This is a genomic window from Terriglobales bacterium, from assembly GCA_035487355.1.
GTDB lineage: Bacteria > Acidobacteriota > Terriglobia > Terriglobales > Acidobacteriaceae > QIAW01.
In genome coordinates this window covers 57,672-115,342 of record DATHMF010000086.1, presented here as the reverse complement: position 1 = coordinate 115,342, position 57,671 = coordinate 57,672, and the positions used below count along the sequence as shown (strand labels likewise).

Sequence of the window (57,671 nt, the reverse complement as noted above, 5' to 3'; positions counted from 1 at the left end):
GCCGCGGTACTTGTGCAGGCCACCTGCGAGCAGCGCCACTCCACCCGCAAGTTCCGGCTCAAGAAGCAGGCAACCGCAGTTCCACAACACTCAATCTAGATTTACGATTTGCGAAGTACGATTTACGATTTGCCTCCGCCAACAAAGTGGACGATCTCCAGGCGGTCTCCATTCTTCAGAAGGGTAGATTCCCAGTGGTCGCGGCGGATGATCTCTCGATTGAGTTCCACCGCAACCCGGTCGCCCTTCATTCCAAGCTTTTCGATGATGAGGGCTGAAAGAGCCAGGGATGGCTCAGAGAATTCGCGACGCTCTCCATTGATGATCAGGTTCATTAGGGAAATAGATGTCTACAGCTAAACAAATCGTAAATCGTACTTCGTAAATCGTAAATCCCCGGTAACCACAGGTATACTGCCCTAAATACTTCTTGACTCTCAACATTCCCGCTCTAGAATGTTTAAAACATTTTATGTATTTTGTGTTTTAAACAAGAAGTACAAAAAATGGTTGAACTGGCAGCATAAGGATGAAAGATGCAGGAGTTTACTTCACAGGAGATCGTTGCGTTGACCGGCATCTCACCGCGGCAGTTGCAATGGTGGGATGAGCAGGGGATTGTCTCTCCTGCCCGTCAGGGCCGCTGCCGGCTCTATTCATTCGCTGATCTCACGGAAATTTCCGTGATTTGCGAGCTGCGCCGCAAAGGCTTCTCACTGCAGCGGGTGCGCACCGTGCTGCGCTTCCTGCAACGCGAGCTGGGCAAGCGTCTGGTAGAAACCCTCAGCAACAGCGCTGATGTGCATCTGCTGACCGATGGAAAACACATTTATCTGGAGACATCCACGCGCCAGGTGATTGACATCCTGAAGAACGCGCGGCAACCGCTGCTGACAATTTGCCTCTCCGATACATTGCGGCAGGTGCGCGCCGATATACGAGGGAAGGATTTTCGCAATAAGAAATCTGTTCGTTCTGCAAACTGGGTTCGTTCACGGCGAAAAAATTCGGCGTGAGCGGTAGGTAGAAGTTTGGTCTTTTTGGGTACTGGAGGTGGTGAATGGTGCAGGAACTGAACTTTCTGAGCGAGTGGATCCCCGAACAAATGCAGCCCGGCACTCTCTTCGTGCTGGAAAACGCCGGCGACATGGGTGAAGGCGAGGACCCTTATTGGGCGGTGCTGGCTTGTCCCGAGTGCGGCACGCTGGGTCTGGTGACGCGCAAGCAGCTTGCCGGACTCTTTGCCGTCATTTGTGGCTCCAACACCTGTTCAGCGCAGTATTACATTCACGAAAGCAATGTGGTTGCGCGCAAGACGAGCTGAGAGTGAATTTGCCGGCGCAGCGGCCACGCCCTGATGAGCCAATAGCTTCAAGAACGCGTTGAAGCTGCGTCTTTCGCCTGGCCCACGGGAATGGGTACCTGTTCGATGATGCGGATGCCATAGCCCTCCAGGCCCGCCACCCGGCGAGGATGATTTGTCAGCAGGCGGATTTCTTTAATTCCCAAGTCCGAGAGAATTTGTGCCCCGATTCCAATTTCGCGCTGCGTTTTGCGCTGATGGTCGGGGAGCGACGGCTCGCGGGATTCGCGATGAAACGCCAGCATAGGTTTGTCGCCGACCTTTTCGATGGAAAATCCCTTGGAGGTTTGATGAAGATAAATCAGGGCGCCATGATCGTGCTCCGCGATCATCTTCAGGGAGTGTGCGATGGTCGCCTGGCAGGTGCACCAGGTCGCGCCAAAAACATCGCCCACGAGGCAGTGGGAATGCATACGCACCAGGGCCGGGCGTGAACCAAACTCTGCCGGATCGCCCCGCAACAGGGCAATGTGGAACTCGTGATCGAGTTCACTCTCGTAGGCAATCATGCGGAACTCGCCGTAGGGCGTCGGCAGCAGGGCTTCGCCTGCGCGGTGAACGTAGCGTTCGTTCTTAATTCGATAGCGGATCAGCTCCGCGACCGTCAGCATCTTCAAATTGTGCTTCTGGCAGAACTCTACAAGCTGCGGCACGCGCGCCATGCTGCCGTCTTCATTCATGATCTCGCAGATCACTCCGGCAGGCACCAGCCCAGCCAGCCGTGCGAGGTCAACGGAGGCTTCGGTTTGGCCGGCGCGCACCAGCACGCCGCCTTTGCGGGCGCGCAGAGGAAATATGTGTCCAGGACGCACCAAATCGCTGGGCCGTGATTGAGGATCAACCGCCACCTGAATCGTACGCGAGCGGTCATGTGCGGAAATTCCCGTAGTGACCCCCGCCCGCGCTTCGATGCTCTCGCAGAATGCCGTGCCGTAGGGCGAGTCGTTGAAGGCAGTCATGGGGCCGATGCGCAGGTAATCCAGCCGCTCCTCGGTAAGCGCCAGGCAGATAAGTCCGCGGCCATACTTAGCCATGAAGTTGATGGCTTCAGGAGTAACTTTTTCCGCCGCCAGGGTGAGGTCGCCTTCGTTCTCGCGGTCTTCGTCGTCCACGACTACGACCATGCGTCCGGCGCGGATCTCTGCAATCGCCTCTTCAACGGTCGTAAATGGCGTCTGCGGGTTCATAAGGAAAATTGTAGCAGGATGAGAGGGTATCTCGGTCCAGTACTCATACATTTGATTAACAAACATTCTCTGTTCTATCGAGTCAGATAGTGGGGGGTGGGGGTATTACTTGGAGTAGTCCCACCAGCTACAACCCACTTTAATTCAACGACTTACGGGCTGAAAATCGAGACTACTTCAGATAGTCCCTCGTACCTTTCTCCTCCTCTTCTTCTGAGCGGACGCGCTGACAACCTGCAAAAAGATGGCCGAAATAGCTCTAGCAGATGATGAACTAAAATTCCTCAAAGACCAACGGGTTGATGCCACTTTGATACCTCTTAGAGCCGGAACCTTCAAAACAACCCCATCTGCTCGTCTTGTTCCTGCCTCTCCACAAACGCCCGCCGCTCGCGGCGCTTATGTTGAAAGTTGTGCTTCTGCAGCAGGCGCTCCATGAGCTTGGAGACACGCTGGTGGTACGACTTGGAAAGAAACGCGCCCTTGGCATAGCGTTGTTTATAGCCTTCAACTAAGTGGGGGAACTGCTCTGCCAAAAAGGGCATAAAGACTTTTTCCGAGCACGGCTTCAGATACAGAGGATTGGCGTGGATACGGTGCGCTCCAGCCTCGCGCGCGGCAACGATGACCGATTCCAGGTTGGCAACCGAATCTGTGATTTCCGGCAGCACGGGTGCGCAGTTGACTCCTACACTCAACCCGGCGTTAGCCAGTTCGCGGACCGTCTGCATGCGCAGATCAGGCCTCGGCGCCCGCGGCTCCAGAATTCTTGCCAGTTGAATATCCATGGTGGTGACCGTAACCTGGATCCAGAGATCGTTGTTCGCGGCAAACTTGCGCAGCAGCTCAACATCGCGCACGATCAGCGTGGATTTGGTCACAATCCCCAGGGCAAGCCCGTGATGCTGCGCCAGCTCTTCCAGGATGGCGCGCGTAACCTCGTAACGGCGCTCAGCCGGCTGATAAGGATCGGTGGCCGCACCCATGGCCATGCCCTCTCCTTTGCGGACATGCTTCAGCTCCTGCCGCACCAGCCATCCTGCGTTCTGCTTCACATAAATCTTGCGCTCAAAATCCAGGCCGTCGCGCATCTCCATAAATTCATGGGTGTAACGCGCATAACAGTATTTGCAGGCAAACTCGCAGCCTCGGTAAGGGTTGATGGTCCAAGTAAAAGGCATACCCCGCTTCGAGGTGCAGCGGTTGAGAATGGAGCGGGTGGGCAGGGTAAAGTACTCAATCTTGTGCCCCTGCTTGATGGAGTCGCCCAAAGAGGCGAGCCGGGCAATCCCTACCAGCTTCTCCTGGGGGAGGGGTTCGAAGAAGGATAGGGAAGAGCCCGGCATATTTTCGCCTTTTGTTCGCCTAAGATAAACCAGTAATTACTGGAAGTCAAGAGGTATTTGGGATAGGAGACAGAGCGGTCTGAAACCGGCCCCCGAGGCCGAGCTAGGGCCATTTCATTAAAGCCACGCTAATAACGTATACTGAGGCGAACAAACCACTGAGGCGGCTTACAACGGCTTACTTGTTTTGCGGAGATCGCAATGCCTCTGCATGGGTAACGGAACCAAAATGAAAAAGTGGAGACTACGCGCTGCTCCCTTATGTTTTGTTCTAACAGGCCTGCTATGCGCTCAGACTTTTCCGTGGAAGGACTTCAAGCCACGAACCCTAAAGGAAATTATCCAACAGAACATCGAAGCCGTCGGTGCTTCGACCAGCACTAGGGTCTTTCTGGCGAAAGACACTCTGCCCTCTCGAGTTGGCGTGACGTATGTCGGGTTGTCAAGACCCATCTCTGCCGAAAAACAGGATTTTATTGCCCAGTGGAGCAGATCCTACACCGCAGATTCAAACTACACGACCCTATATGAAACCGAGCTGCTGTTTGTCCAAGACGGCAAAGAATACTGGCTGCCGGTACAGAAGCAGGTGAGTCCATACCTGGAGAAGGAACTCTCGAAAGGCCAAAGTGTGGATCTGTACCTCATCCGAGCTGGTGGCAGACGAGCCGGAGATCAGTGGGACTGGGTTCTGCTCGTGGAGGAGTTCCAAAAGCCTAAACCCAAATAAGTCGTCGTCCGAACTTGGCTGCGACGTTCTTCGGTATGAACACCCTGCCGTCGTGCGTATACGTTGTCACAACGTCGTAAGTTCACACATCATTCAATAAGCACCCTCCCGCCGAGACTTCCTACGTACGTCTGTTCGGAATTGGCCTCAGTGGTCATAGCCGGACCGTCTGAGCTTTCGCCTCGCCACAAAAATCGCGATTCTGAATACCTGCGCGTGTGCCGCGTATGGGATTGGTACGCGACAGAATAAAAAAGGAGACCGCATGTCTACAGAACTCATGCCGTTGATTCAACATCGGCCACTGACGATCACAGTCGCGGCCCATTCTGGGCGGGTGGCCCATCCGAAACACTGCAGGGGTGCCCCGCGCCTAGCTTTGCTAGGCCGGGGATTTGGAATCCAGCATCCTCGCGAGAAAATTCCGGGACTCTTGAGTAATGCCACTGCTACGCGTACTCAACCAGGTCAAAAAGGGAAACAGAAAATCCCCCATTCGCCTGGTCGCGCAAATGGGCACGCGGGTGCGGCGCCTACTCATCGGCTGGTCCTGCCGTGTCGAAGAGATAGTGCTCCCCTTGCCAGCCAAGCTGCACCGCCGTGTCGAGGTCCTTCAACGCCGCGACATCGTCGCCCGCCGCGCGGAGGGCCAAGCCACGATTGTTGTAGGGTACCGGGTTATCCGGCGCAAAGACGCTTGCGCGCGTGAACAGCTCAACTGCTTCGGCGACAGCGCCATCCCTAAGCTTCTTGACGCCAATGGAGACGGTTGCCTGGGCGTGAACATCAAATAGTGTGGCGAGTTGCTGCGCGAGGGGGCTTCCGCTGGCTTCCAGGGCTCTGAGATCTTGAACAGCTCGATCATCCTCGCCGAGCTCGGCGAGGATGAGGGCTCGGTTGTAGAGTGCTTCCGGCACACCCGGCACGAGGCTAAGGCAAAGAGAAAGCTTCTCGACCGCCCCGTGCCGATCCTTGTGGACCTTCCAGAGGGTCACGCCTTCCCGAAACGCCTGCGTTGCCCGCCCGGCTCGCGAGTCATCCATTGGCCCTCCGGGGCGCTTCAACGGTCCGTATAACACAGATTCGCCTAAGAAGATAGTACGGCATCAGTGCGAAGAGTCAGGGGGTGCACTTTTGAGGGCGGCCCATTCTGCATCTGCATTTACCAGACTTCGCACCGCTTCTCGGCCAGGCGGACCATCGCCGAGCCTGCCTTGCACGAGAACGCCTTGGCAAATGGCGGCATGTTCGAGAGCGGTCCGATGACGCGGTACTTCGCCACCGGGTGCTCGTCGCCCTGGATCATCTTGCGCGCGAACTCCGGACGCTCCTCGTCGCCGCGGACCTGTTCCCAGGCGATGAAGAACTGCTGGTCCGGGGTGAAGCCGTCGACGTCGGGCGCCGGCGTCTACCGGTGTGGACCGCGCATTCGGAAGTTCTTTGGCGTATCCACAAACCGGGAAGAACAGAGCGCATTATCATCTGTACCTAACGATTAGTGTGGTCTTATCGGAAGCTCGCCCCGCCATACAGAACTGCTGGAAGCGGCCTAGCTCGCGCCGATGTGGGTAGCAAACTGGAGCGGCTTCCCCGATGCTCTAGGTGCAGAATCTGCAGTCATCCCCCCTAGCCTCCAGCCTGCTTAGACGTTGTCAGAGTGATTTGGTGAGATGATTACGGATACCGCGCTTATGAAGGTACTAACTTTCTCCGTGTCTCCGCGCCTCCGCGGTAAATTGAGTTCTGATTCTTCCCCTGGCACCAAAGTGGTATCAAACTATTGATTTTCTGATAAATCTTGGGTCATCATGGGCTTGGAAGTGTATCCAGCACCCAGAATGCGGAGGCTTTGGCCTCCTTATGGATCTTTGAAAATTTATTGAAAAGGAGTTTTGGGTGTCGCTCGAAACTTGAAACTGGAAACTCGAAACTTCTTTTAAGTTTACCGCGAAGTAAACAAAACCCTTGTTCCAAACCCCATTTGTTACTAGCGCAGCCATTCCTATCTCTCATTGATTATGAATGACTTACGACTTTCACCCCAAGCGCGCAAGGGGGTGGGGTCCCTCAAGATCGCTTGGTCATTTTCTTTGTGCCAAATTTTGGTCATGGGTCATGGATAACTTACAGATTACCCCTAAGCTGGCAAAGGGGGGCCCCCACCCGATCCGAAACAACCCCGCTCTAATTCTTCCCCAGATGAATCGACCCATCTCCGCTGCGCAGCTCGAGCAGCGGACCGCCGCCGTTCAGTTTGCCTCGCAAGGTGTGATTGTGTTTATCTTCGTCCGTCAGCGCAGAAAGGTCGGAGTTGATACTGCCATCGCCGGTGTGGGCGTCCAGGTTGGCCGAGAAACCTTCCGGCAAACGGAGCTCAATGCTGCCATCGCCCGAGTGCAGGTACCAGGAGCTTACCATCTTTGATCCTCGATTGATTTCAGCGTGAATGCTGCCATCGCCGGTTTCGATCTTCAAAGCGTCGAACCTGCCGTCAACATGAATGCCTCCGTCGCCGGTGTGCGCCGACAGTTGGCCATCGGCATCTTCAATACGAATCGAGCCATCTCCGGTGTTGAGGTCCAGGTTGCCGTGGACGCGTGAGCCTTTGATGGAGCCGTCGCCGGTATGAAGATCGAGGTTCGCCTCCTGCGGCAGGTTCACCGTCACATGCATGGAGCGGTTGCAGAACAGGCAAAACCAGCCCTCATGCGGAGTGTGGACCGTCACCTCGACCCGGTCTCCAGACTGGTGCTCTTCAATCCTTACACCGTCTGAGCCGATCTGCCAGCCTTCGGTGTGAACCGATACGCTCACCTGTTTGCGCTCCCAAACAATAAATTCCACCGAACCGTCTCCGGTGCTCAGACGCACCTCGGGTTTTCCAGAGATGGTGTAGTCCTTCTTCCAGTCATCCGCTGCCGCGGGCAAGGTCAGGACCAGCAAAACCGATAGCGCTAAAAAGATCTTCTTCATAGCAACACCTCTCAAATCAAGACAAAGACAGAGTGTAGTTCACCTTCAGCCTCATATACGCGCTGCCGCCGCAGAAAGTTCCCGCCGATGCCGCGCCGTGGAATCCCAATTGCTTATTTCTGCAGTGAGGATATTCACAACTCCGGCGCGTGATTGCAGCAACGGCGGCGATCGTGGCCGGGGGAACACTGATTAGCTGGTTACAGCAGCGAAATGCCGGGATTACGGCACATTTTTATGGCACATGGGGTAGACCGATTGCACTCCGAAGAACCAACCCGTATTTCAGCGGCTATCTTTGCGGCCAAAGCGGCAGTACTGCGTTGTGTGCGCTTTGCCACAGACCTGCGTGCGCCTTTACACACTCTTGCCGCGGGCAAGCTGACGGATTATCCCCTCTTACTTACTGAAACCAGGTCGCCTCTGTGGACGGCTGAGAGTTCGGTGGAGCAATCCCTTCAACTTGGAAAGGTACAGAATCTGCGCCGGGCCTGTAGCCGGTTGCATCTGGTTGAAGTGCCTGCAAACCAGTTGTTCAGCTTTTGGCAGCAGATTGGCAAAGCCACAAAGTCTGAGGGCTACGCTACCGGCCGCGAGCTTCGTCAGGGCTGTTTGATTCCTACCGTTGGCGGTGGTCTGTGCCAGCTCTCCAACGCTTTGTACGATATAGCTCTGAGGACGGGCTGCGAGATCGTCGAGCGGCACGCCCACACGGCGGCTGTTCCTGGCTCTGCGGCCGCGCAGGGAAGAGACGCTACGATTTTCTGGAACTACGTTGATCTTCGCTTTCGTCCGGAGCAAGACATCCTCATAACCGCCCGGCTTTCCCGGGATGAACTGATCATTACTTTTCGCGGCAAGCATGGTTTGCTGCGCATGAACGAACATCGGCCGGCGGGGCGCCCCAGCATCCGGATCAATACATGCACAGATTGCGCAGTAGAAAGTTGTTTTCGCAATGTGAAGGCCAAAAATTCCATCTCAGCCGGCAACGCGGCATTCCTGATCGAAGAGTGCTGGCCGGAGTTTGAAGAATTTGCGCAACAGACCAGGCGGGATGCAGATGAATTGTTTCTGCCCATGCATTCGAATTTCTTGCAGCGGCAGAGATATAACTGGAATTGCGATGGATATTCACGGATCGTTGCCGCAACGTTGCCAACAGTTCTTTCTTCAGCCAAAACGCGTGCAGGAGAGTTCAGAAATTTGCCTCCCATCGCAGTGCAACTGGAACGCTCGCAGAAGCTGGCGGAGTATTACGGCAAAAGACTTTCGATGAAGACCTCTCATCTCTATGTAGCGCAATCGCTGCTGCCGTTCTTATGGCGAAGGGGCGACCTGGGAGGCAGGGAGTTTCGCGTGTTCATGACGCGCATGCCCTTGCGGGCACTGCACAGGAGACTCGACGATCTGGCGGCGAGATTTCCAGAGCGCAAGACCTTCCAGGAATTCCGGGCGCCGGCATGGATGGTCGAGGCCGAAGCCGAAGCTCTGGAACACGCTGAGAGCATCATTACCCCACACTCATTTCTGGCCGGCATGTTTCCCCGCAAGACCACGAGACTGGCGTGGAAGCTGCCCAAGGTCGCGCATCGGCATCAGCCCGGCTCATGCATTGTTTTCCCCGGACCTGCTGTTGCCCGCAAAGGCGCATACGAGTTGCGCGAGGCACTGCAAGGTTCGCTTCAAAAACTCGTAGTTCTCGGAAGTCTGCTCGAATCTGGGAAGTTTTGGGAGGGATGCACGCTCGCCCAGGCCGCACCAGATTGGTTAGATCAGGCTGCCGTGGTGGTTCAGCCGGCATTTGTCGAGAACGCTCCGCGTCCGCTGCTGCGGTCGTTGGCGGCCGGCATTCCCGTGATTGCTTCGCCGGAATGCGGGATCGAGAAGCATCAGAAACTTATGCTGGTTCCAGCCGGAGACACAGTTGCACTGCGTGACGCTCTCGCGAGAGTTCTTGCGTCTCGCAGAGACCGTGCAAAAGTGCAAATCATGGGTTGAAGTCCCAAAACGGGAAATGGTTAACCAAATAACCAATTACAATTACCCAATCTCTACTACGGCGTAAACAACTTGGGATCCACCACAGGATTCAACTCAATCGACTTAATGGTATCTTCGCTCGATGTCGCTCCGTTTTCCGTTACCGTTCGTTTGTAAGGCAGCGAGAGCCCGCTGGCGTCGCGCCAATCGGAGTAATCCACTACGCGCTCGGCTGGTCCTTGCATGGTTTGCGTGTGAAATGCCGCCCGCAGCAGATGGCCGCTGCTGGGGTCTACATACCACTTCACCTCAATTCCATCGGCATTGATGGCCAGGATTTTCGTCTGCACTCCCTCGATGGTATCGTCGCCCGAAGCGGTAAAGGTGTATTTGGAATCGCCGGCATGCTGCAAGATGTAGATGGGGTCGCGCCTGATCACCTTCAGGTTTTCGTCGCGCATGGCCGAGGGCATGTCGCGATGCTGGCCTCCCATGTCCATGGAGGCTTTTTGCGGCGTGATTACGGTGGTCATTTCGCCCATTGACGTCTTCGCCTTCACATAGACCTGATCGGGATAGACGATGGTCTGGTCAATATCCAATGAGATATCGCCCTGCGGGGTTTTGCGCACGCTGGTGATGGTTTGCCGTATGGACTTCACGGCGCGCAATTTTTTCTTGTCGCCGAGAGCCGTGGCGACTTTGGCGATGAGGGCCTTACCTTCCGGATTCGTGGCCGCCGGCTTTGCGCTGGCGGAAACAGCCGAGGGAGGCGCTTCGGGGATGGTGATATCAATCTTGTTGACCTTCCCAAAAGTGGAAAGATCGCGGTCGAAATCTTTAGAGTTGCCCACCACCAGCATCTTCAACTGGTCTTTGTGGATATACTTGAGCGCCACCCGTTCCACATCATCTACCGTCACTTTTTTAATGTTGGCGGGGAAGCGCTCCAGAAAGTCAGCAGGATAGCCAAAGTATTCATAGACCATCTGCTCCTGCAGGACTTTGTCTTTGTCATCAAATTGGAAGATGAATGAGTTCAAGATCGTGTCTTTGGCGCGCTTGAGCTCAGCCTCGGTCACCGGCTTCTTTTCCAGGTCATCCAACTGGCCGTAAAGGCAGTCAATGCCCGCGCCTGTGGTGCTGCTCTTGGTGCCCATGGAAACGCGGAAGGTCCCAACGTGGCCATAAAAGGCCCCAACCCCGCCCCCGACTCCGTATGCGAGTCCCTGCTTGGTGCGGCAGTTAGCAACCAGCCGGCTGGAGAATCCGCCGCCAAGAATCTCATTCATGACCGAAATCGCATAATAATCCGGATTGTCGCGCCGAATTCCCAGGTGCACCATCTCAATCGTGCTCTGGTCAACGTCGTCTTTTTCGACGAAATAGACTCCGGGCGAGGCCGGATCAATTGCAACTTTGGGATCGCGTTCGGCTTCCGGTCCACGCGGTAGGTCGCCAAAAGCCTGGCGCAGTTTGGCTTCCATGGCAGTAGAGTCAAAATCCCCTACTACGCCCAGGATCATATTGTTGGGATGAACGAACTGGTTGTGCCAATCCACCAGATCGGCGCGAGTAATGGCGGCAATGGTGTAATACTCTGCGGTCCTGGCGTATGGGCTCTGTGCGCCGTAGGCCAGTTTGTTGGCTTCGCGCGAGGCAATAGATTCAGGATCATCATTGCGGCGCGAGATCCCGGTCGAGATCTGTTTCTTGGTCAAGTCGAGCTTGTCTTCCCGAAATTCAGGATGCTCCAGCACATCGGCTGCGATTTTCAGCACATCGTCAAAGTTTTCTTTCAGGCACGACCAGGAAAGAAGCGAGGAATCCACGGTGCTCGAGGTTTCGACTTTAGCTGCGCGTGCTTCTAAAAAGTCGTCAAGTTCATCGCCGGTTTTGCTGGTGGTGCCACCCAGGCGCCATGTATGTCCATAAACACTCGCCAGACCGGTTTTGCCAGCGGGTTCATCGCGCGAACCACCGCGAATGCGAATGGTCCCGTCAATCAGCGGTAATTCGTGGTCTTCCTGCAGGAAAACCACCAGGCCGTTGGAGAATTCGATCCGCTTGGGGTGCTGCGGATGAAATGCGTGCAGTGGCGGAAATGTAATTCTTTCCCAGGGTTTGGCTGCAGTCCTGGGGGCCGCCGTTGTATCTTTCTTTTCCACTTTCTTTTCATCTGTGGTGGCGACAGACAGTTTCTTCTCTGGCGCCGTCGAAGATGACGCATCTTTTCCCGGTGTTTGTGCCGCTCCTGCCAGGGGCAACAAAAGAACGGGCAGCAAAAGAACTCCACTCAACAACGTACGCACTGTTCGATTCTGCAAGTTCATTGCTTTGCTCCTGATTTGGAATTCGACGATGTCGCATTGGCTGCCGTAGCATTGTTTTCCAGCACGGCGGTCGTGCGATTTTCTCGGGTAAAGGTCTTGGCTGCTACCCGCCGAATGTCGGCCTTGGTCACCTTTTCAATGCGGTCCACCTGGCGGAAGAGTTCGCGCCAGTCGCCATAGTAAGCTTGCACAACCCCGAGTTGCTGGGCCAGCCCATCGTTGTTGGCCAACCCGCGAATCAGGTCAGCCTTGGCGCGCGTCTTTACCATTTGCAGCTCTTCGTCGGTTACATCCTGATTGACCATGCGGTCAATTTCTTCGTGGATAGCCGCCTGCAACTCCGCGGGTGTATGTCCGCGGCTGGGAATGGCGTAGAAAGCAAATAAGCTGGGGTATTTGACACCCGGGAAGCCGGTGAATCCTTCTGCTTCCACGGCAATCTTCTTGTCACGTACCAGGGCGCGGTAAAGGCGGGAGGTGCGGCCGTTGGAGAACAGGTCAGACAAGACGTCATACACGGCGTCATCGGGATCGCGGAAGTCAGGCCGGTGGTAGCCTTCCAGGTAAATCGGCTGTGCAGTGTCAAACACCGTAACCGTACGCTCGGAGCGCTGCGGAGGCTCAACCACATGCAGGGGCTCGGGTGCGGGTTTGGCCGGCAGCCGGCCAAAATATTTTTCGACGATCGGCATGACCTGCTTGGGCGTCACGTCGCCGACAATCGCGATCACCATGTTCGCAGGCACGTAGTATTTGTCGAAAAATTGCTGCGCGTCGCTGGCAGAAAAACTGGTGATTTCTGAGGCATCGCCGATTCCTTCATTGTGATAAGGATGCACCACGAATGACGCAGCCTGGAACTGCTCCACCAGCCGTCCGATAGGGCTGCTATCCACGCGCATGCGCCGCTCTTCGTACACCACGTCGCGCTCCTTGTAGAACTCGCGCATCACCGGATGCAGAAAGCGCTCCGATTCCATGTAAGCCCAAAGCTCCACGCGGTTAGAGGGCAGGGAATAATAGTATTGGGTTTCATCCATGCTGGTGTTGGCGTTCATGCCCTCAGCGCCATTGCGCTCCAGGATTTCGTCATACTGATTTACGGCTACGTATTTCTCCGCTTCGTCGCGGGCATCTTCCCAGGCTTTCTTGGCGGCGGCAATCTTTTGTTCATCGCGGCCGACCTCTTTGATGCGCTCGCGGTCATACTCCTGGTAGGCGCGCTCTACCTTCTGCAGGGCCGCTTTTTCAGCGGGCCAGTTGGTGCTGCCAATTTTGTCGGTGCCCTTGAAGGCCATGTGCTCAAACATGTGGGCCAGGCCGGTCTGGCCCTTGGGGTCCTGTGCGTCACCCACGTCCACGTGGGTAAAGAACGAGACCACAGGAGCCTCAGGCCTCTCACAGATCACCACCGTGAGCCCGTTGGCCAGCTTCTTTACAGTTACCCGTTTTTCAAAGGAGGCCATGTCCTGGGCCACGCAAAGACTGCCGGAAGCGGCAAACAAGACAAGGAAAGAGAAGAAAACAAGCAGACGTTTCATAACACCTCAAGACGTACGAGAGAGTTCAAGGTAAGCGTTAGGAGCACAGCATGTCAATGCACCTGCGCCTATGCGGCAGATATCCCCAAGCAGATTGGAGACATACGTGTCAACCGAATCTCTATACTTTGTATCTCGATCTCAGACATCTTAGACCATTTTCGGAGCTAGCGGGTGGATTGCCAACATCCTTCAGACTGCCGCGAAAAGAAAAACATTTACTTTTGCTGCTCGCTTGTTCTCCACGGTCTAAGGCGCGGAATCCATCGCGGGACATTGGCACAAAAGACCTTATATTCATCTCCGAAAGTTGAGCGCAATGTGGGCTCCTCATACAGCAACACAAACAGATGAAACGCCAGCCAGACGGAAAACCCGTACTCGATGACCCGCAGATTTCCCAGCAGCAGCCCCTGGCCAAAGATCAACGAAACCACCGCAACGTACATAGGATTGCGTACATGATGATAGAGCCCGCTGACCACGAGGTGACGGGTTGGGAAGACCGGCGCTGGCGTTCCCAAGCCCTTGAGCGCAAAGCGGGCAAACGAATCCAGCAGCACCGGAAGACCGGCCGCGATCAAGAGCCCACCGGCAAAGCGAATGGGTGGAAGGCCAAGCAAGGGAGCTTGCATCCGCCAGCGTGATATCCACCAGGGCACGAGCCCGGCAACACCGCCCGGAGCGATGACGAGAAAAAGCGCAGATCCAAGAACGGCCAATATTCGTCTCATTGTGTTTCCGGTAGGACTGGCGAAGAAGTACCCACTTAATCCTCCTTCTGAGAACCGAGAACTGACCTGTCCCGGCTTGCCGTGGAGAACCGAGAACCGCTTTCCATGTGCCGATCTCGAAGACCGAGTAAATACAGCAACGCGTCCAGTCCCATGCGCGAGATCGAGTGTTCTGCTTTCCCGCGAACTAAAGGCTTGGCATGAAAGGCCACTCCTAGCCCGGCGACGCTCAACATCGGGAGATCGTTGGCGCCATCTCCCACGGCGATTGTCTGCTCCAGAGAGATTTCTTCCTGCTCGGCAATCTGCTTCAGCAACTCGGCCTTGCGCGCTCCATTAATGATCTCTCCCGCCGGCTCCCCTGTAAGCAAACCATCGGCGATATCCAATTCGTTGGCGTAAACGTAGTCAAAGCCGAGCTCGCTTTGCAGCTTCTGGGCAAAGCAAGTAAACCCGCCGGAGAGGATCGCCGTTTTGTATCCCAGCGCCTTGAGAGTCCGCAGCAGCCGGTGCGCGCCGGGCGTGATCGGCAGCCTCGACGCGACATCTTCTAACACATCGGCCGAAAGCCCTTTCAGCAAATTCAAGCGTTTGCGAAAGCTGGCGTTGAAATCCAGCTCTCCTCGCATGGCGGCAGCGGTGATGGCAGAAACTTGCTCGCCCACTCCAGCCAGTCGCGCCAGTTCGTCAATCACTTCCATCTGGATGAGCGTGGAATCCATATCAAAGACCACCAGCCTGCGGTTGCGGCGAAAGATGGAGTCTTCCTGCACGGCAATATCGAACTCTTGCTGGTCGGCGAGTGTGAGCAGAGTGCGTCGCAGCTCTACCGCGCTTACCAGATCGCCCGAGATGGTGAACTCGATGCACATGCGCGGCTCACCTGGGTCGCTGGCAGAAGCGCGCGCTGACAATCGGTCCATGATGTCAATGTTCAGGTTGTGCGTGGAAAATACACCGGTCACAATCGCCAGTTGCTCTGCCGTGATCTGCGGCGCAAGCAAGGTCACGATAAAACGCTGCTTATGCTGCTTCCGCACCCAATCGCGATAGTGCTCTTCCGAGATATGACTGATGCGCGCCGTTACCCCTAGTGCGCGTGCTTTTTCCCGGATGGCATGTTCCACGCCTTTGATGTTGCTCGTGGAATTGATCCTGACCATCAGCCCGAGCGCCAACGCATCGTGAATCACGGCCTGGCCGATATCCACAAGGATGGCCTCTGATTCCGCCAGCACCTGGGCAAAGGCGCTGGTAAGTCCGGGCTTGTCATCGCCGGTGATTGTAATAAGCAGGATTTTCGTCATGGATATTAAGAAGTATATGGATGAATTCTATTGGACAGGCTCAAATTGTTTTCCGTGAATAGAGTATAGAAGGCAGGAGCGCAGAATCGGAATGGGAGATAGCGCCGGCGCCGCAGCTTCGGTCCAGTGACGAAGCGGCCCATGACCGACCCTGGCAGGAGGCGTGGTGAGCCACGCTCCTGCCCGGCCGTGAGTTCAGTTGGTAGAGTATGTAATTGTCATGTTGTCAATGTAGACGGTGTATGGGTCGGCCCTGAAGTTCAGGTCGAGTTGGAAGGCATTGTTGAATGCCGCACTGAAGCCTGTGAAGATTGCCTGGTGCGAGGCTCCACTGGGAATCGTGGGAACATATCTCGTTTGATCGATAATGATGTCATCGAAAAAGATGGTCGTTCCCGAAACATGTTCATCCACTTGCACATGGTGCCAGGCGTCCGCGGTAAAGCGCGGCACCAGGATTCCCGTGTCGTACCAGGTCTTGTCGCTCCACTGGAAGGTGCGCATCTGCATCTTGGTCGGATCGCTGATTCCGGCATACAGGGCCTGCCATCCGGTGTTGTAGACCGTGCCCTGAAACTGCTGCTGCGTTTCCCATTCGATGGCTTGCGGATTGTTCTCCTGCCCGGAGGGAATCAGCAAGTCAAACGAGTAGGTCTGTTGTGTCACCAGTGCCGAAGGCATGGCCGGCGTAGAGGTCGCAGTCCGGTTTACGTACCAGTAGGAATCCGCGTAAACTGCGGTCCCGCCGATCGAGAACAAGTGCGAGAACCCGTCGGCGCTGTTGTTGGGCGAGGCGACCAGGCTTTGGCTGGTTACGGGTTGCGGCCCGGTCCCGCCGGGATCGCCACATCCGTTCAGGCATTGCAGCCAGGGGTTGATGTCATCAATCAGCGTATAGTTTCCACCCGGAGGGGGAGGAGTACCGCCGACCGAGAAAGTGAGAGTCTGGTCGCCGAAGCTCCCGCTGCTGTCCCAGGCGCGGACGACCAAGGTGTGCGAGCCGGATCCCACGTTCACGCTGGTGTTGATGGCGCTGATGTTGCTCTGGCTGAATACATCGGCACTGTCGAGGTAAATGTGCCATCCCACAATCGCGTTGGTGGATGTCGCCGATGCCTGGATGGTTACCGGCGAACTCACGGTCGAGTTATTGGCCGGAGTGCTCACCACTACATTCACGCCGGGTTGCAGAACGTTGACGGTGATGGTCTTGTCGCCGGAGGCCCCGCCGCTATCCCATGCGCGTACCACGATCGTATGTGGCCCGTTCGCCATGACCAGACTTGGGTTAATCGAGCTGACTGCGCCTGCGGTGTAGGAATCCACGCTATCCACGTAGACGTGCCAGCCGACGATCCCATTTCCGGAAGTGGCCGATGCCTGCAAGGCCACCGGTGAACTAACGCTGGAATTATTGGCGGGCGTGGTCAGGGTCACTTGCACTACGTTGGTTGCCGTCAAGGTAAGGCTTTGACTGTTATAGGCTCCGGTGCTGTCCCAGGCGCGGACGATCACGGTATGCGTGCCCGGACTCAATGCCAGGCTGGCTGAGATTGAGTTGGTCTGGCCGGCGCTGAAGGAATCCACGTTGTCCACATAGACATGCCAGGCGATGATTGTATTGGGAGAGGTGGCGCTCGCCTGAATGGTCGCCGGCGATGCCACCGTGGCATTGTTAGCGGGAGAGCTCACCGCTACCCCAACTCCCGGAGACGCCACAGTGAGGCTGAAAGTCTGGGAGCCCAACGCGCCAGTGCTGTCCCAGGCGCGAACGATTACGGTGTGCGAACCCACGCTCATGAGCACGTCGGCGCTCAGTGTACTGCCCGCACCTCCGGAGAACGAGTCAACGCTGTCAACGTAGACGTGCCATCCGGTGATGGGGTTGGCCGAAATGGCGTTGGCGTTAATGTGGGCAGGCGAATAAGCAGTTGCGCCGTTCAACGGTGAGCTGACACTCACGGTGACGCCCTGGGCCACAAAGTTTAGAGTCAGGGTCTGGCTGGCGAATGCGCCCGAACTGTCCCAGGCGCGCACGACGACAGTATGAGTGCCATTGGCGATCGTAAGATTGGTATTGATTGCATTGACAGCGCCGGAGCTGTAGGAATCAACGCCGTCTGCATAAATGTGCCACCCGGTAATGACATAACCGGGAGTAGGGGTTGCCGATGCATTGATATTTACGGGAGAGGTGACGTTGGAGTTGTTTGCCGGGCTGCTAACCGAGACAGCGATTGCAGACGCCGAAACGGAACAGACCAACACGAAGAACAAGAAACACAGCAATGTGTGTGATCTCATGAGCTAACATCCTTTCACTTTCAATTTTTGGTTAGGGTCTAATCAGCAGTATCAGGCTTCAAATTTCAGAAAGCTGGTCTGCATTGCTCGACTTTGACAACGATTCGCGGGGAACTGGGCACTTCCACAAGGACAGCGGAGGATTTCAAGCACTTAAGAGTGTGTAAGCCGGGCGCGAAGCGAAAACGTATGCAAAACATGGAGGCTCTCATCACCCAGACACGTCACTGAGGATATGATCGATTTTCCAGCGAATCATTGCCACACCTCAATTTCACAAAAGATTCGACCGGTGGTATCCGGGAATTGAATCGCGAATTAAGACAATGCCAACATGTTGCTGAGGCCGGCAGTGCTACAACTTGAATGAAGCTGTAGCACTACCCCAGAATGTGCTGGTTTAAAAATGGTTGTCGTGTGCCACTTTCTGCGCGGTGACATTAACGCCGATGTCGCGAGAAATGTTTGAATTGTTGTCAAATATCTTGCTTGAGACACCACCTAACTGGATCAGCGCGCCGAAGTCGCCGTCGCAGCACGTAACGGTGCGATGGAATGTTGTAGGAGCATAATTATTCAACAAAACCTCGGCCTTGTCGTCGAAGGCGAAAGAATGGAAAATCGCAAATCCCTCGGGCGACCGCTGGAACTTCCACACAATGTGGTGCCATCCCGCTTGCAGGCCATTCTTCATTGAGTCACTACCGTCGCGGGAACAAGTAAGCAGAGGAGGTATATTGCTATTGGCATCTTTCGTCGTGCCGTCGAGCGGCTGCCAGGTTCCCCCGCCGTTGACATCCCCGCCGTAGACGTTCCAGTATCCCTGCGTAAGGTCGCACTCGGTGTAGAACATCGTCCACGCGTTCTTCCAGACATACTGGGCATCGGTCTCAAAAGCCTGGGTTCCAGCAGGGTTGAACACATTAACAGACTCGTCCAGGGTCCAGAAGTCCTCCTCGCTGGAGGTATTCCATGAAGACTGGGGAGCTTCTTGGCCGAAGAGTACATTTGAGTATCCGATGTCCGTCTCGTAGAACTTGACGGACTTGTTGTCGGGGTGATTGTAACCAGCTACCACGGGTTGAGTGGACCCCGGCCCCTGCGCAGCTCGTTTGTCCACACTCCATACATTCGAAGAGTTATCGAAGTCGCAGTACACGTTTGCTGAGTTGATACAGCCCGAGGAAGTTCCGTTGACTGTCACGATCACCTGGCTCTTCGCCAGGATCTGGAAGGTGCCACTGCTGATCGATTGGACAACGATGGTGTGCGACCCATTCTGGGCCAGATTGTAGGCAGTATTAACCGTATTTCCGGGCGAGTCCCCGAGCTTGGCGCCGTAGGTTGCATCCCAGACCTCGAGATGGTCAATCGCCGATGGAGAGACCGCGGAGGCGGTCACCAGCACCGAATTGTTCTGATTGGAATTATTCGCCGGAGCTGTGATAGTTACGGTTTGGGGGGATGTGGTTACGGTGAGGCTGAGAGTCTGGGAGGCAAACGCGCCCGAGCTGTCCCAGGCGCGCACAATGACAGTATGAGTGCCATCGGCGATCGTAAGATTGGTATTGATTGCATTGACAGCGCCGGGGCTGTACGAATCAAGGTTGCTGTCTACATAAATGTGCCACCCGGTAATGACAAAACCGGAAGTAGGGGTTGCCGATGCACTGATGTTTACAGGAGAGGTGATGTTGGAGTTGTTTGCCGGGCTGCTAACCGAGACAGCGATTGCAGACGCCGAAACGGAGCAGACCAGCACAATGAACAAGAAACACAGCAATGTGTGTGATCTCATGAGCTAACATCCTTTCACTTTCAATTTTTGGTTAGGGTCTAATCAGGAGTATCAGGCTTCAAGTTTTGGAATGCTGGTCTGCATTGCTCGACTTGTAGATCAATTGCTGGGCAACACCCACGTTTGAATACAAGGGGCGTGTAGGGTCCGGAGCCCGCAAGCGATAACTTGTTTATTAAGAGGAGTATCCTTCGGGGCTGACGCATCTAATCCAGCGGGACTTTGTCTATGGCGAAAAATACTTCCATCATCGAAATCCAGGGCCGCAAGTTAAGCGTTTCTAATCTCGACAAAGTTTTATATCCTGCCGATGGTTTCACCAAAGGCGAGCTCATTGACTATTACATGCGCATCGCGCCGGTTTTGCTGCCCCACTTGCGCGGACGTCCGCTGACCATGAAGCGCTATCCCAATGGCGTGGGCGGCATGTTTTTTTATGAAAAGAACTGTCCTAAGCATCGTCCCGATTGGGTCCAGACCGCGCGCATCTGGAGCGAAGGCAACCAGCGCTGGATGGATTACTGCATGGCGCAAGACGTCGCCACTCTGGTCTGGGCGGCGAACCTGGCCAATATCGAATTGCACACCTCGCTCTCGCTCGCCAAAGATGTTTCGCGGCCGACTATGATGGTCTTCGACCTCGATCCTGGACCGCCTGCCACCATCGTGCACTGCTGCCAGGTCGCGCTGCGGCTGAAAGAATTTTTCACTTCGCTGCAGCTTGAAATTTTTCCCAAGACCTCCGGCTCCAAGGGATTGCAAGTTTATCTGCCGTTGAATACCAAAGCTACTTACGACCAGACCAAGCCCTTTGCCCACGAACTGGCCCGTAAGCTGGAGCGCGAGCATCCGGAATTGGTCGTTTCAGAGATGAAGAAGTCTTTACGGACCAACAAAGTTTTTGTGGATTGGAGCCAGAACGACCAGCACAAGACAACCGTCTGCGTCTATTCGTTGCGCGCCAAAGAGCATCCTACGGTTTCTACTCCCGTGATCTGGGATGAAGTTGCGCGCTGCCTGAAAAAGCAAGACCCCGAGCTGTTGCTGTTCACCGCCGATCAAGTGCTGAAGAGAGTGGAAAAATCGGGTGATCTTTTCGCGCCCGTTCTGAAGCTCAAACAAAAGATGCCCAAGCTTGCTGCCGTGGCCTGATGCAAATCAGTCGCCGCCTTCAGAGACGAAAAAGGCCCAGGTGATAGTTGCATCACCTGGGCCATCACTCCAGTAACCTGTTGTTAGTGAGTAAAAGCGAATTGAGTTACGCCCGATGCCTCGAAGTTGAGGTCGGCAGATAGCCCCCCTTCGTTGGCCAGAAGATTGCCACCAACCCGCAATAACCCAACGCGGTTGCCGTTATCAAGTGCAAACTGCGCCACGTTTGTGCTCTCAGTTACCCAGGGGTCATAGAGAGTGTTGTCTTTGACCAGCAGAGCGTTGCTGCCGTCACTGAGGATGATTCCAATGCGAGTTCCATCAAGCCGGAATTGGGTCACGCCATCGTATTCGTCAACCCAGCCACTGGTGAGGTCTCCTTCTTTGACCAGCAGGGAATTGTTGCCGTCATTGGGTATGATGCCAATGCGGGTTCCATTGAGTTGGAATTGAGTTACGCCATAGTATTCAGTTACCCAGGGGTCGTAGAGGCTGTTCTCTTTGACCAGCAGGGCATTGCTGCCGTCATTGAGGATGATGCCAATGCGGGTTCCATTGAGTTGGAATTGGGTCACGCCATTGTATTCGTCAACCCAGCCGCTGGTGAGGTCTCCTTCTTTGACTAGCAGGGCATTGCTGCCGTCATTGGGGATGATGCCAATGCGAGTTCCATTGAGTTGGAATTGGGTCACGCCATAATATTCGGTAACCCACGGACCAGAGAGATCTCCCTCTTTGACGTTCAAGGTGCCGCTGCCATCGAGGGTTCCAATACGGCTTCCATTGAGCGCGAATTGGGTTATGCCATAGTTTTCGGTGACCCAAGGAGCGGTGAGGTCTCCTTCTTTGACGAGCAGGGTGCCGCTGCCATCAATGACTCCGATGCGGCTTCCATTGATAGCGAACTGCGTCACGCCAGTGTATTCCAGAACCCAAGGCGCAAGGACCGTGCCTTCTTTCACATAGAGGTTTCCACTGTTATCAAGGTAGCCGATGCGGGGATAGCCGATCGTTACCGAGATCGTCGTGCTGTGATTCAGAGATCCGCTTACTCCGGTAATAGTCACCGAGAACCCTCCGCTCGGAATGCCCGCATTTGCCGTTACCGTCATCGTGGAAGAGTTGCCGGTTGTGCCATTGGGATTGAAGCTTGCGCTGGCGCCGCTCGGCAATCCGGAAGCGCTTAATGTGACGGCCCCATTGAACCCTTGCGTGCGGTCAATGAATACAGTCAAAGAGGCATTGCTTCCCTGTACGGCTCTAATGGATGTCGGGCTTGCCCAGATTGAAAAATCGCCGGGGGGTGGTGGGTTATTTTGGTTTTGTATTGTTTCGATAGCCGCAGTGTCTCCGATCCTGCCTACGCACATCGTGGTGCTTGTCCCTGTGCTGATCACCGTCCATCCCGGGGGGATTGCCGGTGTGATACTGCAAATAGTCTCTTGTTGGTGGAAGGGCTCTATATTGACATTGAGGATAGACCGTTGATTGCCAAACCCTACTTGACCACAAACGGTGTTGTCGGTCGGTGTATCGGTTATGACCCAGCCTGTAGGAATGGCGCTATTAAAGCACACAAGCGTCCTTGCATCTTGCGGTGCGTTGTTGAGGTTGATAAGAGTGTGTTGATTGTTTCCAGAGCTGCCGCAATTAAAATTTTGCGTCCTACCATCGCTGATACCCCAACCGGGCGGTACCGGCAGGCCATCGCTACACGCCAGCACCATCACGCCGTACGTAGGAATGGTTGCAATGTCTTCAATGGTCCTTTTGTTGTTTATTCCTGAGCCACACGCAGAGTCTGTTGAATAGGCTATGGAGACCCAACCGGCTGGAACGGCGACTGAAACACATTGTGCCGTAGTTGCTTGAGCATGGCTGGGGATGGAAAACGCTGAGACAGCCAAAAGAGCTAGCAATAAATATCTATAGATACATGCAGCTCCGCTGATTACTTTTCTGGGTTGCATATTCAATCTTCCATTTCTGGGCGCTTTTTACACCGTAGCGCCCGTTAAGGGTTTACTTGGTGTGGACATAATCCCGCGCAAGGCAGGAATGTCCCTGGAAGCATCTACATCCTATGAATGACCGAGAGGCAAAAACTTGCATGTACGCGGAAGGCCGAGTTGAAGCTGACTACAATGAGGCCCGGTCAAAAATCGCGCACGACTGAAGAAGAAACTGGAGTGGACGTTGCTTGCTGTTACAGGTTCTTCCTAATTTACAAGTAACATCCAGATACTTACGTTGATATAACTATTAGACGACACGATAGGGAAACACGGCTATGAAATTACTGCAAAAATGCGGTTTTGATATCACTTGTGAATTCCAAAATGGGTCAGTGCCGTTTTGAGACTATAAAAAATATCGCCTGTCGAAATCTTGAGAACTATCTTGTGTTGACACAGTTCTTCTTTCCCGGCTGTGCTCAATGAGACAATTACCTGCCCAAGGAGCGCAGTCCCAAGGAGCGCACTAAAGATGAATTACGAACAATTCCGCATCCCTCCATCGGGGAAGATCAAGATTACCGACTATGATTCCGCCACAACCGACGGCTTCAAAAATAAAGAGGATGCAGAGAGCAAACTGGCGGCCGACATCCAGCACATGGCCGAACTGCAAGACGTGCTCTATGCCTGCCGCCAACGCGCGCTTCTGGTTCTGTTTCAGGGCATGGATACCGCCGGCAAAGACAGCGTCATCAAGCATGTGATGTCGGGAATCAACCCTCAGGGCGTACGCGTGACCAGCTTCAAGCAGCCCACCGAAGAAGAACTGCACCACGATTATCTGTGGCGGGGCCACAAGGTGCTGCCCGAGCGCGGATTCATCGGGATTTTCAACCGCTCCTACTACGAAGAGGTGCTGGTGGCGCGCGTGCATCGCGAGGTTCTGGAAAGGGAAGGCATCAGTGAAGATACCAAGGCCCTGTGGAAGACCCGCTACGAAGAGATCAACAACTTTGAACGCTACCTCGAGCGCAATTGTGTGGTCATCCTGAAGTTCGCCCTCAACTTATCCAAGGCAGAGCAGAAGAAACGGCTCCTCAATCGCATCGAGACCCCGGAGAAGAACTGGAAATTTGCCCTCTCCGATCTGACCGAGCGCAAGCATTGGAACAAATACATGAGCGCCTACGAAGCCATGTTCAACCACACCAGCACCGAATGGGCGCCGTGGTATTTTGTCCCAGCCGATCACAAGTGGTACACGCGTGTGGTGGTCGCCGATGTGATCGTCTCCACATTAAAATCACTGAATCTAAAATATCCCGCCGTCACCCCCGAGCAGAAGAAACTTCTGGCCGAGGGCAAGAAGATGCTGGAAGAAGATAAAGATTAATAACGCGTCTTTCCAGACACCGTTCGCCTTTGCCTGGCAAATTGCCGGCGGGCCTGAGGATGAAAACTAAAGTGGTTGCATAAAATGGTTTTGGAGCGGCCCTCCAATTTGTGCTGCTTACTCCCCAGTAGCCGAAGGCAAGTAAAGCACCGGAATATCAGTTTTCTTGACCTGCTCATTGAAGGCCGGCACGTCGGAAGCCAAAACCTGTTTCCAGGCCTCGAGTTGCTGATCAAGCTTTCCTCTCAGCTTCTTGAAAACTTCATATTGTTGCTGCGTCGGGGCGCCATCGCCGGATTCAAGGCTTGAGGTGAAGCTATCGAACAGCTCATTAAGCATATCTGGAAATGCCAGATTCGCCTCTGAACCCTTCATGTTTACCTGGATCAGCTCTTCTTCTACCGGCGTTACTTTTTTGTCGAGCGCGTCGGCTTGTTCCAGCAGCGGCTTGAACTTGGGATCAGTTTCCAGCCTTGGATGCAGCGCCTTCAGCGCGGCGTGCAGTTCGCGAATCTGGTTTACCGCGCGGTGCAGCTCAGCGTTTGCCTGCCGCACCTGCATCTGCAGGTCAAATTGTTTTTGCAGGTCGGCTGAGTTGATGTTCTTCACCCGCGGATCAATCACAATCTCAAATGGTTGCGTCTGGCTCTGGGTTCCGACTGTGATCTTCACGGTATAGTTTCCCGGTAGTGCAAGCGGGCCGCGAGGTCCGGTGCCGCTGTAGAAAGCTCCTGGAATCTTGACCGGCGTTTCCCAGCGCAGGTTCCACGCATAGCGGTTCATGCCTGCGCTAGCGGGAATGGTGGTGACTTCTTTCACCTGGTCGGGCCACTCCGGCGGCTGCTCAAATTCTTTCTTCTCATGGCTAGAGAGACTACGCACCACCTTGCCATTGCTGTCGAGGATCTCCAGCTTGACTTCGTCCTTGGGAGCGGTCTTGAAGTAGTAATCAATGATCGCCCCCAGCGGAGGATCGTCGCCCAGCGGGCCACGCTTCTCGATCTGATCGGGATAGTGCAGGCGTATCGCCGCCTGGGGTTTGTACAGGATCATCTCCGCATTGGCCGAACTCGAGTCAATCTGCCGCAGCGGAGTGATGTTATCCAGCACCCAGAACGAGCGCCCATGCGTGGCCGCAACCAGATCATTCTGATGAATAGTCAGGTCGTGAATCGGGACGGGCGGCAAGTTCAGCTTGAGCGTCTGCCAGCTCCCACCATCATCTACTGAGAAGAACACGCCGGTTTCGGTTCCGGCAAACAGCAGGCCCTTGCGTACCGGATCTTCGCGCACCGAACGGACGTAAGAGCCTTCCGAAATACCGCTCGCGATCTTGGCCCAGCTTTTGCCGAAGTCGCGTGTGCGATAAATAAACGGATGCAAATCGTCCAGCTTGTGGCGGTCCACCGCGATGTAAGCCGTGCCCGCATCGTAGTGCGAAGGCTCGATGATGCTGATCATGCTCCACTCGGGTAGATCTTTGGGCGTGACATTCGACCAGTTCTTTCCGCCATCGGTCGAGACCTGCACCACGCCGTCGTCTGTACCCACCCACAGCAGGTCTTTCTGTACCGGAGATTCCGCCGCGGCGAAGATGGTGTCGTAGTATTCCACGCTGGTGATATCCAGCGTGATCGGCCCGCCCGAGGGCTTCTGCTTCGATTTATCGTTACGCGTCAGGTCGGGGCTGATCGCATTCCAGCTCTGTCCTCCGTCGGTGGACTTGTACAATATCTCGCCCGCGTTGTACAGCGTGTTCGGATCGTGGGGCGAAATAAACAGCGGCGAAGTCCACTGGAAGCGGTGCTCCAGCTTTTCTGCCCCGTTGCCCGAGGGATCGAGCGGCAGCACAGAGATATCCACCGCCTGCTCGGTGCGTTTGTCGAAGCGCGTGGTCACATACTCAGCCCCGGCATAGACGATGTTCGGATCGGGCGGATAAGGCGCAATGTATCCGCTTTCGCCGCCGCCGACTTCGTACCAATCCTGCCGTCCGATAATGCCATCGTCGTCGTAGCTCTTGATTGCTATGGTTGAGTTGTCCTGTTGCGCGCCGTAAATGTAGTAGGGCCAGCGATTGTCGGTGATCACGTGGTAGAACTGCGCCGTAGGCTGGTTGTACTCCGTGCTCCAGGTCTTACCGTTATCGGTGGAGACGGTTGCGCCGCCGTCGTTGCCGTTGATCATGCGCTGCGGATTATCCGGATCAATCCACAGGCCGTGATGATCGCCATGCGGCGCCGGCAGCAGGTTAAAAGTCCGGCCGCCATCGGTCGAGCGGAACATTCCGGTATTGAGCAGATAAACCGTGTCGGTTGATTTGGGATCGGCAAAGATATGGCTGAAATACCAAGCCCGCTGGCGCAGGCGTCCATCTTCGTTCATGCGGATCCAGCTTTCGCCCGCATCATCGGAGCGATAGAGCCCGCCATCTTTGGCCTCGATCAGCGCATAGACGCGGCTGGAATCCCCGCCAGAAACAGAAACCCCAATGCGGCCCATAATGTCGGCCGGCAAACCGTGGCCTTCCAGGCGCTTCCATGTGCTGCCGCCGTCGGTGGATTTGTAGAGCCCGCTGCCCGGCCCGCCGCTGCTCAGACTCCAGGGCGTGCGCACCACCTCCCACAGCGCGGCAAAGAGCGTGTTGGAGTTGTTCGGATCAAACACAACGTCAATGGCGCCGGTTTTGCTGTCCTTGAACAGGACCTTCTGCCATGTGGCGCCGCCATCGGTAGTGCGGAAGATGCCGCGCTCGTCATTCGGCCCGTAGGCGTGACCCAGGGCCGCGACAAAAACAATGTTCGCGTTCTTGGGATCAATTACAACCGCGCCAATGTGCTGCGTATCTTTTAATCCGATGTTCTTCCAGCTCTTGCCGCCATCCAGCGATTTGTAGACGCCATTGCCGTAAGTGATATTGCCGCGAATGCAGGCTTCGCCGGTGCCAACGTAAATGATGTTGTGGTCCGAGGACGAGACCGCGATGCTGCCGATGGAAGCGGTCCCTTCTTTGTCGAAGATCGGCTCCCAATTCGCGCCCGCGTCGCTGGACTTCCAAATCCCGCTGGAAGCCCCGCCGAAATAGAAGACATTGGGTTCGCCGGGGACGCCGGTAACGGCCAGCACGCGGCCTCCGCGAAACGGCCCGACCTGCCGCCAGCGCATTGCGCCGAACAGCTTCTCATCAATCGCGCCCGTTGAGGTCTGCGTTGATGCTTGCTGCGAAGTTTGCTTTTTCGATTGGCTGAAAGAAAGTGAGGCGAGAAACACAACGAGCAAAACAAGAATACTTCGGCGAATCATTGGGCACTGCTCCTGAAAAGGAATCAAAGCGAACATGATACAAGAGCCGATGGTTCCGAGCCACCTCTTCGCTGCCGCAGGCGGGCGCGTTGCGGCAAACAATTTATCCCAACAAGGCCATTACGTCTTTCCAGGGCTTGCCTTGCGACTGGGCAACGGCGGCGTAGGTGACATTGCCCTGATAGGTATTCACTCCCGCGCGAATGCTGCTATCGGCCTTGATGGCGGCCTCAGCACCGTGCTGTGCCAGCTTCATGACATAAGGGAAGGTTGCGTTGGTCAGTGCCAGCGTGGAGGTATGCGGCACAGCGCCCGGCATATTGGTCACGCAGTAGTGCACCACGCCGTCCACGACATACGAAGGATTGCTATGGGTCGTGGGCCGGGCGGTTTCGACGCATCCGCCCTGATCAATGGCGACGTCTACGATCACGGCGCCTTTCTTCATCTTCGAGACCATGTGTTTGGTGACCAATTTGGGAGCCGACGCGCCGGGAATGAGCACGCCGCCAATCACCAGGTCAGCCTCGGCGGTGGACTTGGCAATCGAATAAAAATTGGATGCCAGGGTGTGCAGGCGTCCGCCAAAAATGTCGTCGAGTTCGCGCAGCCGATTCAGATTTAGATCAATGATGGTGACGTTGGCCCCCATGCCCAGGGCAATCTTGGCCGCGTGCGTGCCCACAATGCCTCCACCGATGATCGTAACCGTCGCCGGCGGCACTCCTGGGACTCCGCCCAGCAATACGCCGCGCCCGCCTCGTTCTTTCTCTAGATACGTCGCGCCTACCTGCACCGACATGCGTCCTGCGACCTCGGACATCGGCGTCAACAGCGGCAGCGTGCCTTGTCTATCGGTGACGGTCTCGTAGGCGATGCCGGTAACTTTTTTCTTGAGCAGCTCGTTGGTCAAATCGGGAATGGGCGCGAGGTGCAGGTACGTAAACAGCACCAGGTTCTCGCGGAAGAACCCAATCTCTTGCGCGATCGGCTCCTTGACCTTGACCACCATCTCCGCCCGGCCCCAGACTTCCTTCTCCGTGCCTACGATCTCGGCGCCGGCATGTTGATAGTCGCTGTCAGGCAGGGAAGAGCCCTCGCCCGCCTTGGTTTGGACGAGGACCTGGTGGCCGGCATCCACCAGCGCTTTTACACCCGCAGGCACAATGCCCACTCGTGCTTCGTTGTCTTTGACTTCTTTAGGAACACCAATAATCATTCGTGGTTTTTGTCCTTCTACTCAGTTCTGTCTATCTGTGCGCGCTGCAATTTATCGGAATAATCAACATACACCGATTTCCACTCGCTGTAGAAATCAATGGCTGCTTGTCCGCCTTCGCGATGTCCGTTGCCGGTTTGTTTGGTGCCGCCGAAGGGCAAGTGCACTTCCGCGCCGATGGTGGGAGCGTTGACGTAAGTTATCCCCGCGTCGAGATCGCGGCTGGCCACGAAGGCCTTGTTGACATCGTGGGTATAGATAGATGTAGAGAGCCCATACTGCACGTCGTTTGAGATTGCAATGGCATCTTCAAAGCTTTCGCAGGGAATCACGGCCACCACCGGCCCAAAGATCTCTTCCTGCGCAATCCGCATCTTCGGACCCACGTCGCCAAACACCGTCGGCTCATGGAACCAGCCTTGGGAATACGCCCCGCCGTTTAAGCGGTGGCCGCCGTACAGAAGTTTGGCGCCTTCGTTCTTGCCGATCTCCACGTATTTCTGCGCAGTCTGGAGTTGCTGCTCATTGATCTGCGGACCCATCCCTGTCGACTCATCCAACCCATTGCCGACTTTGAGCTTGCGCACGCGGTCGAGAAACTTATCCATGAATTCGTCGTAGATACTTTTCTGCACAATCACGCGGCTCGATGCAGTGCAGCGCTGGCCGGTCGTGCCAAAGCCTCCCCACACCGCGCCATCCACTGCAAGATCAATGTTGGCGTCTTTCAGCACAATCATCGCGTTCTTCCCGCCCATTTCGAGCGAGCAGTGTTTGAAGCTGCGCGCCGCGGCCTCGCCCACTATGCGTCCAACTTCGCTTGACCCGGTAAACGAAATTGCGCGGACGTCCTTATGTACCACCAGTGGCGCGCCGCATTCCTCCCCGAAGCCGGTCACAATGTTGACCACGCCCTTGGGAAGCCCGCCCTCAACCAGCGCCTGCACCAGGTTAAAGGTGGAAAGCGGAGTATCTTCCGCCGGCTTGATGATGCAGGTATTGCCGCAGACCAGCGCCGGCAACAGCTTCCACGACGGGATGGCCATAGGAAAGTTCCACGGCGTAATCATGCCGCACACGCCCACCGGCATGCGCACCGACATGGCAAATTTGTTGGGCAGCTCGGAGGGCACGGTTTGCCCGAACATACGCCGGCCTTCACCGGCCATGTAGTAGGCCGTATCCACCGCTTCCTGCACGTCGCCGCGGGTCTCGCTCAGGACCTTGCCCATTTCGCGGGTCATGTCGCGGGCATATTCTTCCTTGCGTTCCAGCAGGATCTCGCCCGCACGAAAGATGACCTCTGCCCGGTGCGGGGCCGGCACCAGTCGCCACTTCTCGAAGGCAACTTTGGCGGCCGTGACCGCCGCGTCAACGTCGTCTTTGCCGCTACGCTGGAAGATGCCGACCACGTCGCTGGTGTCGGCCGGATTCAGGTTCTCAAACGTCTGCCCGGTGCGGGCCTCGACCCACTCACCGTTAATATAATTGCGATAGATTTTTGGGGTAGCCATAGCTTGTCCTTGCCGGGGGGATGTAATGATGTTGGGCGCTGCAACCAGTGCAGAGCAGAATGTATCCTCGAACTATTTATCGTACATCATCGGCGGGATTGGCGTCTCTGGTGCAGTCCCCAGTCCTCAGCAAAAGCAACCGCAAAGACCTTTCGCCGCGTATGAAGGCGGGGGGGAGGCGGGGGATTACTTCCCCCACCCCCATTACTTGGAGTAGTCAATGCGCAATTAAGTCATGCGCAGTCAACGAGATAAGGCGGGGGAGGGAAGTAGTCTTGCAGTTAGCCGCCAGGCGGCGGTCTCGATGCGGTGTCTTGCGCGGTTGGCCAGTACCGAGTTCACATTTTTCGCCGGGCTTTGCTCCACAGGTGGGACAGCGGATTGCTAATATCCGCTTTGCGGGGACTTCATTTTTCTTCATGCGGGCACGATTGTGCCAACGCAAAGGAATGAATACTGTGCAATTTTGCACACCCATCAGTGCTCTTTTTCACCACGGAGACACAGAGAAAAGCAAAAGACTTTCGCCACGGATTAACGCGGATCAACGCTGATTTTCCAGAAGATTGTGGGAGACCCACCCCCCACTTGCTGGCAGGTGTTTTTGAGTCCCAAAACCGCGTCTGAGCCGCGTCATTACTGGCGAAAAGCGACTTGGCGCGGGGGACTTGCTGCTAGTAGCAGTACTCGGTACTCAGTCTTCAGTGCTCTTTTTCACCACGGAGACACAGAGACACAGAGAAGAGCCTCAGAATCCCTGATCGCAATGAATTTTCAAAGAACCTAAAGGGTTATGAATCCCAGCACTCTCAAATGCTGTATTCGTTCTCTTGCAGTTGTCTTTACTGGCAACCTGTCCCGGCTTGCCGTGGACCGGCAACTGGCCGCCGGCAACTGCTTCTCTATGATGACCTGCAGTTTCCAAGGAAAGCAAGGTTTTGATATCAGATTGGTACCAATCAGCAGGTTTGTAATCCGCGCTGATCCGCGTTCATCCGGCGAAAAGCCTTTCCGGCTTAGTCCCCTATCGTTGGACTCTGGGCGGTTGCCGGTTTGATCTGGTCGTAGTGGATCGCAAGGTCCTGGTCGGTGTAGAAAAACTTGTTACCAGTTTTGCCTGGCTTCTGCGGCGAAGCGGTAATCTGAAAGCCGGCGGCGGATGGGGTTGGGTAATTGAAAATGTATCCGACTGCGGAGCCCTTTTTGATTACCTCTTCCACCAGGTCTGGAGCACCCGAGTTTTGCAAGGTCTCCGATCCCTCGAGTTCTCGCAGGTTGCTCGCGTAATGCTGGTTGTGCTTGGCGTAGTCAGCGTTGGCCGTCGCCAGCAGACGCAACGTGAAGGCGGCACTACTCTCATTAGCTGAGATCATGTTGTGTGGCTCGCCGCTGAACAGCATCAAAGAAAACACCACAAGCATACAATCGCAGACTATGATGAGCGAGCCCAAAATCCAGTTCCGCGCGGTACGCGCACCCCGGTAGGTCAGGAAAGCGGATACCGTTGCCAGAACAAACATCAGGATCACACCAGACGGGAATCCGTAAGTCAGTTCAAGATGCCAAAGGGTGACTGGTATCACGACGGCAAGCGCCGTCAACAAAAGCCCCAACGCTGTTTTGAGATTCATATTTCTCCCTCTCCGTCTGAATCGGTTGTGCTGATACCTTTTGGATTCGAAACTCTATGCCTTTGCCGACCCGTGCCGGTGGGGGAGAGGGAAATCTGCGGCGCGGAACTTCAAGATACTACTTCGCCGGTCAATTTTAGGCTGTTTTCAACTACAAAAATTTTCTTTGTTAATGAAGGCTGGAGCGATGCTTCCAAGTTACCAAATCCCCGGAATCAACCGATAGCGTGTTTGCTGGCAATATTCCGCGTATCCGGGCAACTGGTTGCTTAGGACTTTTTCTTCGTTGAGCAGGCGAAAGACGATCAGCAGGATGATCAGCAGAAATCCCGGCAGCGCCCAATACGATCCCAGGGCAAGCGGGGTAAAGAACAACAGTACTACGCCGCCCAGATACATGGGATGACGGACAATCGCGTACGGACCGCTCGAGATCACACGCTGATCGGCGCTTACCTCAACGATGCTGGAGGCGAAGCTGTTGGTTTTCATGACCCACAGGATCACGAGATATCCGGCGAGCACCATCGCCTGGGAGACGATGGTCAGCCATAACGGCATTGGGCCCCTGGCGTGGTGTGACCAGCCGAAGCGGTAATCCAATCCGGGAAGCATCATGGAGACCAGAAAGACCAGCTTGACTACACCCATGATCAGTTTCTGGGTGGGCTCTTTTTCCTGGGTCTGCATGCGGCGCTCTATCAACCCAGGGTCACGCCGGTAAAAATAGATCGTGCTCGCGATCGTGGTGCCGAAAAAGATTGCCATGAATACCCATCCTTGCCAGAACTTCAGCGAGCCGGCAGGAACAAAAATCAGCGCTGCCATCACCAGGGCGAAGAAGAGGGAACGGACGATCAATTTTGATTTCACGGGAAGACATTTTAACCACAAAGGACACGAAGGAACACAAAGGAAGGCAAAGGCTTTTCGCCGCGGATGGACGCGGATCAGCGCGGATTAAGAAAACAGGTCCAAGGTCTCAGGTGCAAGTTCCAAGGATAAAGATTTAACCGCAAAGGACACGAAGGGATGCAAAGGAAGGCAAAAGCTTTTCGCCGCAAAATACGCGGCTCAGGATGACAGTCCTAAAATGATCCTAATGACTCAATGACCCAATCCCCCTTGTGGTGAGACATTTCTTTACATTTCACCGAAATACTCACTTTTCGACCGCCATATGTTGTGTTACTCTGCTTGCAATTCCCGCGAATTTCTAAGCCTGTGGCCGACATTAAAAAAGGCGGAATTCATGTTGACTGGACCACTGTGACCTATCGCAGTGTCCTGATGGCAGTGCTCGGGTTGGTTGCGGCGGGCGCGCTTGCTACCTTCTTTATCTTTCCCAGCTTCAGCAACTCGGTCATTAATAAGGTGGAAGAGAAAGTCAACGGCATGCTGGGCCGAACCGGCACGGGCGATAACACCCCGCAAGGTCCTTCCACCCAGGCCCACTTCACCAACATTGACGGCACGGTCAGCGTGAGAAGGGTGAGCAACCCCGGTGTCTGGGTCAAAGCGGATTATGGCCTGCCCCTGGAGCAGGGTGACGTTGTAAAGACCGATGCCGCAGGCATTGCCAAGCTGGCCTTTGCCGACGGCAGCACCTACCTCATCCAGCAGGATTCGCTGGTGACCATTGAAGAGAGCACGACCAACGCCGCCCAGCAAAATGAAGTCTCCGTACGCGTGAATACGGGCAACATCGCGCTCAATACCGGCGAGATTCCTTCCACTCAGCAGGTAAAGATTGATCAGACCTCCACGACGCTGGGCCGCGATAGCGCCTTGCAGGCCTCCAAACACGGCAATAATCCTGAGGTGCTGGTGACCAAGGGCGAAGGCACCTTCAAGATAGGAGGAGTCACTGAAAAGGTGGCTCCCTTCGAGAAGGTAGTCATTGACTCGGAAAATCAGACCTTCGCCAAGAAAAAAGAGGTGGCCCCGCCTGTGCTGCTGGCTCCGGCCAACATGATGCCCATTTTTGTCACGTCGAATGCCCGGTCCGCGGATTTGAGCTGGACCCCGGTGGAGGGCATCACTACCTATCATGTGCGTGTCTCCCGCAACCCCTATTTTTCTTCCGTCGAGAAAGAAACCAAGATTGAGAACACAAATTGGAAGGTCAACGGCCTGGAAGAGGGCAAATACTACTGGCAGGTGCTATCGGTAGATGAAAATGGCCATGAGTCCATTCCCAGCGATGCCAGCGTGTTCAGCATCGTGGCCAAAGGGACTGAAGGTATATCCCTGGCGTTGGAAGTAAGCCAGCTTATCCAACACCAGCACGTCATTGAGATTAAAGGGAACACCCAGCAGGGCGCCCGGGTCATGGTTAACGGGGAGCAGGTGCCGGTGATTGCCTCAGACGGCAGCTTTACCTACTTCACTCCGCCGCTGCCTTCCGGGGAAAACGTAATTACCATCACCGCCCAGAACGAAAAAGGCGGCGTGGCCACCCAAACCAAAAAAGTTGTGATTCAATAAGATTGCCTGTTTTGCCAACGATGACACTTCCGCTCTGCCAAAGGCTGGGGCGAAGACCTTAGATGCAGGGTGAGGTTTTGGTGAGCATGGTTCCCGGCGAGCTTTTTAGCCAGGACACAGCACTGAAGTGCGTCAAACCTCTCAGATTGATGTTTTAAGCAACAGAAATTGGAGTATAAAGAAGCTATCAGTATGTCATCAAACGGATTTCACTCGCAGAATTCGAAGGTTAATAACTTTCGTTCCCTTTTTAGTATGTTCTCCAGTGACCTGGCCATCGATTTGGGAACGGCCAACACATTGGTCTATGCCAAGGGCAAGGGCATTGTCGTCAACGAACCTTCTATCGTCGCCATCAATAAATTGACCGGTGAGGTTGAGGCCGTCGGCAAAGAAGCCAAAGAGATGCTGGGCCGCACGCCCGGTAACATCGTCGCCATCAAGCCCATGAAAGACGGCGTCATCGCTGACTTCAAAGTCACCGAGAAGATGTTGAACTACTTCATCCAGAAGGCCCATAACAGGAAGATGCTGGTGCATCCGCGCATCGTGATTGGCGTGCCCTCTGAGATTACCCAGGTGGAAAAGCGCGCTGTCATGGATTCCGCCTACCGCGCCAAGGCCAGCGAGGTGCATCTTGTTGAACAGGCCATGGTGGCTGCCATCGGCGCCGGGCTTCCTATCACCGAGCCCAGCGGCAACATGGTGGTGGATATCGGCGGCGGTACCACCGATATCGCAGTGATTTCCCTTAGTGGTATCGTCTATTCCCGCTCCGTCCGCATGGCCGGTAACCAGATGGATGAGGCCATCATGAATTACCTCAAGCGGAAATATAACCTGCTCATCGGCGAACGCACCGCCGAGCAGATCAAGATTGAGATTGGATCCGCTTATCCGCTCGATAAGCCCCTGACCATGGAGATCAAGGGCCGCAACCTCATTGAAGGCGTCCCCAAAACCATCACCGTGGATGATAGCGAGATCCGCGAGGCCCTGAGCGAATGCGTTGGCACCATCATGAACGCTATCCGCGTAGCCCTGGAGCGCACCCCGCCCGAGCTTTCTGCTGATATCAGCGATCGCGGCATCGTGCTCACCGGCGGTGGAGCGCTGCTCAAGAACCTGGATAAGCGCATCCGTGAAGAGACCGGCCTGCCCGTCTCGATTGCCGATGATCCCCTGGCCAGCGTGGTGCTGGGCACAGGGAAGATGCTGAGCGACTTCAAGCTTTTGAGAAAAATCTCAATCGAATAGTCTTGGACCACAAGCGACTGGTCTGATAACTCAAGGTGGTTTTTCGCCAAGCGCACTTCTCGGGAGTGGTGCGCTTGCCATTCTGGTCTACTCCGTTTAAACGTCACACATGGAAAGCTTTTTCAGCCGCTATCGCAATCCCATGATCCTGGGCATGGTTTTATTGCTGCAGGTTTTTGGCTTGGCGGTGCAAGTCAAACGTCCGGTTGATCCCAGGCATCCGGAGGCGGGCTCGGTGCGCATGATTCGCCTTTGGGTTTCCGCCACGATCACGCCGCTCGAGCGCGTATTCGTCGCAACCGGAAGCTGGATGGCGCAGAGCTGGCATGACTACGTAAATGTTGGCGGGCTGCGGCGGGAAAATCGCGAGCTACACGAGCAGAATGAAAAACTGCTGCTCGAAGAAGCCCGCATGGCCGAAGAGGCAAACCAGGCGCGCCGGCTGCAGGCGCTGCTCGATTTCAAACAGCATTTCATCGTGCAGACGGTTGCCGCCCAGGTGATCGGCTCGAGCGGTACGGAGCAATCGCGCATTCTTTATATTGACCGCGGCTCAGGCGACGGCCTGAGACCCGACATGGCAGTCATTACCCCGGATGGGGTTGTGGGCAAAGTGCAGGAGGTGTTTTCTTCTACCGCACAGGTGCTGGTGATGAATGACCTCAGCAGCGGCGTGGGGGCCCTGCTTGAAAAGTCGCGCCTGCATGGAGTGGTGAAGGGAACCGCAACCGGCGAGCTTCTCCTCGATCACATCATGGTTGATGAAAAGATTGAGCCAGGAGAGCGCGTGCTCACCAGCGGTGGGGACCGGATTTATCCCAAGGGGCTGCCTATCGGTACGGTCGCACAGATTTCACCTGGAAACAATTTGTTTCTGAGCATTCATCTCAAGCCGACTGTGGATTTGAACCGGCTGGAAGAGGTGCTGGTGGTAACGCAGCCGCATTTAGAGCAGGCGGACTCCGAGAATCCAGTCAAGGCGGCGGACATCCTGGCGCAACGGTTGCCTGGGGTCACGCAGAAACAGGAAAATCCTGCGGATGGGCAAGTCGGTGCCGTGAACAGCGTGCCTGCAAATCAGAAACAGAATCCGGTTCCGGTCAAGATCAAACCCATACGACCACCGGTGAAGAGTGCTCCGCAAAATCAGCCAATGGCCACGCCGACTCCTGTAACTACTCCATCTTCCACACCCACACCGCCCGAGGTCGCCAAACCGCAATGAGCGCAGCCGTAATCTACACGTCAAGGGAAGAGATTGAAGTTTACCGCTTTAATCTTGCCGCCACATTTTTCATTCCTTTAGTTGCGCTGCTGCTGCAGTCGTATCTGCCGGTGGCATTTCATGGAAGGCTGCACTTCTTCGACGTCTTCGACCTGCCGCTGCTGGTCACGATTTTTTTTGGCGTGGCGCGGCGCAATCCGATAGCCGGTTCCATTACGGGATGCCTGATCGGCCTGGCGCAAGACGCGCTGACCCACAACTACCTGGGATTGTTTGGCATTGCCAAGACTTTTGTGGGGTACGGCGCTTCTTCGCTGGCGACTAAGATTGACGTCGAGAATCCGGGCTCGCGTTTTTTGATTACGGTGGGCTTCTACATCATTCATCGCATCGCGTACCTTCTGGTGCAGCACGGAATGGTGGAACAAAACGCTCCGGCAAACTGGCTGCACAGCATTGGAGCGGCGCTGGCCAACGGCCTACTGGCGATTGTGGTGTTTTGGGTGCTGGATAAATTCAAACAAAGAGGGTAGCAGCAACCCTCAGCTCGCAGTTGTCAGGAAATAGTGGCTCGCCGGGACAGGTTGCCAGTTGCCAGAAAAAGCAATCCTTTGGTTTCTCAATTCGCAGTGCCAGGGCATTCAAGAGTCAACCCAATCGCACTGTAAGTGCGTACTTATTTAATCCTTGCTCCAGTGAGAAATTTGGGCTAAGCTTCAACTTTACCCCCTATATTTTCTCCCTAAAAAATCAGGAATTCCTGAAGCCTGAACAACCGCTCGAGGAGGTCTGCCATGGGCCAACACTTGACGTCATTGCGCGCCTGCCAAGGTGCGCCACGGAACTTGTGGTGCACAGAGAAAATCAGCAAAATGTATTTGTTGACGATAACGTTCCTGCTGAGCAGTTGCATTGCTGTGGCGCAGGCGCAGACAAGCACGGGCACGAAGGCGGAATTTAGCGCACATGCCGTAGTCAACTTTCAGGAGCTGGCGCAGCAGGAAAAACTGCACCCAGCGACGATCCGCCCGCAAGCCACTGCCGTTCCCCAGATGAGCCAGCCAGCCCTGCCGGTGCCAGAGGGAGCGGCTATCATTCACCTGCAGAACAGGATGCGAACCGCGCCTGAGGTCTCATCGGCGCAATCTTCCTTGCTTGTACCGTTTTCGGCTCCGATTTCTCCTGCGCCGTCGCAGAGCTTTGCCGCTGTCTCGGACAATCATCTGCGGATTCCACCAAGCGCACAAGGCGCGGTTAGTCCAAATTATCTGGTGGTTACTGTGAACGGCACATTTGTAGTGCAGAACCGGACCGGCGGCCTGTTGCAGACGGTGTTAATGGACAATTTTTGGGCACCTGTGGGCGGCGTTACGGGCGCGGTCAACGCCCGGGTCGCCTACGATCCCTACAATAGTCGCTTCATCATAACCGCTGAGGCCAACGGGAATACCAGCTCTTCGGCGCTGTTGATCGGAGTTTCAACAAGCTCAAACCCCACGAGCACGTGGAACCTTTTTAAGGTGAACTCTGATCCGGGGTACTGGGCGAATTTTCCTTCGCTCGGCTTCAATGCCAATTGGATCGCGGTGAGCATGAACATGTATCCGTTAAGCAGCGGATGCGGCGGGTGCCTTTTTCAAGAGAACGTTTACGTCTTCAACAAAGCGCAGTTGTATTCCAACGTCTTAGGTACGGTCAACAAGTTTACCGATACCAGTGGGGCAGGTACGTATGCCCCGGCAGTGACTTTTGATAACAACCCGTCAACGCCGCTCTACCTGCTGGAGAAGTGGAATGAGAATTCCAACGGGTTTGGATATCTGAGGATAGGCTCGATTACGGGAAGCGTTTCCGTCCCCAACATGAACTTTCAAGTATCTTTCGTTGCCTTTGGTAATCCATGGGCATTTACCGGCGGGATCGTTAATGGAGGGTTTGCACCCCAGGCAAGCATCACAACCAAGATCGATACGGACGACGACAGGATGCAGAGTCTGACCTACCGGAGTGGCGCACTGTGGGGTGCGCAGACAACCTTTCTTCCGGCCTCAGCGCCAACCCATAGCGCGGTGCTGTGGTATGGATTCGATCCAACAAATGTCAGTAATGGCTTTTATGATTTTATTGACGACCCGACGGGAAATGAATTCCGCGCGTATCCGAGCATTGCGGTCAACAAGTTTGACGACGTGCTCATCGGATACTCCACGTTTTCGGCGACCGGCTATGCCAGCGCCGCGTATTCTTTCTCAGGGCACAGCGACCTTGTCCCGGTTGAAGGGGAACGGCAGTTGATCGCCGGCCGCGGTCCGTACTCAAAGTTCTATGGAACGACCACCAATTTCTGGGGCTTTGACACTGGCACGGTTGTGGATGGCGCCAACGACACCGACCTGTGGACGATCCAGGAATTTGCCGACTTCAACAGCGGCTCCGGCCCCGATTCTGGGAACTGGGCTACGTGGTGGGGCAAGATTTCGATACCCACCCATTTTTTCGTGAGCGCTCCTGCTAATGCGACTGCAGGAACCCCCTTCAGCGTGACCGTGACCGCCCAGGATACCTCCAATAACACCGTCGTGCCTTACACCGGCACGGTCCACTTCACAGCCACCGGCTCCTCTTCGGTCCCGCCCGACTACACATTTGTTCCCGGCGATAACGGGGTCCATACATTTGTCAACGGCTTTACCCTGAATACTGCCGGCAACCGGACGTTATCCGCAACCGACGTGAGCACCTTGATCACCGGGAACGCGCCGGTGGCGGTGACTGCTGGTGCTGCCAAGAGCTTCTCCTGGAGCGTACCTCTTACGGCCACGCTCAACACTGCTTTTTCGGGAACTCTTACGGCATTCGATAACTTCAACAACATCGCGACCACTTACACCGGCTCGGTGCAGTTGAGCACTACCGGTACGCCGGCTGTCACCCTGCCCGCCCCCAACCCCTATACGTTCACCTCGGGAGCGAGTTCCGATAACGGTATTCATACGTTTGCGTTCACGGCCACCAGCGGAACAGGCAGCACATTCACCATCACGGGCAACGATGCAGGTAATACCATCAACGCTACCTCAGCGGCGATTCGCGTGACCACGGACGCGCCCATCACCGGTGCCGGGCACAGGATTCGTATGTTCCGTTCCAACGTACCGGTGGTTCTGGCCACCTTCACCGACAGCGATGCAGGTGAGACCGGGGCGAATCTGTCTGCAACGATCAATTGGGGCGATGCCAGTACCTCTCCGGGTGTCGTAGTTCGGGTTGGTACTACAAACAAGTTTAATGTGATGGGCGCACACAACTACGCGAAGAAGACCATGTATACGGTGACGGTCACCCTGAGCGACTCCAATGGGGGGCCAGGTGGCGGAAGCGCTGCCGCAGCTACCAGTACGGCGACTTTTCTGCCGATGAACTCTTCGCACTAGCTTTACAAGCAACAGACAGCATCTTCATCAAAAGGTCATCCGTCTCCTCGCGTCGGCTCGGCGCTCGCTTCGTGCGCACCCGCAAAACGGTTCAATTTGCAATTGGACTAGAATCGCGCTACAACACTGTTTAGTGGTTTTTCTTCCGCAAAATGGGCGTGTGACCACCTAGAAAAACAGAAGCAGTATGCAATCGCGTGACGAGAAAATCTCCAGCGGTCGGATGACCGCAATCCAATACACGATACTGGCTATATTTTTGGTGTTGGGGGCCCGGCTGTGGCAACTGCAGATCGCGCGCAGCGAAGAATATGATGCGCTGGCGGAGCGCAATCGGGTGCGGACAGTCCCTATCCTGGCGCCCCGGGGCAAGATCTATGATCGCGAGGGTCGGCTGCTGGTGGATAACTACCCATCGTTTTCCGCGCTGCTGCTGCGCGACCAGCCCCGCGACATCAACCTGGACCTGCCGGCCATCTCTGCCGGGCTGAACATGCAGGTCAAGGACATTCAAGATAAGATGCGGCGCTTTGCCGCTGAACCCAAGTTCCGGCCCATGACCCTGAAGGACGATCTTACCCCGGACGAGCTGGCCTTTATTGAATCGCACCGTAACGAGCTGCCGGAGCTGGATGTGATCATGGCCAATCGGCGGCTGTATCCACGTAATGGGTTTGCTGCCCACCTGATTGGCTATGTGGGCGAGGTGAGCAAAGATATGCTCAACAACGATCCCGCGTATGAGTTGTACGAAGCCGGCGATGTGGTGGGGAGGTCTGGGGTTGAGCAGCAATACAACGACATACTCATGGGACAGGATGGCTCGCGCCGCACCGTGGTCAACAGCCACGGCAAAGAGCTGCAGTCACTGGAGCCACTGAGTCAAATTCCGCCGACGCCTGGCAAGCCGCTTAAGCTTACGATTGATCTGGACATGCAGATTGCCGCCGAGGAGGCTTTGGAAGGGCACAATGGCGCTATTGTGGCGCTGAATCCACATAACGGCGAGATTCTGGCGATGGCCAGCAGGCCTACGTTTGATCCTAACGCCTTCTCGGTCCGCATCTCGCGCGCGGAGTGGAACCGGCTCATTACCGATCCAGCCAAGCCACTGCTCAACAAAGCGATTCAGGCGCAATTGCCTCCGGGCTCGGTCTTCAAAATCATTATGTCAACGGCGGGCTTGCAGGAAGGGATTGCCCAGACATTGCACGTCAATTGTGGCGGCGGCAAAACATTTTACGGGCGTTTCTTCAAGTGTTGGATTTCGGAAAAACACGGCAGCCACGGTGACGTAGATATCACCAAAGGCATTTATCAATCTTGCGATTCATTTTTCTATACATTGGGTGAAAAGCTGGGAATTGCCCGCATCGCCAAGTATGCAATGGCCCTCGGTCTGGGCCAGAAGACGCATGTTGATCTACCAGATGAAGTCAGCGGCGTAATGCCCTCAGAAGAATGGAAGATCAAGAACTTCAAACAGAAGTGGTATGCGGGTGAGACCATCTCGGTGAGTATCGGGCAAGGGGCCGTGGCGACCACACCTATTCAATTGGCGCGGGCCTTTGGGGGAATTGTCATGGGAGGTGTGCTGCACCGGCCGCATGTGGCCTTTCCAGATCAGCTTCCCGATGAATACAAGCAGGCCATGGCGCAGTATCCGGAGGAAGTTGATATACCAATTGATCCCAAGAATGTTGAAACCATTACCAACGCGATGGCGGCGGTAGTTTCTCCGCTGGGAACGGCGGGTTCGGCGCGTCTGGAAGGTGTTGATTTTGCGGGCAAGACCGGGAGCGCGCAGGTGGTAAGCAATGAGGGCCGCAAAAACAGCAAAAAACTCAGCGGCAGCGAATACAACGACAATGGCTGGTTTGTGGGGCTAACACCGCGTCGCAATTCGGAGATCGTGGTAGCCGTCCTGGTTGAGCAAGGCCAACACGGCGCGCTGGCCGCCGGATTAGCCTCCCAAGTCATCAAAGCCTACGTTGATAAGCAGAGAAAACACCCGATGCAGGTCGTCGAATCCGGCAAGCCGGTCGAGATGACGGGAGTCTGGAGCACGCCGGACCCAGATAGCCTTGTCGGAGAGCGGCTGCGCGCAGCGCGGTTTATGCTGCCGGTGAGCCTTGCGCAGAAGACTGGTTCTCATACAACAGGGCGTGATTCAAAGCAGCATCGTCATGACTATTTATCTGGGCGCTCCGCTGCCGCTGTGCGCCGGCCTTCGGCAGAGTGGAAGGATTCTTTTTCTGATTTGCTACCCAAGCCTTACGGCCTGGGTTACCTAATGCCGCCCTTTCAGGGCTCGATTTCAAATCAACAGCTCCCTTTGTTTGTAACCGCAGTTGCTGGGAGCGGCAAAGAATGAAGAGGTTCGTCTCCCCACGCGATTTTGACTGGGTGCTGCTTATGTTTGTGCTGCTGATCTGCGTTTTGGGAGTGATGCAGATTTACAGCGCGACCATGGCAAGCAAGTTCGCCGATGTGCATATGCACATCAAGCAGATTTACTGGATCGTGGGTGGTCTGGCATTCATGCTGCTGGTCAGCCTGATCAATTATGAAGTTTTGCTGGACAGCGTGCATTGGATGTACATTGTGGCGATTATTTCTCTTACAGCCGTGCTGCTGTTCGGGCAGAAGTATTTAGGCGCTCGCCGCTGGATTCGTTTGCCGGGAGGAATTCACTTTCAGCCATCGGAGTGGGTGAAGCTGATCCTGATCCTGGCCATGGCGAAATATTTCAGCGAGATGCGCGGGCGGGACGCAAGTTTATCCGATGTGGTTAAGGCGGGATTGCTGGGCGGCATTCCCCTGCTGATGGTTCTGGTGCAGCCCGATCTGGGAACCGCACTGACCTACATACCAATTCTTGTGATGGGGTTGTTTCTGGGAGGACTTCAACTTAAACATGCTGCCGTAATTCTTGTCGTTGGCGCTGCTTTGGCAGTCCCTGCGTACAAACACCTGAAGCCCTACCAGAAGGCGCGTTTGACCAGCTTTCTTAATCCGGCGGCGGACTCGCAGGGAAAGGGCTATCAAGGGGAGCAGTCTGTGATTGCCGTGGGCGCAGGCGGAATCATGGGCAAGGGTTTTGGCAAAGGATCGCAGACCCAGAATTCCTTTCTTCCTATTCCCCAAACGGATTTTATTTTTGCCGCCTTCTCGGAGGAACACGGATTTGTGGGCGCTGTGGGTCTGCTCCTGCTATACTTTATAGTGCTGATGCGTTTGATCCATAATGCGCAGACCGCTCCTGACCGGGCTGGCGCAATTGTGATTCTAGGTGTAGTAGCGGTTCTGACCTTCCACATTCTGGTCAACGTCGGCATGGTGGTCGGCTTAATGCCGGTTACCGGAATTCCTTTGCCATTAATGAGTTATGGCGGATCGTCTTTGCTGTTTACGTTCTTGGCGCTGGGAATCGTTATGAATATTCGTATGCGCCGTTTTGTCAATTAGAATGGAAGTTGCCGGGTAATTGGTCCTGGTAATTTTCCAGAAACGGCTCGAAAAGTTGCAGAAAAGACTCTTTGTAGAGCAGACATTTTCGCAGCTTGTGAAGCCGTAGACCGGCAGAATAAAAAGCCGGCAAAACCAAAATTAAGCGTGAAGCCCCACGTTAAGCGGGCAAATCCGGTGAACCGATGGAAACGGACCGGAGAGTTTGCAAGGATTGAGCGATTTTAGCGCTCCGAAGTTGGTAACGGCCCCGTCTTAATCGTTTTGAGTTTCAGATTTCAAAGCTTTTGTGCAAGAAACTCGAAAATGAAGACGGAGTGGTCACAACTCTCGTATGGCGCACGATAGGTGCAAAGATTTTACAAGCGTATATTAGCTCTCTGCATACATCCGCCCGACCGGCTTCGAGCAAGCCAGCGGGTGAAAAGATACACTCTCGCCCAGTCTTTTCCAGGCTTTCATTCCAATCGTCATCACCGGTAACTCCTGCTTCTCGCGAAGAGGCAGGCCGGAGAGTACATGTCCAAAGAATTATTTGTTTCTTCTACCCCTCATGAAACCAAAGTCGCTGTCGTTGAGGAAGACCAGTTAACTGAAATCTATTTCGAACGCGAAAACGAATACACCCTCGCAGGATCAGTCTATAAAGGCCGCGTGACCCGGGTTCTTCCGGGAATGCAATCCGCATTTGTTGAGATCGGCCTGGAACGCGACGCATTTCTCTACGTCACGGACTTTTTTGAACCCCAGGATGAAGAAGGCGAGGAAGATTTCGAGGCCATCGCCGAAGATGGAGGCCGCAGCCGCCGGCGTTACGAGCGCCCCGCGCCAACAGTTACCGAGCCCGCGGGCGAGGCAGAAGGCCGGGAAATCGAAACATTTTCGGGCGGCGAAGCTGACCACCACTCGGTGCATCATGCAACACCGCCAGCAAATCCGATTGCCCATGACGCTGCCAGCGACGGCGGAGATGAAGAAAGCGAAACACTAGAGTTGAATGCGGGCAGGCATCACGACGCTTCATCCCGCGATTCGTCTTTCCGCGAAACACCGGGCCGCGAAACACTGGGCCGGGAAACATCGGGCGAAGCGCCAGCCGATGCAGAGCGTGATTCCGGCGACCGCCGCCGCTTTGGCCGACGCCGCCGTGGACGCCGCGGACGCGGTTTCCCCGAGTCGAAATTCGATTCCCGCAACGATTCCCGCAACGATTCCCGCAATGCCGCCCGTCCGCCGAAGGCACAGCCGGAAGAAAAAACATATGGCGCATCTGCCGGTTATCAGCCGATTATTCTGCCGGGCGAGAGTATCTCCAAGTATCGCAACCGGCCGGAAACGCAAACCGCGCATCCTGCAGCGGGACATATTCCGGCAGAACCTGTATCAGCAGAGGTTGCACCGGAAGAGCCGCAAGCAACTGCCGCGAGGTTAGATTACAAAACCCAGGATCACAAGACAGAGGAATACAAAGCACATGACCACGAAACGGCTGAGATCTCGATCCCGATACTGAGAGCGGAAGCCACGAGCGAAGCTGCGGTGAGCGAAAGTGTGCGGCCTTCTGCTGTCGTACAGGAAGAAGTTCAGGCCAGCGAACCAGAGGTGGACTACGAAGAGTTGAGCCGCCGCGACACGGAAGAGATTGACGTCGCCGCCATTTTGGAAAAACACCGGCGGGAAAGCACTGAAGCGCATCGTCCAGAAGCGCGCAGTTCCGAACGCCGCTTTGGCGCAATGCCCGGGCTGGTGGAAGAGGAAGAGATTGAAGAAGAAGAGATAGATCAGCCCTCGATGTTGCATGTTTTCGAGGACGAGGAATACGAAGACTTCGAGGAGGAGATGCTTGACCGGGTAGAGACAGCCAAGCCGCACGATTCTGCTCCCGATCATCAATCCGCAGAGCCAACCGCGACGGCTGAGACAACAGAAGAAGATGATGAAGAGGATGAGCAGGAGACGGTAGCAAGTGTCGAGGAGGCCGAAATACAAGCCTCGGGCAGCGAAGGCGAAGGAGAAAGTGAAGAGTACGAAGAGACGGAATCCGGAGATGGAACACAAGCCCGGGCTGAAATCCGCGGACCTTCCGGATACCAGCCTAAGGTTGCGTTCGACCGCAACAATCGCCGCCGCCGCGGCGGACGCCGAGTGCGTGGTGGTCACGGCGGTGGCAAGCGCTTTCATCGCGCTCCTCTGCCGCAGATTTCCGATTTACTGAAAGAAGGACAAGAAATACTGGTGCAGATTGCCAAAGAACCTATTGGCAAGAAGGGCGCGCGCATCACCAGTCACATTGCGTTGCCGGGCCGTTTCCTGGTTTATATGCCCACGGTGAACCATAACGGCGTTTCCCGCAAGATTGCATCCGAGGAAGAGCGCCACCGCCTTAAGCGCATCATTCTCAGCGAGCGCCAGGCTGTGAATGGACATCAAGGCGGCTTCATCGTCCGCACGGCGGCGGCCCACGCCAGCGAAGAAGATTTGCGCGCCGATATCCGCTTCCTGCTGAATTTGTGGAATGAGATCAAAGGCCGGGCCGATTCCAGCAAATCTCCGGCGCTTATTTACCACGACCTGAACCTGGTGGAGCGCATCCTGCGTGACCAATTGTCAGAAGGCTTCTCCCACATCTGGGTTGACAGCGAACAGGAATACGAGCGCATTGTGCGCTTCGTCAGCCGCTTTCAGCAGCAATTAGTCAAGCGGGTGAAGCTGTACACAAAAGAGACTCCTCTGTTTGAGCAGTTCAATATTCAGGAGGAGATCAATAAGGCACTCAAGTCCAAGGTATGGCTTAAATCCGGCGGCTACATCGTCATCAACCAGACGGAGGCGCTGGTGGCGATTGACGTCAATACCGGCAAATTCGTCGGCAAGACGCAGAAGCTGGAAGACACGATCGTCAAGACCAACGTGGACGCCATCAGAGAAATTGTCCGGCAGATACGGTTGCGCGACCTGGGGGGCATCATTGTCATTGACTTCATTGACATGGATGAACGCCGCAATCGGCAAAAAGTCATGCAGGCATTGGAAGAAGCGCTCAAGAGTGACCGCGCTCCCTCCAAGGTACTTCAATTCAACGACTTCGGTCTGGTAGCGATTACCCGCAAGCGGGTCAAGCAGTCGCTGGAGCGCACCCTGGGCCAGCCTTGCACATATTGCACCGGGACCGGCCTGATTAAATCAGTGACTACGGTATGCAACGAAATTTATGTGGAGATGCGCAAGATGACGCGCCACCTAGACGGCAAAGATGTCTTCGTGCGCGTGAATCCGGAAGTCGGTAAAGCCCTCAAGGCCAACAACGCCCGCTGGCTGCAGGACATGGAAGAGCTGACAGGGAAGACCGTGATCGTGAAGCCGGATCCGACGCTGCATCAGGAGCAGTTTGATATTCATTAAGTCATCGGGTCATTGAGCTGCAAAAAACAACTGCCAACCGCGGATTTCACAGATTTTCGCGAATTCAGAAGGCATTTTCTAAGGGCTCCGCTGCCAAAGCCAAGCTGCTGGGCCCTTGCTTTTGGTTCGCGCACGATAGCGTTCGCCAAAAGCTCACCCTTCATCTAAGAGCTCTGCAATTCTTTCTTCCAGTTAGCAATGGGGGGACTATCCCACTTAGGTATAAGAAGCTTACTGCCCCCTAGTGACCTCGCTTACCCTTTAGTAACCTCTTTTAGAAGGAATCAAGCGAAATTATGAACCGTGTGCATTAACACCACAAAGGGTAGTAGTGTACTTAGTAGTAAAACACAAAATGTAGTTTGGGTTACCAAAGTAATAGCCCTATAAACCGGTGAAACTATCCAGAAAACCCGAAGAAACACGGAGTTTCCGCTTGACAGGGCCACCCGTAAGACTGATATAACACGCATCACTGTAAGTTTTCCCCCGAGAACAACAGAAAGCAGAGGAAGGGTTCCTCAGTAATTCGGCCCCGGCCATAAGGCGTCTTTTACATCCGCCTAGTGTGGCGTGCTAGATCTTTTGAGGGAAAGGGCTAAAGGTAAATATGGCCGATTCGCGTGAAGTCATGAACATTCGCCAGGCGTCGCAATACCTGGGCGTGAGTCCGGACACGCTATACAAGTACGTCTACGAAGAGAAGATTCCCGCTTTCAAGCTGGGGAACCGGTGGAAGTTCAAAAAGACGATTTTGGATTCGTGGATGGAGCGGAAAAGCAGCATGGGGGAAGGCAGAGGCAAGAAAAAGCCCAGAGCCGCAAGGACAGCAGCGGCCGGGCACTGAGGCGACATTTATGTTCGGAATAGGTGGATCAAAATCGATTGTCGGCCTGGACATCGGCTCCAGCAGCATCAAGGCAGTGGAGTTGAAGAAGAGCCGGGGCGAAGTTGAAGTCGTACATGTCGGATTGGAGCCGTTGGCCTCCGATATCGTCGTGGACTCCATGATTGTAGACAGCGGAAGCGTTTCCAGCGCCATTACCAAAATTTTCAATGAGAACAGCATCAAATCGAAGGCAGTTGCGACCTCCGTCAGTGGCCACTCTGTGATTGTAAAGAGAATCCAGGTGCAAGCCATGGAGGATGCCGACTTGGCGGCAACCATCAGCCAGGAGGCGGCACAGCATATCCCCTTTGACGTTGCTGACGTGAATGTGGACTACCAGATCCTCTCCGATGAGGGCAGCAATCCCATGGATGTGCTTCTGGTGGCCGTGAAGAAAGACAAGATTCTGAATTACACCAACGTCCTTTCGCTGGCCGGAAAAACTCCAGCGGTGGTTGATATTGACGCTTTTGCGCTGCAGAACTGCTACGAGTACAACTACGATCCTTCGCCCAGTTCTACGGTTGCGCTCCTCAATCTGGGTGCGAGCGTGATGAATATCAACATTGTGAAGGGCTCTACCCCGTTGTTCCCGCGCGACGTCAGCGTGGGTGGCAACCAGTACACAGATTCGCTGCAGAAAGAGCTTGATCTCGGTTTTGACGATGCCGAGTCCCTGAAGCTGGGGCGCAAGGTGGGAACCGTCAGCGAAGACGCCAAGATGCCCATTTTGCAACAGGTCACGGAAATCATTGTGCTCGAGATCCAGAAGACATTTGATTTCTTTCGGGCCACGGCAGCGGGCGAGCACATTGAGCGCATCTACCTGGCGGGCGGTTCGGCCAAAGTGCCGGGTTTGATGGAAGCTCTGCGACAGGAGTTTTCATTGCCGGTGGAGCTGTTGAATCCGTTTCAAAGAATTGCGCCCGGCTCCGGCGTGCCTACAGATTTGATTGATCAGAACGCGGGGCAACTCGCCGTAGCTGTGGGATTGGCCCTTAGGAGTTTCGAACAATGATCAAGATTAACTTACTCGGAGCGCCGAAACCGAAGCGTGGTGGAAAGCGGGTTGCTACCACTACGGTTACCGATATCACGGGAATGGGAGGCGGTGGGGGAGAGGGACCGAATCCCATTGTGATCATCCTCGTATTTCTTGTGGTGGCCATCCTTGCGGTTGGATATTTTTATCTGCAAGCATCAAGCAAGGCCAAAAAATTGCAGGATGAAATTGCTAAGGAAGACCAAGAAAACCGCCGATTGTCAGCGGTGAAAGCGAAGTACGACCAGGAGCAAAGGGTCAGGGACAATTATGAGCGGCGTGTCAAAGTGATTGATGATTTGCGCGCCAATCAATCCGGTGGGCCGGTGAATTTGCTGACCATGATCGGAGATACCGTCAACAATACCGACGCAGTCTGGCTCAATACCATGCAGGACAAAGGTCCCAACATTGCGATTGAGGGTACGGCGCTCAGCTCAACCGCTGTGGCCAACCTGATCAAGAACCTGCAAAAAACGGGTTATTTCAAATCGGTTGAAATGACGGAGACCGTACAAGACCCAAACTCGAAGGATTTGCAGGAGTTTACTTTTAAGCTCACTTGTGAAAAGCAGAAATCATAAGGGGCGGCGAGAATTTACGCTGTTTAGGTGAGAAATATGGCTGGATTTAGAGAAATGCCGGTTGCATTACAAGTAGTGCTGGCGCTTGTTATCGCGGCGGTTGTCGGCGGAGGCGGATGGTGGCTTTTGGTGAACCCGATTCAGCAAGACAACGATCAGAAGCAGGTGCTGTTGGAACAAAAGAAGGCGGACAACGAGACGCTCCGCAAATATGAACGCGACCTTCCCGGCTTGGAGCGAGAGATTGCAAGTTTGCAGCAGCAATTGGAGATCGAGCGGACCATTGTGCCAGATGAGAAGGAATCTCCGGCATTTATCCATCTGATGCAAGATACCGCCGCAAGCGCGGGAATCGAAATCCGCCGGTACACAGCCGACCCCGTGGTCACCCGTGAGTTTTATACGGAAGTGCCCTATGAAATTGATATTGATGGCTCGTATTACGCGGTTGTGAACTTTTTCGAGCGCGTTGCCAAGCTTCAGCGCATCATCAACGTCGGGAGCCTGCAGATGGCGACTCCCAAGCGCAGTGGCGACGCAAAAGTAAAGAACCAGTACACATACGCGCCCAACGAGTCTGTCGTAGTGAATGTCACGGCAACAACGTTTTTCAATCATGATTCATCCAAAGCCGCGCCAGCAGCTCCGGCGCCGGCGGCGAGATAAGGAGAGCCTGCGATGAAAATAAAATGGACCGTTTTCGTGCTGCTGTTGACGGCTTCCGTCGCTTTTGCGCAGGTTCCGGCTGCGAGTGATGCTGCAGCTTCAGGCAAGAAGTCGAGTAAGAGCAAAAAGGCCAGCAGCCCGTTGGCTCCGAAAACTGCGAAGCCTAAAGCTACCAAAAAAGCAAATCCCGCGCCTGCTGCTGAAAAACCAGCGGAGCCGGGAACGGAAGCAACCGCCGCTGTGGCGGCCCCTGGTCATAAGCGCGATCCGTTTATCAGCCCGGTCGAGGCGCGCCTTGAAGGGATGACCACAGCATGCAGCGGGGGTAAACGCTGCCTGGCGGTCAACGAAGTCATTTTGCGGGGAATTGTGAAGTCGGCCAACGGTATGATTGCGGTGGTTGAAAATTCAGCGCAAAAAACATATTTCCTCCACGAAAATGACCCAATTTACAACGGTTTCGTGGAAAAAATTACTCCTGATTCTGTCATTTTCAAGGAGCATTACCTGGACAACCTTGGGCACGATAGCCAGCGCGAGGTGGTCAAGACAGTAAACGCACCGGTTGTATAAGAGCCGGGGTTCGTGGGACAAGCAGTAGAAGCAGTGCAGTAAATGAGTAGTGATTGGGCCGAGCTTAAAGGCAGTAACCGTCGAAAGGCGGGTGGGCTAATTTTTACGCGGCTGAGTTAAGCAAGCCGCCACGCACTGGGAAATTGCCGAAGGCGTGAGGAGAAACAAGATGAAGCTAAAGTTAATACAACTGGTGGGTATCCTCTTGATGTGTGCTGTGAGTACGGTGGCAGCAGCATCTGGGGCACAATTGACACAGGTACAGGTTTCCTCCCGGGGCAACGTGGCGATTGTCACGTTGCATGCGACGGGCGCTTTTACGCATACCGAGTACAGGCCCACGGAAAACCTTCTACTCGTGGATATGGCCGGAGTTTCTGCCGCTAACATTGACGGCAAAACTCATGGGGTGCAAGTGCCCAATCTTGTTTCTTATCGGGTCCTTGGCTACAAGGGCGGCGACGGAAAAGATGTGGCCCGTATTGAATTTGCAATAGCCTCAGGCGCGAAGCCTAGCTTCGACAAAGTCCGCAATCAACTGCGCATCAGTATTGCCGGAACTGAGGAGGCCGCACTGCCAGCCGCAATCTCTGACCCGGTCACCTCGACACAAGAGACTGCTTCGGCGGCCCCGGTTCCAGCGCCAGCCAAGCATTCCACACGAATTGCCCAAGTTCGCAATGTAGGAGTGGTTCGGGGAAAGAATGGGATCGAGGTCGAAATCAGCGCCAATGCCCCGCTCTCGCCCAATGCGCTCAAACTCACGGGGCCCGATCGCGTTGTGGTTGATCTGGCCAATGCGGTGCCACTCGCCAATAACAAGACCATCTCAGTCAACTCTGGTGATGTGAAGGCCATCCGTATATCACGCTATCAGCTCACTCCACCGGTGACCAGGATTGTGATTGATCTTGCCTCAGCTCAGGATTTTGAGCTGGCGCCTTCTGCCAACAAACTGAAAGTAAAACTTCATCCTGCTGCTGCCAGCGATGTGGCTGCTGCGACTACGACTACAGCACCAGCGGCTACCTCGGATAGCCAAGCCGACTCTAAGCCTGCGGAAACAGTTGCTGCGGCTACGACTCCAGTGCAACCGGCAACCGTACAGGCTGTAACCTCAAACGTGACATCCGATGTCAAGCCCGAAACTACAACCGCTGCTAACATTCCGACGAAAGCAAGTGATTTTGCCGTAATTACTCCGGAGTATCATCCGGTCACGGCAAAAGTAGTAGATCCGCTAATGCGGGCTACGAGTGCCGCGGCCAAATTTAATCCTGAAAAAACGGATGCCGTTTTCGAAACCACGACACCGACGAGTGCATCGCTAAATCCATTGGTGCACCAGAACATGTCGCTTGAACCCCAAACGGCTGCGGCAACACCTTCTACATCCGCGCGCCCCAGGTTCACCGGGGAACCGATATCCGTCAATTTGAAGGACGTCGATTTGAAAGATTTTTTCCGTCTGATCCATGAGATCAGCGGTCTCAATATCGTGCTGGATCCTAACATTCATGGCACCCTAACCATTGTGCTGGACGATGTTCCGTGGGACCAGGCGCTGGTCATCGTGGAAAGAAACAATGGACTTGATCACCAGCTTGACGGCAATGTGTTGCGAATCGCTACTGTGGATACGCTGCGCAAGGAAGCTGAAAATCACCGCGCCGAGATTGAAGCCCAGGCACTTGCGGTTGACAAAATTACAGTGACCCGTTTCCTGAGCTATGCGCACGCAAAAGATGTTGTGCCTACAATTAAGCGCTTCCTGTCACAGCGCGGAGATGTGGTCGCCGATGACCGCGAGAATGCATTGATCATTGACGACATCCCGAACACGATTCCCAAGGTTGACGAGTTGCTGGCCAAGCTGGACCGCAAGACCCAGGAAGTGGAAATTGAAGCGCGTGTGGTTTCAGCTACCCGCAACTTCGAGCGTGACATAGGTAACCAGTTCGGCCTAGGCGTTAATATCAACAGTAACACCGTCGGAGGCGGTAACCCAGACGCTGGCAAGTCGAATACTGGAGTAAGCTTCCCTGTGCCGGTGGGTGCACCAGCCGGCAGCAGCGGTGTGAACTATCCCACGGTTTCGGCCACAAATGGAAATGCGGTGCCGCTCTTCTCCAATTTAGGACTCACAGGCGCGACCAGCGGTCTTGACATAATCAATGCCACCCGAAATTTCCGTCTGGATTATCAACTTTCACTGGCTGAGTCGCGGGGCTTGCTCAAGATACTTTCTCGTCCGCGTATTATTACCCAGAACAACATTCTGGCAACGGTACGGCAGGGTGTCAGAGTGCCGATTGTAACCGCATCTCAGTTGCTGGGCCCGGCCACGGTAAACTTTGTTGATGCTTTCCTGCGATTGAGTGTTACTCCGCAGATCACGGTGGAAAACACCATCTTCCTCAACATAGACGTGGAAAACACCACCCCGGACTTCGGCAACGCAATTTTAGGAAACCCAACTCTTGTGGTGCAACAGGCTACCACCCAGGTGTTGGTTGCCGATGGAGGAACAGTGGTCATCGGTGGCGTGATTCAAACCCAAAATTCAGTCAACATCGCCCAGACACCTCTCTTGGGCAATATTCCAATCCTGGGAAACCTGTTCAAGAGGCGTGTAGTTAAGACCTCAACACAGGAGTTGATCTTCTTCATCACTCCCAAGATTATTCAAACTTAACCGCGACATCTTTGAGCTGAATAAGCCTCCGCTAACGCGGGGGCTTATTTGTTTTTACATGAGCAAAGACCTGCAATACTACGAACGAAGGCAAGCCGCAGTCATACGCAAGCGCATACGAAGCAGACTTGACGCGCTGTTGCTCACTCAGGCTGCAGACATACGTTATCTCTGTGGATTCACCGGCAGTTCGGCAGTATTAGTGTTTGCCCGCCAGGGCCCGGCATTTTTTACAGATGGGCGCTATACGCAACAGGCGGGCGAGGAGGTCGCGGCTATACAGACCATTGTGAGTGAAGGGAGTCCATTCCTTCGGGCTCTACAGTGGATCAAAGAGAGCAAAGTCAGGACGCTCGGCCTGGACTTTGCCCACTGTACTGTTTCTTCTCTTCATCAGGTAAAGCAACAAGTAGGGAAGAAAGTAGAACTCAGAGACTGCTCCGGGATGGTCGAAGGTCTCCGCTTGATAAAAGATGCGGAAGAGATTACAAGGATTCGCCTAGCGATCAAGCTCGGCTCTGCGTTATTCCCGACAGCCCTCAAACATATACGTTCCGGTATAAGAGAATCACAAGTTGCCGCAGAAATTGAGTATGAAGCCCGGCGGAGAGGTGCAGAGGGAATGTCCTTTGAAACCATCGTCGCCGGAGGGGCCCGCTCGGCACTGCCCCACGGGCGAGCCTCACGCGAGCGGTTGCCTCAACGAGGATTCGTAGTTCTCGACTTCGGTGTTATACTCACGGGTTATTGTTCGGATATGACCCGCACAGTGCATCTGGGCAAGCCCGATGCGCGCGCGCGCACCATGTATGAAGCGGTGTCGCGTGCGCAACTGGCGGCAATCAAGAGGGTCCGGCCGGGAGTCGCCGTATCCGCTGTAGATGAAGCGGCCCGAAGCGTGCTGAACAAGGCCGGGTTTGGGCAATTTTTTACGCACTCCACCGGTCATGGTGTGGGGCTGGAAATACATGAGGCGCCACGAATAGCCGGCAAACAACGTCAAAAGCTACAACCGGGCATGGTAATAACCGTGGAACCCGGCATTTATATTCCTGGCGAGGGCGGTGTCCGGATCGAAGATATGGTTCTTGTGACCGAACGCGGATGCGAAGTCCTTACCCCAACGACGAAAAGACTTATCACAATCTAATACTAATACCTCCAAAACAGGCATGAATCATAAAGAGCTGAAAGAACTTATAGAGTTCCTGGTCGAGAAAGATATCGCAGAGTTCGAGTTGGAACGCGGAGATGTAAAAGTCCGTGTCAAACGAGGGAGCGAAACGGTCATAGTAGCGCCCGAGACCCGCGTAGGGCCGGTCCCGGTGGCGTCTGTTTCTGGCGCTGTTATACCGACTGCCGGACCTGCTGTTCCTGCGATTACAACCGTACCAACAGCCGCAAAGGAAGCCGGGGAAGAGAGCGGCTTGCACATCGTGAAGTCCCCTATTGTCGGGACATTCTATGAATCGCCCTCTCCGGGTTCTCCGCCTTTCGTAAAGGTGGGAGACGAGGTTGAGGCCGGGAGCGTGCTGTGCATCGTTGAAGCCATGAAACTAATGAACGAAATCGAATCTGATGTGACCGGTGAAATAGTGAAGCAACTGGTTTCCAACGGACAGCCGGTCGAATACGGGCAGCATCTATTCGCTATACGCCCAAAATAAACCCTTGAGCGGAGCCACGCTGAATCATTCATGTTTAAGAAAATCCTAATTGCAAACCGCGGCGAAATCGCCTTACGTGTTATCTGTGCCTGCAAGGAACTAGGCATACGCACTGTGGCGATCTACAGTGAAGCAGACCGGAACTCATTGCACGTCCGTTTTGCCGATGAGGCTATCTGCATCGGTCCGCCCCGGGCTTCGGAGAGCTACCTGAATATTCCTGCGGTTATCAGCGCTGCTGAAATCACCAATGTGGATGCCATCCACCCCGGCTACGGCTTGCTCAGCGAGAACGCGAATTTTGCGGAAGTCTGCGAGACCAGCCATATCAAGTTCATCGGGCCCCCTCCGGACATTACCCGCATGATGGGAGAGAAGGAGAAAGCCCGGCAGACGATGAAGAAATCGGGTGTGCCCATTCTCCCTGGGTCAGAGGGCGTGATTAATTCTGTGGATGAGGCGCTGGAATGGTCCAGCAGCGTTGGCTTTCCTGTGATTGTGAAGGCATCGGCGGGAGGCGGCGGCCGCGGCATGCGCGTGATCCGCAACGAGCGGGAGCTGCCGGAATTGTTTCACGCTGCGCAGTCAGAGGCTGCTGCTGCCTTTGGCAACGGCGATCTGTACATGGAAAAGTTCATCGAGCGCCCCCGTCATATTGAGTTCCAGATTCTGGCGGATGCCTACGGCAACCTGGTCAGCCTGGGCGAGCGTGAGTGCAGTATCCAGCGGCGACACCAGAAGCTGCTGGAAGAGTCGCCCTCCATGCAAGTCACGCCGCAGATGCGCAAGTGGGTTGGGGAATCGCTTTGCGCGACCCTGACCAAAATTGGATACATCAATGCCGGTACGGTCGAATTTTTAATGGATGAACAAGGCAAACTGCACTTCATTGAAATGAACACTCGCATTCAGGTGGAGCATCCGGTGACGGAGATGGTAACCGGTATTGACCTGGTGAAGAGCCAGATCCTCATTGCAGCCGGTGAGCGCCTGGATGACGTTTTGCAAGGCGATATCGAGCACCGGGGACATGCAATTGAATGTCGCATTAACGCGGAGCATCCTGAGACCTTTACTCCTTCTGCGGGAAAGATTACTGCGTTTCACACGCCAGGTGGAACCGGCGTGCGGGTTGACACGGCGGCCTATGCCGAGGGCGTGATACCTCCTTATTATGATTCATTGATTGCCAAGCTCGTCGCCCACGGCAAGGACCGTGAAGAGGCCATGTCGCGCATGGCGCGCGCCCTGGAGATGTTTATCGTGCAAGGCATTCATACTACGATTCCACTCCATCGGCTGATTATGAATGATCCTGAGTTCCGGGCAGGGAACTTCGATACCAAATATATAGAGCGTTTTCTGGCCAGGAACAAAGAAGCCAGAGTGGAAAGGCGCAGCGCATGAAAAGCAGTACTCAGTACCAGGTACTCAGTACTCAGAAGAAAGAAAAGAAACTACCGCGCCTCTACGCCATTGTTGATGCTGGCATGTTTGAAGGTGAAGAACACGCACAGCAAAAGACGCTTGATTATGCACGGGAATTGCTGGCGGGCGGCGCAACTCTTATCCAATATAGAAATAAGAAGGCGGCCGCAGGGGAGCTGCTTGGCCATGCCCGCGAGCTGCGGAGAGCGGTCGGCAAAGAAGCAATGCTTATGATAAATGACCGCGCCGACCTCTGCCTGGCTAGTGGCTGTGACGGAGTTCACGTGGGGCAGGAAGACCTCTCAGTCGAGGGCGTACGGCGTGTGCTAGGAGAAAACTGCTTCGTCGGTGTTTCCACCCATAATTTGAAACAAATTTTAGAAGCAGATAAGACCACGGCCGATTACATCGCTGTAGGCCCAGTATTTGCCACTAAAACTAAAGCAAATCCCGAACCGGTAGTCGGTTTGGAGTTAATCCGCGCTGCCCGCAAAGCCGCATCTAAACCAATTGTCGCTATCGGCGGTATTACCCGCACCAACTGCCGCTCCGTGATCGAAGCAGGAGCGGATTCGGTTGCGGTTATTGGAGACTTGCAGGACTCCCCACGAAAAAGAGTTGAGGAATTTTTGCGGATTTTAGTTTAACCACAAAGGTCATGAAGGTTGAGGTTTATGGATGTTCGCCATTGATACTTATTATGAATAATGGGGCAGTAAGGGTGCTAATATAACCAACTTATTTGTGAAGCTTTAAAAATGGTACAAAACGCCTCTGTGAACTCTCCCGCAAAAGCTACCACCGACAACGCTGCCTCTTCTGAACTGGTCAAAGGTCTGGGGCTCACCAGCGCCACCACGCTGGTGATGGGTTCCATGATCGGTTCGGGAATCTTTATCGTCTCTGCTGAAATTGCCCGCGAGGTTGATTCTCCCGCCCTGCTGATTGGGGCGTGGCTATTGACCGGTTTTATGACCATTACTGCGGCATTAGCATATGGAGAACTGGCCGCCATGATGCCCAAAGCGGGCGGCCAATATGTCTACCTGCGCGAAGCCCTGGGACCACTGTGGGGGTTTCTCTAC

43 protein-coding genes and 1 pseudogene (2 of these 44 cut by a window edge) are annotated in these 57,671 nt (G+C 54.8%); 26 read left to right on the top strand and 18 right to left on the bottom strand.

The window, feature by feature from the left end:
• Positions 1 to 99 carry the 3' end of a hypothetical protein gene (locus VK738_15900; protein ID HTD24141.1) on the top strand. 537 nt of this gene lie to the left of the window's left edge, so 99 of the gene's 636 nt are visible here — the last part of the coding sequence; its start codon lies beyond the left edge, outside the window; the stop codon is at positions 97 to 99.
• Between the two features lie 23 nt (positions 100 to 122).
• On the opposite strand, the gene thiS is transcribed toward VK738_15900, so the two are convergent.
• Positions 123 to 335, bottom strand: a complete 213-nt coding sequence (gene thiS / locus VK738_15895) for a sulfur carrier protein ThiS (GenBank protein ID HTD24140.1) — start codon at positions 333 to 335, stop codon at positions 123 to 125.
• 201 nt (positions 336 to 536) lie between these two features.
• Here thiS and VK738_15890 point away from each other — a divergent pair, with 201 nt between their 5' ends.
• Complete coding sequence (locus VK738_15890) at positions 537 to 1,016, top strand: MerR family transcriptional regulator (GenBank protein HTD24139.1); 480 nt, start codon at positions 537 to 539, stop codon at positions 1,014 to 1,016.
• Between the two features lie 44 nt (positions 1,017 to 1,060).
• Positions 1,061 to 1,324, top strand: a complete 264-nt coding sequence (locus VK738_15885) for a hypothetical protein (protein ID HTD24138.1) — start codon at positions 1,061 to 1,063, stop codon at positions 1,322 to 1,324.
• 47 nt (positions 1,325 to 1,371) lie between these two features.
• Here VK738_15885 and ribB read toward each other — a convergent pair whose 3' ends face one another.
• Both ribB and VK738_15875 read right to left on the bottom strand, forming a co-directional pair.
• Positions 1,372 to 2,616 (bottom strand): 3,4-dihydroxy-2-butanone-4-phosphate synthase, encoded by a 1,245-nt coding sequence (gene ribB, locus VK738_15880; GenBank protein ID HTD24137.1) that lies wholly within the window; start codon positions 2,614 to 2,616, stop codon positions 1,372 to 1,374.
• A 269-nt stretch (positions 2,617 to 2,885) separates the two neighbouring features.
• Positions 2,886 to 3,896, bottom strand: coding sequence for a radical SAM protein (locus tag VK738_15875; GenBank protein HTD24136.1), 1,011 nt, complete (start codon positions 3,894 to 3,896; stop codon positions 2,886 to 2,888).
• A gap of 229 nt (positions 3,897 to 4,125) precedes the next feature.
• Here VK738_15875 and VK738_15870 point away from each other — a divergent pair, with 229 nt between their 5' ends.
• Positions 4,126 to 4,626, top strand: a complete 501-nt coding sequence (locus VK738_15870; GenBank protein ID HTD24135.1) for a hypothetical protein — start codon at positions 4,126 to 4,128, stop codon at positions 4,624 to 4,626.
• Between the two features lie 533 nt (positions 4,627 to 5,159).
• Here VK738_15870 and VK738_15865 read toward each other — a convergent pair.
• From VK738_15865 to VK738_15855, 3 genes and pseudogenes are all read right to left on the bottom strand, one after another.
• Positions 5,160 to 5,669, bottom strand: coding sequence for a hypothetical protein (locus VK738_15865; GenBank protein HTD24134.1), 510 nt, complete (start codon positions 5,667 to 5,669; stop codon positions 5,160 to 5,162).
• A gap of 119 nt (positions 5,670 to 5,788) precedes the next feature.
• Positions 5,789 to 6,019, bottom strand: a pseudogene (locus tag VK738_15860) (M13-type metalloendopeptidase).
• A gap of 791 nt (positions 6,020 to 6,810) precedes the next feature.
• Entirely contained in the window at positions 6,811 to 7,599 is a 789-nt protein-coding gene (locus VK738_15855) for a DUF4097 family beta strand repeat-containing protein (GenBank protein HTD24133.1), read from the bottom strand.
• A 213-nt stretch (positions 7,600 to 7,812) separates the two neighbouring features.
• On the opposite strand from VK738_15855, the gene VK738_15850 reads away from it, so the two are divergent.
• Positions 7,813 to 9,600 carry a VanW family protein gene (locus VK738_15850; protein ID HTD24132.1) on the top strand — a complete coding sequence of 596 codons (1,788 nt, stop codon included), beginning with the start codon at positions 7,813 to 7,815 and terminating at the stop codon, positions 9,598 to 9,600.
• A 56-nt stretch (positions 9,601 to 9,656) separates the two neighbouring features.
• Here VK738_15850 and VK738_15845 read toward each other — a convergent pair whose 3' ends face one another.
• The 6 genes from VK738_15845 to VK738_15820 form a co-directional block, all read right to left on the bottom strand.
• Positions 9,657 to 11,915, bottom strand: coding sequence for a pitrilysin family protein (locus VK738_15845; GenBank protein ID HTD24131.1), 2,259 nt, complete (start codon positions 11,913 to 11,915; stop codon positions 9,657 to 9,659).
• Positions 11,912 to 13,456: a pitrilysin family protein gene (locus VK738_15840; GenBank protein HTD24130.1), complete on the bottom strand. Its 1,545-nt coding sequence runs from the start codon at positions 13,454 to 13,456 to the stop codon at positions 11,912 to 11,914. The genes VK738_15845 and VK738_15840 overlap by 4 nt, the downstream gene beginning before the upstream one ends.
• A gap of 218 nt (positions 13,457 to 13,674) precedes the next feature.
• Positions 13,675 to 14,190: an isoprenylcysteine carboxylmethyltransferase family protein gene (locus tag VK738_15835; protein ID HTD24129.1), complete on the bottom strand. Its 516-nt coding sequence runs from the start codon at positions 14,188 to 14,190 to the stop codon at positions 13,675 to 13,677.
• Between the two features lie 35 nt (positions 14,191 to 14,225).
• Positions 14,226 to 15,497, bottom strand: a complete 1,272-nt coding sequence (gene serB / locus VK738_15830) for a phosphoserine phosphatase SerB (GenBank protein HTD24128.1) — start codon at positions 15,495 to 15,497, stop codon at positions 14,226 to 14,228.
• 195 nt (positions 15,498 to 15,692) lie between these two features.
• Positions 15,693 to 17,801, bottom strand: a complete 2,109-nt coding sequence (locus VK738_15825; GenBank protein ID HTD24127.1) for a hypothetical protein — start codon at positions 17,799 to 17,801, stop codon at positions 15,693 to 15,695.
• A 400-nt stretch (positions 17,802 to 18,201) separates the two neighbouring features.
• Positions 18,202 to 19,599: an Ig-like domain-containing protein gene (locus VK738_15820; protein ID HTD24126.1), complete on the bottom strand. Its 1,398-nt coding sequence runs from the start codon at positions 19,597 to 19,599 to the stop codon at positions 18,202 to 18,204.
• Positions 19,600 to 19,827: 228 nt separating this feature from the next.
• Here VK738_15820 and ligD point away from each other — a divergent pair, with 228 nt between their 5' ends.
• Positions 19,828 to 20,751, top strand: coding sequence for a non-homologous end-joining DNA ligase (ligD, locus tag VK738_15815; GenBank protein ID HTD24125.1), 924 nt, complete (start codon positions 19,828 to 19,830; stop codon positions 20,749 to 20,751).
• 83 nt (positions 20,752 to 20,834) lie between these two features.
• Here the strand turns inward: ligD and VK738_15810 are convergent, their stop codons facing one another.
• Positions 20,835 to 21,986: a hypothetical protein gene (locus VK738_15810; GenBank protein ID HTD24124.1), complete on the bottom strand. Its 1,152-nt coding sequence runs from the start codon at positions 21,984 to 21,986 to the stop codon at positions 20,835 to 20,837.
• Positions 21,987 to 23,238: 1,252 nt separating this feature from the next.
• Here VK738_15810 and VK738_15805 point away from each other — a divergent pair.
• Positions 23,239 to 24,102 (top strand): polyphosphate kinase 2 family protein, encoded by an 864-nt coding sequence (locus VK738_15805; GenBank protein ID HTD24123.1) that lies wholly within the window; start codon positions 23,239 to 23,241, stop codon positions 24,100 to 24,102.
• A 117-nt stretch (positions 24,103 to 24,219) separates the two neighbouring features.
• On the opposite strand, the gene VK738_15800 is transcribed toward VK738_15805, so the two are convergent.
• The 5 genes from VK738_15800 to VK738_15780 all read right to left on the bottom strand — a co-directional run bounded on the left by VK738_15800 (position 24,220) and on the right by VK738_15780 (position 32,642).
• Positions 24,220 to 27,405, bottom strand: coding sequence for a hypothetical protein (locus tag VK738_15800; protein HTD24122.1), 3,186 nt, complete (start codon positions 27,403 to 27,405; stop codon positions 24,220 to 24,222).
• Between the two features lie 103 nt (positions 27,406 to 27,508).
• Positions 27,509 to 28,624, bottom strand: a complete 1,116-nt coding sequence (gene ald / locus VK738_15795; GenBank protein HTD24121.1) for an alanine dehydrogenase — start codon at positions 28,622 to 28,624, stop codon at positions 27,509 to 27,511.
• A 17-nt stretch (positions 28,625 to 28,641) separates the two neighbouring features.
• Positions 28,642 to 30,138 (bottom strand): aldehyde dehydrogenase family protein, encoded by a 1,497-nt coding sequence (locus tag VK738_15790; protein ID HTD24120.1) that lies wholly within the window; start codon positions 30,136 to 30,138, stop codon positions 28,642 to 28,644.
• 1,016 nt (positions 30,139 to 31,154) lie between these two features.
• Positions 31,155 to 31,769, bottom strand: coding sequence for a hypothetical protein (locus VK738_15785; GenBank protein ID HTD24119.1), 615 nt, complete (start codon positions 31,767 to 31,769; stop codon positions 31,155 to 31,157).
• Positions 31,770 to 31,967: 198 nt separating this feature from the next.
• Complete coding sequence (locus VK738_15780; GenBank protein ID HTD24118.1) at positions 31,968 to 32,642, bottom strand: isoprenylcysteine carboxylmethyltransferase family protein; 675 nt, start codon at positions 32,640 to 32,642, stop codon at positions 31,968 to 31,970.
• A 351-nt stretch (positions 32,643 to 32,993) separates the two neighbouring features.
• Between VK738_15780 and VK738_15775 the strand changes: the two genes are divergently transcribed.
• The 19 genes from VK738_15775 to VK738_15685 all read left to right on the top strand — a co-directional run.
• On the top strand, positions 32,994 to 34,256 hold the full coding sequence (locus VK738_15775; protein ID HTD24117.1) for a hypothetical protein: 1,263 nt from the start codon (positions 32,994 to 32,996) through the stop codon (positions 34,254 to 34,256).
• Positions 34,257 to 34,448: 192 nt separating this feature from the next.
• On the top strand, positions 34,449 to 35,513 hold the full coding sequence (locus VK738_15770) for a rod shape-determining protein (GenBank protein HTD24116.1): 1,065 nt from the start codon (positions 34,449 to 34,451) through the stop codon (positions 35,511 to 35,513).
• A gap of 109 nt (positions 35,514 to 35,622) precedes the next feature.
• The gene (gene mreC, locus VK738_15765; GenBank protein ID HTD24115.1) at positions 35,623 to 36,738 is read left to right on the top strand and encodes a rod shape-determining protein MreC; all 1,116 of its coding nucleotides are present in this window, start codon (positions 35,623 to 35,625) and stop codon (positions 36,736 to 36,738) included.
• Positions 36,735 to 37,271: a rod shape-determining protein MreD gene (mreD, locus tag VK738_15760; protein ID HTD24114.1), complete on the top strand. Its 537-nt coding sequence runs from the start codon at positions 36,735 to 36,737 to the stop codon at positions 37,269 to 37,271. The genes mreC and mreD overlap by 4 nt, the downstream gene beginning before the upstream one ends.
• A gap of 261 nt (positions 37,272 to 37,532) precedes the next feature.
• A complete protein-coding gene (locus tag VK738_15755; protein ID HTD24113.1) occupies positions 37,533 to 40,172 on the top strand; it encodes a hypothetical protein in 2,640 nt (879 codons plus the stop codon).
• A 223-nt stretch (positions 40,173 to 40,395) separates the two neighbouring features.
• Entirely contained in the window at positions 40,396 to 42,546 is a 2,151-nt protein-coding gene (gene mrdA / locus VK738_15750) for a penicillin-binding protein 2 (protein HTD24112.1), read from the top strand.
• Positions 42,543 to 43,640, top strand: coding sequence for a rod shape-determining protein RodA (gene rodA, locus VK738_15745; GenBank protein ID HTD24111.1), 1,098 nt, complete (start codon positions 42,543 to 42,545; stop codon positions 43,638 to 43,640). Before mrdA ends, rodA begins: the two co-directional genes overlap by 4 nt.
• A 519-nt stretch (positions 43,641 to 44,159) precedes the next feature.
• On the top strand, positions 44,160 to 47,042 hold the full coding sequence (locus VK738_15740) for an Rne/Rng family ribonuclease (GenBank protein HTD24110.1): 2,883 nt from the start codon (positions 44,160 to 44,162) through the stop codon (positions 47,040 to 47,042).
• 610 nt (positions 47,043 to 47,652) lie between these two features.
• Entirely contained in the window at positions 47,653 to 47,889 is a 237-nt protein-coding gene (locus VK738_15735) for a helix-turn-helix domain-containing protein (GenBank protein ID HTD24109.1), read from the top strand.
• 10 nt (positions 47,890 to 47,899) lie between these two features.
• Positions 47,900 to 48,949 carry a type IV pilus assembly protein PilM gene (pilM, locus tag VK738_15730; GenBank protein HTD24108.1) on the top strand — a complete coding sequence of 350 codons (1,050 nt, stop codon included), beginning with the start codon at positions 47,900 to 47,902 and terminating at the stop codon, positions 48,947 to 48,949.
• Complete coding sequence (locus VK738_15725; protein HTD24107.1) at positions 48,946 to 49,557, top strand: PilN domain-containing protein; 612 nt, start codon at positions 48,946 to 48,948, stop codon at positions 49,555 to 49,557. Before pilM ends, VK738_15725 begins: the two co-directional genes overlap by 4 nt.
• Before the next feature lie 36 nt (positions 49,558 to 49,593).
• The gene (gene pilO, locus VK738_15720) at positions 49,594 to 50,223 is read left to right on the top strand and encodes a type 4a pilus biogenesis protein PilO (GenBank protein ID HTD24106.1); all 630 of its coding nucleotides are present in this window, start codon (positions 49,594 to 49,596) and stop codon (positions 50,221 to 50,223) included.
• Positions 50,224 to 50,235: 12 nt separating this feature from the next.
• Positions 50,236 to 50,796 carry a hypothetical protein gene (locus VK738_15715; GenBank protein HTD24105.1) on the top strand — a complete coding sequence of 187 codons (561 nt, stop codon included), beginning with the start codon at positions 50,236 to 50,238 and terminating at the stop codon, positions 50,794 to 50,796.
• Between the two features lie 169 nt (positions 50,797 to 50,965).
• Entirely contained in the window at positions 50,966 to 53,491 is a 2,526-nt protein-coding gene (gene pilQ, locus VK738_15710) for a type IV pilus secretin PilQ (GenBank protein HTD24104.1), read from the top strand.
• A gap of 58 nt (positions 53,492 to 53,549) precedes the next feature.
• Entirely contained in the window at positions 53,550 to 54,641 is a 1,092-nt protein-coding gene (locus VK738_15705; protein ID HTD24103.1) for a Xaa-Pro peptidase family protein, read from the top strand.
• 22 nt (positions 54,642 to 54,663) lie between these two features.
• Positions 54,664 to 55,158: an acetyl-CoA carboxylase biotin carboxyl carrier protein gene (gene accB, locus VK738_15700; GenBank protein HTD24102.1), complete on the top strand. Its 495-nt coding sequence runs from the start codon at positions 54,664 to 54,666 to the stop codon at positions 55,156 to 55,158.
• 30 nt (positions 55,159 to 55,188) lie between these two features.
• Positions 55,189 to 56,565: an acetyl-CoA carboxylase biotin carboxylase subunit gene (gene accC / locus VK738_15695; GenBank protein ID HTD24101.1), complete on the top strand. Its 1,377-nt coding sequence runs from the start codon at positions 55,189 to 55,191 to the stop codon at positions 56,563 to 56,565.
• Positions 56,562 to 57,233, top strand: a complete 672-nt coding sequence (gene thiE / locus VK738_15690; GenBank protein ID HTD24100.1) for a thiamine phosphate synthase — start codon at positions 56,562 to 56,564, stop codon at positions 57,231 to 57,233. Before accC ends, thiE begins: the two co-directional genes overlap by 4 nt.
• Before the next feature lie 111 nt (positions 57,234 to 57,344).
• Positions 57,345 to 57,671: the 5' portion of an amino acid permease gene (locus VK738_15685; GenBank protein HTD24099.1), read on the top strand. It continues 1,221 nt past the right edge of the window; 327 of the gene's 1,548 nt are visible here — the first part of the coding sequence; it begins with the start codon at positions 57,345 to 57,347; its stop codon lies off the right edge, out of view.

Bases quoted from the DNA above. Each gene is read 5' to 3' on its own strand.
- thiS (HTD24140.1), bottom strand. From the start codon at position 335: ATGAACCTGATCATCAATGGAGAGCGTCGCGAATTCTCTGAGCCATCC.
- VK738_15890 (HTD24139.1), top strand. From the start codon at position 537: ATGCAGGAGTTTACTTCACAGGAGATCGTTGCGTTGACCGGCATCTCA.
- VK738_15885 (HTD24138.1), top strand. From the start codon at position 1,061: ATGGTGCAGGAACTGAACTTTCTGAGCGAGTGGATCCCCGAACAAATG.
- ribB (HTD24137.1), bottom strand. From the start codon at position 2,616: ATGTTTGTTAATCAAATGTATGAGTACTGGACCGAGATACCCTCTCAT.
- VK738_15875 (HTD24136.1), bottom strand. From the start codon at position 3,896: ATGCCGGGCTCTTCCCTATCCTTCTTCGAACCCCTCCCCCAGGAGAAG.
- VK738_15870 (HTD24135.1), top strand. From the start codon at position 4,126: ATGAAAAAGTGGAGACTACGCGCTGCTCCCTTATGTTTTGTTCTAACA.
- VK738_15865 (HTD24134.1), bottom strand. From the start codon at position 5,669: ATGGATGACTCGCGAGCCGGGCGGGCAACGCAGGCGTTTCGGGAAGGC.
- VK738_15855 (HTD24133.1), bottom strand. From the start codon at position 7,599: ATGAAGAAGATCTTTTTAGCGCTATCGGTTTTGCTGGTCCTGACCTTG.
- VK738_15850 (HTD24132.1), top strand. From the start codon at position 7,813: ATGCCGGGATTACGGCACATTTTTATGGCACATGGGGTAGACCGATTG.
- VK738_15845 (HTD24131.1), bottom strand. From the start codon at position 11,915: ATGAACTTGCAGAATCGAACAGTGCGTACGTTGTTGAGTGGAGTTCTT.
- VK738_15840 (HTD24130.1), bottom strand. From the start codon at position 13,456: ATGAAACGTCTGCTTGTTTTCTTCTCTTTCCTTGTCTTGTTTGCCGCT.
- VK738_15835 (HTD24129.1), bottom strand. From the start codon at position 14,190: ATGAGACGAATATTGGCCGTTCTTGGATCTGCGCTTTTTCTCGTCATC.
- serB (HTD24128.1), bottom strand. From the start codon at position 15,497: ATGACGAAAATCCTGCTTATTACAATCACCGGCGATGACAAGCCCGGA.
- VK738_15825 (HTD24127.1), bottom strand. From the start codon at position 17,801: ATGAGATCACACACATTGCTGTGTTTCTTGTTCTTCGTGTTGGTCTGT.
- VK738_15820 (HTD24126.1), bottom strand. From the start codon at position 19,599: ATGAGATCACACACATTGCTGTGTTTCTTGTTCATTGTGCTGGTCTGC.
- ligD (HTD24125.1), top strand. From the start codon at position 19,828: ATGGCGAAAAATACTTCCATCATCGAAATCCAGGGCCGCAAGTTAAGC.
- VK738_15805 (HTD24123.1), top strand. From the start codon at position 23,239: ATGAATTACGAACAATTCCGCATCCCTCCATCGGGGAAGATCAAGATT.
- VK738_15800 (HTD24122.1), bottom strand. From the start codon at position 27,405: ATGATTCGCCGAAGTATTCTTGTTTTGCTCGTTGTGTTTCTCGCCTCA.
- ald (HTD24121.1), bottom strand. From the start codon at position 28,624: ATGATTATTGGTGTTCCTAAAGAAGTCAAAGACAACGAAGCACGAGTG.
- VK738_15790 (HTD24120.1), bottom strand. From the start codon at position 30,138: ATGGCTACCCCAAAAATCTATCGCAATTATATTAACGGTGAGTGGGTC.
- VK738_15785 (HTD24119.1), bottom strand. From the start codon at position 31,769: ATGAATCTCAAAACAGCGTTGGGGCTTTTGTTGACGGCGCTTGCCGTC.
- VK738_15770 (HTD24116.1), top strand. From the start codon at position 34,449: ATGTCATCAAACGGATTTCACTCGCAGAATTCGAAGGTTAATAACTTT.
- mreC (HTD24115.1), top strand. From the start codon at position 35,623: ATGGAAAGCTTTTTCAGCCGCTATCGCAATCCCATGATCCTGGGCATG.
- mreD (HTD24114.1), top strand. From the start codon at position 36,735: ATGAGCGCAGCCGTAATCTACACGTCAAGGGAAGAGATTGAAGTTTAC.
- VK738_15755 (HTD24113.1), top strand. From the start codon at position 37,533: ATGGGCCAACACTTGACGTCATTGCGCGCCTGCCAAGGTGCGCCACGG.
- mrdA (HTD24112.1), top strand. From the start codon at position 40,396: ATGACCGCAATCCAATACACGATACTGGCTATATTTTTGGTGTTGGGG.
- rodA (HTD24111.1), top strand. From the start codon at position 42,543: ATGAAGAGGTTCGTCTCCCCACGCGATTTTGACTGGGTGCTGCTTATG.
- VK738_15740 (HTD24110.1), top strand. From the start codon at position 44,160: ATGTCCAAAGAATTATTTGTTTCTTCTACCCCTCATGAAACCAAAGTC.
- VK738_15735 (HTD24109.1), top strand. From the start codon at position 47,653: ATGGCCGATTCGCGTGAAGTCATGAACATTCGCCAGGCGTCGCAATAC.
- pilM (HTD24108.1), top strand. From the start codon at position 47,900: ATGTTCGGAATAGGTGGATCAAAATCGATTGTCGGCCTGGACATCGGC.
- VK738_15725 (HTD24107.1), top strand. From the start codon at position 48,946: ATGATCAAGATTAACTTACTCGGAGCGCCGAAACCGAAGCGTGGTGGA.
- pilO (HTD24106.1), top strand. From the start codon at position 49,594: ATGGCTGGATTTAGAGAAATGCCGGTTGCATTACAAGTAGTGCTGGCG.
- VK738_15715 (HTD24105.1), top strand. From the start codon at position 50,236: ATGAAAATAAAATGGACCGTTTTCGTGCTGCTGTTGACGGCTTCCGTC.
- pilQ (HTD24104.1), top strand. From the start codon at position 50,966: ATGAAGCTAAAGTTAATACAACTGGTGGGTATCCTCTTGATGTGTGCT.
- VK738_15705 (HTD24103.1), top strand. From the start codon at position 53,550: ATGAGCAAAGACCTGCAATACTACGAACGAAGGCAAGCCGCAGTCATA.
- accB (HTD24102.1), top strand. From the start codon at position 54,664: ATGAATCATAAAGAGCTGAAAGAACTTATAGAGTTCCTGGTCGAGAAA.
- accC (HTD24101.1), top strand. From the start codon at position 55,189: ATGTTTAAGAAAATCCTAATTGCAAACCGCGGCGAAATCGCCTTACGT.
- thiE (HTD24100.1), top strand. From the start codon at position 56,562: ATGAAAAGCAGTACTCAGTACCAGGTACTCAGTACTCAGAAGAAAGAA.